Here is a 45,201-nt window from a genome sequence, read left to right on the forward strand (position 1 = left end):
CCGGAAGTCTGTTGCTTATCTCGGCGGATCCGGGTTTCTGCTGGCAAGGCGCCGGTTCGTCCTCGTACCGGGTTGTACTCGGGCGGACCGGCAACGCCGCCAGCAGGAAGCTGGGCCGGCGAGACAAGTGATGAACTTCCGGCGCGGGACACTAGTTCAGCACCGCACGCGCGGCGTGCTCGAACGCGTCCAGCAGGAACTGGTGCTCGCGGTCGTCCAGCACCGCGGGCGGGGTGAGCCGCAGCACCCGGTCCGAGTTGAGCGAGTGGTTCGCGATCACCCCGGCCGACATCAGCTCCAGCAGCAGCTCACCGGCCAGCCCCTCGACGGCACAGTCGACGCCGATCAGCAGGCCGACCCCGCGAACCTCGGCCACCGCGTCGCCGAGCACGTCCGAACACAGCCGGCGCAGCTCGGGGAGCAGCCGCGCGCCGAGCCGGGAGGCGCGCCCCACCAGGTCGTCCTCGCGGATCGCGGCGAGCGCGCCCTGGACCGCGGCCATGCCGAGCGGCGCGCCGGAGAACGTCGAGGTGTGGATGAACGGGTCCCGGTCGAACGGCGCGAACGCCGCCTGGGTCGCCACCGTCGCCGACACCGGCAGCACCCCGCCGCCGAGCGCCTTGCCCACCAGCAGCACGTCCGGCACCACGCCGTCGCGGTCCGCGCCCCACCAGTGGCCGAGCCGGCCGAGCCCGGTCTGGATCTCGTCCAGGACAAGGAACGCGCCGTGCGTCCGGCACAGTGCGGCGACCTCCCGCAGGTAGCCGGCGGGTGGCACGACCACGCCCGCCTCGCCCTGCACCGGCTCGACGATCACGCACGCCTCGTCCGGGTGTCGGGCCAGCACTTCGCCCAGTGCCGCCACGGAGCCGAACGGCACGTGTGTCACGTCCGGCAGCAGCGGCCGGAAGGGCTGCTGGAACACGGGTTTCGCGGTGACCGACAGCGCGCCGAGCGTCTTGCCGTGGTAACCGTCCACCATGGACACCAGGTGCCGGCGACCGTTCGCCCGCGCGAGCTTGATCGCGGCCTCGACGGCTTCGGCACCCCCGCAGGCGAAGTGCACCCGGTCGAGCCCGGCCGGCGTCACCGCGGCGAGCGCCTCGGCGGCCAGCGCGGCCTGCGGCTCCAGCAGCAGCCTGGTGGCGACCGGGTTGCGGTCCAGCTGCTCGCGCACCGCCGCCAGCACCCGCGGGTGCCGCGCACCGGTGATGAACACCCCGTAGCCGCCGCAGTTCAGCAGCTCGCGGCCGGCGCTCGTGCGCACCCACGCGCCCGCGGAGGAGACCTCGACGTCGCCGCCGAACATCTCGCCCAGCACTGCCCGGCCCTTCGACAGGTGCCGGCCGAACATGGGGTCCACAGTGGACAACATCAGGCCACGACCATGGGATGGCCGGCGTAGTAGTCGACGAGCCCGCCGGCCACGCCGGTCCGCGACGGCGGGTGGAAGGCGATCGCGTGCGAGGCCGCGGCCAGGTATGCCACGTCGCCGTTGCCGATGAACGACATCCCGCCCAGCAGCTCCACGGCCTGGGTGACCGTCGCGGCCACCGCGTCCTGCACCGCGTACCGGGTGACCAACGCCGCGGCGAGCGTGTCGTTGTCGGTCTCACCGTCCATCATCCGCCGCGCGAGCCCCTCGGTGAGCGCGGCCGCCGACTCGATCCGCACGGCGAGCGCCGCCCTGTCCGACCCGCTGCCCCGCGTCCCGAACAGCACCTTCTCCACCAGCACGCTCGCGATGCCCGTGTAGGCCGCGCACACGGTGAGCTGGAACCAGATCAGCCCGACCGTGGTCAGCTGGTCCATCGCGGCGGCGAGCGTCTGGTCCGGCGCGATGATCTGCTCCGGCGCCACCAGCACGTCGGTGAGCCGTATCTCGTCGCTCTCCGCGCCGGCGAGCGCGAACGTCGACCAGAACGGGTGGATCGAGATGCCGGGGGTGTCCGCGGGCAGCATCAGCAGCCCCATCGCCACCGAGCCGTCCTCCTGCTCGATGCCCACACTCGCGGTGAGCAGGTCCATCGACCGGGACAGGCTGCACGGCTTCTTCGCGCCGTTGACCAGGTAGCCGCCCTGCACCGGCTCGGCCATCATCGTCGGCGACAGGATCCCTTGCGAGGTGCGACCCTCGGCGAACCCGGACGCCACCAGCAGCCGCTCGTCGACCACCCGGCGCAGCAGCAGGTCGTCCAGGCCGGAACCGGCCCCGACCAGCTCCGCGATGGCGAACAGGGTGCCGAGCGAGAAGTGGTGCATCATCGTGGCCACGGTCATCGACGGTGCCGCGGCGGCCAGCGCGCGCACCACCCGCGCGGCGTCCAGCGGGGACGCGTCCAGCCCACCGTAGGCCGCCGGCACCAGCAGGTTCGTGCCGCCGTGCGAGCGGAAGATCTCGATCGCCGGGCTGTCCGCGGCCTCGAGCTCGGGCAGCGGGATCTCGGCGAGCTGCTGGCGCAGACCCGGTAACAGCTTGTCGCAGACGTGCCGGTCTGCCTCCATGAACTGCATGTCAGCCCCTCCGTGGGTTGAAGAACGCCTCGCGCGGCCGGATCCCGGTCGCCCGGGAGACGCCCTGCAGGTGCGAGCTGCGCAGCATCGGGTAGTTGGCCTCGCCGAAGGCGCCGCCGGTGAGCCCGGTGCCGCCGTGCGTCGGCAGGTAGGGCACGAACCCGATGTGCGAGTCGTTGATCTTGAGCACGCCACCGTTGGCGGTCTCCGCGACGAACCGGTCGATCACCGCCTCGTCCGTGGCCCACAAGGAGTTCCGCAGGCCGTAAGGGTTGCTGTCGACGAACGCGAGCACGTCGTCGAGCAGGTCCGGCGCCGGCCGGGGGACGATCACCGGCAGCAGCGGGAAGAACGTCTCGGAGCGGACCGCGTCGATCTCCCGCGCGCCGGCCAGACCGTCTACACGCAACACCGTGGGCTCGAGGAAGAGGCCGGTGTCGGACGGTTCGCCGTCCACCTCGAGGCGGCGGGCGCCGTGCACGAGGGTGGCGCCGCGGTCGAGCGCGTCGCGCACGTAGGCGAAGAACCGCTCGCTGCGCAGGACGGGGGACAGGAGCACCGTGTCGTCGTCGGGGTAGCCGGGGCGCACCGTTTTCGCTGCCTCGGTGAGCTTTTCGAGCAGCTCGTCGGCGATGTCCGGGTGCGCGACGACCTGGTTGGGCACCATGCAGATCTGGCCGGAGCCGTAGAAGCACTCGCTGAGCGCCTCGGCCGCGCCGTCGAGGTCGGCGTCGCGCCAGACGACCACGCAGTCGTTGCCGGCGAGCTCGAGGATCGGCTTCTTGCCGCGCGCAACGCACTCACGCTCGAGCTCCAGGCCGCGCTCGACGTCGCCGGTGTAGAAGATGTCGGAGACCTGCGGGCTTTCCAGCCAGGTCCTGATCGTCGGGCCCGGCCGTGCGCAGAAGAAGTTGAGCGTCCCGGCCGGCGCGCCGAGCTGTTCGAGCGGGGGCAGGACGAGCTCGCGCAGCGCGAACATGACGCCGAGCGGTGCGCTGCGCGGGGCGCGGACGATCACCGCGTTGCCGGCGAGCAGCGGCGTGATGCCGAACAGGGCGCTCGCGGCGGGCGCGTTCTGCGGCGGGTTGACGCACACCACGCCGTCGGCGACCCTGCGCACGGTCAGCGTGCGGTCGCCGTGCCGGAACTCCCGATGCAGCTGGCCGGCGCAGTAGTCGAGGGTCTCCTCGCTGAACAGCTCCAGCAGCCCGGCCACCTGCCAGCGGGCGAGCGCGGCCGGACTGCCCTCGGCGACGAGCACGTCGACGAGCTCCGCGTGGTGCGCGCGGATGCGGGCGCGGACCATCTCCCCGAGCCGCATCCGGGTGGCGAGCGGTGTTGCGGCCCAGATCGGGGCGGCCGCGGCGGCCGAATCCACCGCCGCCGCAACGGTTTCCGGATCGGCGACGGCGCAGCGGCCCACGACGTCGTCGGTGGGTACGTCCTCGTGGCCCTGCTCGAGGCGGCGCTTGAGGGTGAGGCTCGCGAACACGTCGGTGAGGATCGACCGCGTGCTCACGGTGTAGAGGTAGCGTCCGGAGTCGACGTCCCGACCGGCCACATGGGACAGATATGTGGGAGTCGGATCGCCGTGCACTCGCGCGGAACCACTGGCCAAACTCAGCGTCACGAACTCGAGTCTGACAATGAGTCCTGATGTGCCACTGACAGCGCGGTCGGGGCGTTCTCGCTGCTGACGGGCGGCTGACCGGCCGGTCGCGGGCCGGTTGTCGATGCCGGCCGGCCGACTGATACTCGATGCCGAGAACGTAACAGCCGGCCAGGATCGGTGGATCGAGGATGAGTACGGCAACGCTGGAAACCTGCTCCGTGCATTCCGCGATCGCGGAGTACGCGGACAATCCGAGCGCGTTCCTGGCGCTGAGCTCCGGCAACGCCTTCTTCACCGCACCCGGGCTCGACGGGGTGGTCGCGTACCGGCGGTCGGGCCGGTACCTGGTGGTGTTCGGCGCCCCGTTCGGCCCCGACCCCGCCGCCCTGCTGCGCGCGTTCACCGCGCACGCCCGCTCGCTGCGCTGCCGCGTGGTGGCGATCCAGGCCCAGGAGTCCGATGTGGACACCTACGTCGATGAGGGCTACACGGTGAACCAGGTCGGCGCCTCCTACGCGGTGTCCCTGGACGCGTTCACGCTGCGCGGGTCCCGGTTCGTCCGGCTGCGGAACAAGATCTCCCGCGCCACCCGCGGTGGTCTGGTCGTGGCCGAGGTCGGCCAGCCTTCCTGGCACTCGCGGATGGTCGCTTTGGACGAGGAGTGGTTGCGGGGCAAGGGCAAGCACGCGAAGCCGCTGGAGTTCCTGGTTGGTGAGTACGGCGGTCCGATGCAGGAGTGCCGCCGCTTGTTCGCCGGCACGATCGACGGCGAGCTGGCCGGCTACATTTCCTACTCGCCCGCTTACGGCACCCGCCCGGGCTGGTTGCACGACCTGTCGCGCCGCCGCCCGACGGTCCCACCGGGCGTGATGGAGGCGATCAACGCGGCCGCCATCTCCTGCTTCCGGTCCGAGGGGACGCCGTGGCTGCACTTCGGCTTCACCCCGTTCACCGGCCTGACCGGCGCCCACGAGCACCCGTCGCACAGCCCCTGGTTCCGCTGGCTGGTCGGCCAACTGGGCCGGCGCGGCGCGGCGGTGTACCCGGCCGCGACGCAGCTCGCGTACAAGCGGAAGTGGGCCCCGCACGCGGTGCTGCCGGAGTACGTGGCCTTCTCGAACGGCGCGAGCCTGAACGGCTTCCTGCAGATCTTCCGCGCCGCGAACGCGCTGTAGCAACGCCCCGTGCCCGGTCTTGGCCTCCGGCCCCCGGCATCAACCGCGAGTCCAACGCCCAGAACCCGCGAGTCCGGAATGGTTCGGCTCGCAGAGCTGGACTCGAGGGGTCGGGACCGGGGACTCGCGGGTCGTGGGGCCGCTCGTGAACCGGTCGCGGGGTCAGGTGGCTGTCATTCCGGTGTCAGCCGCGTTGCCGAGCATCGGTCGGGGCGAGTCACGGGAGGAGGCGGGTCGGTATGACGGACAGGCACTTGTCCCCGGTACGGGCGCGCACGGTCATCTTCAAGCTCTTCGGATCCGTCGGCCTGGTCAAGGACGGTCGACTGCTGGCGATCCAAGGGGGGCGGCAGCGCACATTGCTGGCCACATTGTTGATCAATTCAGGCAAGGTCGTCACCAAGGAGCAGTTCTTCGAGGAACTGTGGGAAGGGCGGCCGCTCGCGAAGGCGAACAACGCGCTGCAGGCATTGATCACCAGGTTGCGAAAATTGCTCAGGAACAACTTCGGCGACGAATTCGCGAAGGACCGGTTGGTCACCCTGCCCACCGGCTACGTCCTGCACGCCGACACCAACGAGATCGACGCCAAGCTCTTCGAGCACCTGGTCGGCCTGGCGCGCAACGACCTCGCCACCGATCCGGTCAAGGCGCGTGACCTGCTCAGCGAGGCGCTCGAGCTGTGGGACGGCCCGGTGCTGGAGGGCGTGGCCGGCGGACCCATGTGCCACAGCTCGGTCCTGCACTACGAGGAGAGTCGCCTCGCCGCCATCGAGGACAAGTTCCACGCATGCATCGTGGCCGGCATCCAGGGCGGCGTGATCAGCGAGCTCAAGAAGATGGCCATGCTCTACCCCTGGCGGGAGCGCCTGGCCGAGATGCTCATGATCGCGCTCTACCGGTCCGGCAGGCAGGCCGACGCGCTGCGCGAGTACAACGTCGTGCGCCGCCGGCTGGTCGACGAGCTGGGCATGGAGCCGTCCACGATGCTGCAGGACCGCATGCAGGCCATCCTCAACCATGACCCGTCGCTGGACCTCGTTCCGGAGGCCGGCAGGCCTCAGACCGCTGCGGGATAAGTGATTGATAAGGGAACTACACGACGTAGAGTCACCTCATGCGGCGATTGTGCAGGTTGGCGACCGCGCAGGGTGACTATTGCGTTGACCAGCAAATACTACGCACGAGTAAAAGAAACCAACCAGTCGGCTTCTATTGACAAACCGGGCGGTCGGTTTTGTACTCTTGAGGAGCGGCCGAGCAGATGTCGATCAAACCGGTTGGCGGTCGGTCGCCACACAGGCCCCAGGAGACCGAAGTGGACATTGACGTTTTAGGGCCCTTAGTCGCCCGCGAAGGTGGCACGTCGGTGGTCCCCACCGCCGCCAAGCCCCGTAAGGTGTTGGCGATGCTCACCGTGCACGCCGACCAGGTGGTGCCGATGGCGTCGCTGTTCGAGGAGCTGTGGGGGGAGGACATCCCGCGCAGCGCCAACACCACCGTGCAGACCTACATCCTGCACCTGCGCAACCTCATCGGTGCGGCACTCGACCAGTCGCCGGCCGATGGTCCGACCGACGCCAAGCGCGTGCTCGTCACCTACCCGGGCGGGTATCTGCTGGACACCATGGGTGGCCGGGTCGACGTCCGCGACTTCGACCGGCTCGCCGCACTGGGGCACCGAGCACGGGAGATGGGCGACTACGAAGGCGCGTCGCGCAGCTTCACCGAGGCCCTGGCGATCTGGCGCGGACGTGCGCTGGTCGACGTGCAGACCGGTCCGCTGCTGGAAGTGGAGTCCCACCGCCTCGAGGAGGCTCGGCTGAACGTGCTGGACCGGCGGATCGACGCGGACCTGCGTCTCGGTCGCCACCACGAGCTGCTCGGTGAGCTGGCCGGGCTGGTCGGCCGCTACCGCACGCACGAGGGCCTGCACGCGCATCTCATGCTGGCGCTGTACCGGTCCGGCCGGCGCGGCGAGGCCATCGACGTGTACCGGCGGATGCGTACCGGCCTGGTCAACGAGCTGGGTCTCGAGCCATCGCCCAGCCTGCGCCGACTCCAGCACGCGATCCTGATGTCGGACCGCAGGCTTGCCGAGGTGGGTACCGAGGCGGCCGCGTTGGACCGGGCGGGCTGACGTTGAACCATTGGACAGAGGCAAAAGTAGGGCTGCGGCGACGCGCCCTACTTTGGCATATGAGCCGGGGTGAGATCCCTCGGATGGACAATCCGCTCAACGGTTGAGCGGATCTGGGGCCTCGGGACGTGTCGTGACCAAACAGTCGAGATCTGAGAACACGCGGTTGCATCTGGTGCGGTCCGCAGCGGAGCTGTTCGACCGCAACGGTTTCTCGGGGGCCACGTTGGAGGACGTCAGCCGGGCCGCGGGGGTCACCAAGGGCGCGTTCTACTTCCACTTCTCCTCCAAGGACGAGCTCGCCGGCGCGATCCAGGCCGAGGCGTGCACGTTGCTGCGCAACGCCGTGCACCGGGTGCTCGAGGACAGGCTGCCGGTGCTGCAGTCCCTGGTCGACCTCACCCACGAGCTCGCGCGCTGGCTCGAGCACGAACCGGTGGTGCGGGCGAGCCTGCGCACCGCGCGCGAGTGCGGCCACCGCGGCGCGCCGTTCCTCGACTTCTACGTCGACCTGCTCTCGGCCGTGGAGACCATGCTGATCAGCGCCGAGCAGGCAGGCGACCTCGGCGGCGGGGTGGCGATCGAGCAGGCGAGCACGCTCGTGCTGACCATCTGCGCGGGCGTGGAGATGCTGTGGTGGTCGGGCATCCGGCACGGCGACATCCGGGAGAACGTCCGCGAGATGTGGAAGCTGATCCTCCCGGGTCTCGTCGCCCACGACGACCTCGCCCGGATCGACCCGGGCGGGCCGAGCCGGCCGGACGGCTGACCCCGGCCTCAGCGCCGGGACATCCGGGTCATCAGCCGTGCGGTCAGCGGGGACGGCAGGTGGCGCAGGGCGAAGCCGATCGGGCCCCACGGCCACGGCGGCACGCTGGCCTGCGCGGGCTCCCGCTCGATCGCCTCGACCAGCATGCGGCAACCCGTGTCGGTGTCGACGACGAACGGCGCGTTCGGCCGGCTCGCGTTCATCTCCGTGCGGATGTATCCGGGGTAGATCGTGGTGATCTCTATCGGTAGCGCGGACATCTCCACCCGCAGACCCTCGGCCAGCGCCGAGACGGCGGCCTTGCTCGCCGAGTACACGTTCATGCCGCGGGGAAAGCCGCGCCGGGCCGCGATCGAGGAGATCATCACCAGGTGCCCGTGGCGTCGGGCGCGGAAGATCTCCATCGCCGCCTCCGCCTGCGCGAGCGCGGCCAGCACATTGGTCTCGACGATCGCGCGGTTGGTGTCGAACGCGCCGGTGCCGACCGGGTGTCCTTTGCTGAGCCCGGCGTTCACGACGACCCGGTCCAGCCCGTCGAGCTCGTCGCACAGCTCGCCGAACACCGTGAACACCGCGTCGTGGTCGTTGACGTCGAGCTCGCGGACCGCCACCGAGATGCCCGGGTGGGCCGCGACCAGCTCGTCCCGCAGTGTCTCCAGCCGGTCCAGTCGGCGGGCGCACAACGCCAGGTTCCGTTGCAGGGCGGCGAACCGCCTGGCCATCCCCATGCCGAGCCCGCCGCTGGCGCCGGTGATCAGGACGTTCCTTCGGATCATCGCGCTCCTTGGATGGGCAGCGGTAACATTCCGACCGGTATGGCGCGAGCAAGTCGCACGGTACGAAGCCGCTGTCCCCGAGTCAACAGGCAGGCCGCATGACCGCGAGCGAGCATGTCCGGCTGTTACGCGATCTCCGCTCGGTGCGGCGGTTCACCGCGGAACCGGTAGCTCAGCACGTGATCGACGATCTGTTGGACGTCGTGCGGTGGACCGGCAGCTCGAGCAACCGCCAGCCGTGGGAGCTCGTCCTCGTCCGTAACCGAGAGACGGTGGCCGCGTTGGCCGACATCGGCGGGGGACCGGGCGCCCGGCACCTGGCCGACGCGACGCTCGCGATCGTGCTGGTGATGGCGAACGAGCGCGCCGACTTCGACGCCGGCCGGTGCGCCGAGCGCGTCCTGCTCACCCTCGCCGCGCACGGGATCGGCGCGTGCGTGGCGGGGTTCGCCCGCCCGGAGCAGGGCGACGCGGTCAAGCAGTTGCTCGGTGTGCCCGCCGATCGGACCATCCGGATCGCCATCTCGGCCGGACATCCGGCCGGGGATCGGGCACACCTGGTGAGCGCGGAACGGGATGTGGACGACCGGCTACCGCTGCACACCATGAGGCTCGGCCGCAAGCCGCTCGCCGAGATCGTCCACCTGGAGCGCTACGGGAGCCGTTAGGTCGAGACATGGCCTAGGCCGCGCTGGAGTCCCACTGGATGGTGCCGGCGGGTATGAAGCGGGACAGGCGGCGCGGTGCGGCGAGGCCGGGCAGCGCGATCCGCCACATGTCGGTGATCCGGTCGCGCAGGTCGGCGCGGTTGGTGAGCACGCCCGACATCGTCTGCACGCCCAGGAAGGCGCCGGTCAGCCAGGTGGCGATGGTCATCGGGTCCCATTCCTTGCGGATGTCCCCGGCCTCCTGCGCGGCCACGATGAGCTCGTGCACGATCTCGATCCAGCGCTCGTACACCGCGGGCGCCGGGCTGGAGACGTTGGCCTCGGTGACGAGGCGGTTGCTCGCGCTGACCCGAATGTTGCTGCACAGGTTCTGCCCGAACACGTGGCTCACGTCGATGAGCGCCTGCAGCTTGCTGCTGTAGTCCGCCGCCTGCGGGAACTCGAAGTTCCACTGCTCGGAGACCAGCGCGGACGCGAGCTCCTCCTTGGAGGAGAAGTGGAAGTAGAGAGCGCCTTTGGTGACCCCGGCCTTGGCCAGGATCTCCGACAGGCTCGCGCCGGCGAAGCCCCGCTGGTCGAACACCGCTGCCGCGGCGTCGAGGATGGCGTTACGGGTTCGCTCCGCCCGATCCTGGCGTGGCAAGGTTCCGCACCTCCCGTGAATGACCCTGGGCCACGGTGGCCGCAGACCACGATGCCATGTCTCGCACACCTTGGGGTCGCGCCACCCTGGAGGACACCAGCGATGCTCGACCTCCGGTCCAGGGTAGCTCAAGAATGGCGCAATCGCCTCTCGAAAAAAAACCGGGTGGTAGGTATTCTTCGAGTTGTGGCCCACGCCACTCTCCAGAGTCAAGCGAGCGGCGTACCGATCGACCCGAGCCGGACGGGTCCCTGTCATCGCCGCCCGGGCGTAGGACGTTGACACGGTATTGGCAACGACGCCACAGGACCTTCATGAGAGGTTTGCCATGACCACGATGATCAACCCGCAGCCCGAGTTACCCACGAAGTCACGACGCGCGGAGCGTCTGTTCCAGCAGGCCGTTCCACCCCGGCTGGTGCGCCGCACCGGCGATACGGACGTCTTCGTCACCAACCTGCGCGTCACCGGGTACGACACCTTCGAGGTGAGCGCCCGGCTCCCGGCGGCGCACTCCTTCTACGGTCCGGTCGGGGACCACCACGACTCGCTGCTCCTCCTGGAGTGCGTGCGCCAGGCGGGTCTGCTCGTCGGCCACGTGGCCTACGAGATTCCCCGCGAGTCCAAGTTCGTCACGCACGACAAGCAGTTCCAGGTCGACCCCGCCGGCCTCCGGACCGCCGGTGACCTGCCGGTCGACCTGGTCATGCTGGTCACCCAGCACGACGTCAAGCGGCGCGGCCGCCGGATCGCCTCGATGCGCACAGAGGTCGAGGCGCGCCGCGACGGCGAGAAGATCGGTGCCGCGACCTACCGGTGGAGCTGCGTGTCCGGACCCGCCTACGCGAAGCTGCGCGGCGAGTACAAGGACGCGGAGCCACCGCCGTTCGACGCGACCCCGGTCGCGCCGGAGCGCGTCGGCCGCACCGACGAGATCGACGTCCTCCTCGCCGAACGGCCCGACGGCGACGGCTGGGAGCTGCGTGTCTCCCCCGACCACTCAGTGATCTACGACCACGCGATCGACCACGTGCCCGGCAACGCGGTCGTCGAGGCGGCGCGCCAGGCCGCGCTGCTGGCGGTGGAAAGCCCCGGTGCGCTGCCCGTGGCCGGTGACCTCGCGTTCTCGCACTACCTCGAGTTCGACTCGCCCTGCTACGTCTCGGCGGAGGTGGTCGGCTCGACGGCCGATGGCACTACCGGTGTTCGAGTCGTGATCGAGCAGGCGGGCCGGGACGCCGCGAACGGCGTCATCGAGCTGCTGGTTCGCTGAGCTCCGCCGCTCCGTTCCGGAGCACGGCGCCCTGCCCGCGCACGACCTGCGCCCCGCCGTGCCCTGGTCGATCTCCCTCATCCCGCAGCCACAAGCTGAAGTGTCCATGCCCGTCCGTCGCGGGAGGGATGACCTCCCTCCCGCCGCGGATGGACGAAGACCGCTCGGTGGACCGATTGCCCGCGCCGCGCCGAAGCGTCGACAATGGACGTCCGCGAGGTGTGCCGCGCGGCGGCCGGAACGGAGTTCGACCATGACGATGCGGGACGACGGCTTTCCCGGTAACCGCGAGATCGTCGAGCGGGCGTTGCGCGAGTCCACCACGCAGGTGCTGTACCTCGCGGCGGAAACGGGGCCACGCAACAGATCTCTCCTCGAACGCGCCGCCGGCTCGGTGCGCGGCTTCGAGCGGGTGTCCGAGGCGCCGCCCGGGGTGCGGCCTCCCGACGCCGTCGTCGCGGCGTCGAAGGACGGCATCCCGTCCGACATCGCCGAGGCCTACATGCGTGCCAAGACCGAGGTGAAGGCGATCCTCGCCGAGCACCTCGATGTGGTCGTCCACGACCCGGAAACCCTTTAGGGCGCGCGCCCTAACCGCGCGGCATCCGTTCCCGTGCCGGCGAGCGCAGCGACTCGAGCAGCGCCTCCTGCCGGCTGGCCAGCGTGTCGATCCGCTGCTGCAGCTCGGCGAGCTCCCTGGACAGCTCGGCACTCTCGGTCCGGGCGAAGTCCCGTGCCGGCGGCGGTTCCGGGTCCGTTGTCGGCACGTTCGCCAGGATCGACCGCATCCGGGCCCGCAGCACCGGTCCCGGCTCCACCCCGAGCTCGTGCAGCAGCCGGCGGCGGGCCCTGTCGTACACGCCGAGCGCGTCGGACTGCCGGTCGCTGCGGTGGAGCGCCACCATCAGCTGGTCGTAGAACCGTTCCCGCAGCGGGTAGGCGGCGGAGGTCTCCTCCAGCTCGCCGATCACCTCGCCGTGCTGGTTGGCCCGCAGGCTCGCGTCGTACAGAATCTCCAGGGCGGTCAGCCGGTGCTCCTCCAGGACGACCGCCTCGGTGGCGCACATGTCGCCGACCACGCAGCCCTCCAGGGCCGGCCCCCGCCACAGCGCGAGCGCCGAGCGCAGCAGCGGCAGCGCGCGCGCCGGTTCGGCGCCGGCGAGCTTCTTGGCCCGGCCGAGGTGGCCGAGGAACTCGACCGCGTCGGTCTCGCCCGGTCGCAGGCTCAGGAGGTAGCCGGGCGGTCGGGTGACGATCCGGTCCGGCTCGCCGCACGCCACCTCGATCACCTTGCGCAGCCGGCGGATGTGGGCCTGCAGCGCGTTGGCGGCGTTCGCCGGCGGCCGCTCGCCCCACAGCTCGGCGATCAGCCGGTCCGCGGACACCGTGCGGCCCGCGCACAGCACGAGGGTGGCGAGCAGCGCGCGACGCTTCAGGCCGGTGACCTCGACCAGCGTGCCGTGCCGGTCGTGGATCTCCAGTGGGCCGAGGATCGACAGCTGCATCGGTGTCTCCGAGCTCACCGGTGCTCGTGCGCGGCGAGGCCCGACTCGAAGGCGTAGATCACCGCGTGGATCCGGTTGCGCAGGCCGAGCTTGCCGAGCAGGTTCTGCATGTGGGACTTGACCGTGTGCTCGGACAGGGTGAGCTCCCCGGCGATCTCGGCGTTGGACATGCCGCGCGCGACCAGCGCCAGCACGTCGCACTCGCGCTCGCTTAGCCCGTCGCGAACCGCCACGTGCCGGCTCTCCGGCAGCCGCACGAGCCGGCCGGTCGCGCACTCGCCCGCGCGGCTCAGCGCGAACCCGGCCGCCGCCATCCGGACCGCGGCGACGACCTCCTCCGGCGTCGCCCATGCCGGCAGCGACCCGCACGCGCCCGGGCCGGGCAGCGCCTCGCCGTCGCGCATGCCGATGCCGAGCACCCGCACCGTCCGGCCGGTGCGCCGAACGGCGGCGAGCACCGGCGCGGCGTCCTCGGCACGCAACCCGTGCAGCAGCAGGACGTCCGGGTGCCGGGCGGTGAGCGTCGTGAGGACGGCCGGCCCGTTGCGGTGCTCGCCGACGACGACCATGCCCGGCTCGCCGTCGAGCGCGGCCAGCACGCCCCGCCGGGCGAGCACGTCGTCGCCGACCACGAGCACCCGGATGCCGGCGGGCTCGTCGTCCTCGGCCAGCCGGGGCTCCTCACCGGGACGTTCCCCGGACCGCTCGCCGGGCCTGGGCAGGACGCGGACCGCGTGTCCGGAGACCACGCGCAGGGTGGGTTGGTCGACACGGCCCGGCCATGTCGTCTCGGTCCACTGGTCCATCGGTCTCGCCTCGCCCTCAACCTCTCGGGCCGGAGCGCAGGCCCCGGCACCGTTCACGCTAAGGCTCCGTGACCCGCGGGGGTTCTTTCGTTGAGCGGTCTTCTACTGGTGAACTACGGGCGGTTGAGGCCTCCGACCTGTGGTTTCTCCGCTGACCCGCGCGTCGACGAACGGTAGCCGGCCCCGTCCGCGGTTTGACGACCCCGGCCAGGTCGCTCACGATCACGAACAATTCCCCCGGTTTCTAGAAACGGAGACGAGCTTGCGCGCGCGCTTCATCGGCAAGGACCCTCTCTCACAGGAGGGCCAGTCACCCACGCTGTTCGCCACCGACCGCACCGACCGCCGCACGTACATCGCCCAGGGTTGGATCGTCACCGATCCCCAGGCACTCGTGGATGTCGGGCCGGTGCCGCGCGGCGAGGCGATCATCGAGATACCCGAGGACGTGCTGCGGATGTACTCCCGCGAGCTAGGGCACGTCTGACGGATCCCGGCCGCGCGATTCGCGCCCAGGTGGCCCAGGGCTGCGTTGTCGGAAGAGCCGAATACAACCCGGTATGAGGCTCTCCCTCCGCCTTGCCCTGAACCACCTGGATCACGAATCGCATCGACCGTGATCCACCAGACGCGCCCTGGCCGAGGAGTGTCACCGAGCGTTCTGCGCTGCGCCATAAGGGTTGCAATGTGACGATTTCCGAGAAATTTCTCGGAAATACCCCGTCCTGGCCGTTATCGTGGGTGAACCTACTGGTGCGGTGTCGGCGGGCATCGCGCCCGGCGACGGGACGATGTCGTGCCTCCAGTTCGAACGAGCAGCGTGTCCAGTCTCCACGAGGCGCGCCTCGCGCTCGGCAAGCGGCTCCGCGAGCTGCGCCGACAGGCAGACCTGAGCGGTCGTGGGCTCGCGGAGTCGCTGTCGTGGCCGCCTTCGAAGGTCTCCAAGCTCGAGAACGGCCGCCAGTCGCCCACCGACGACGACATCCGGGCGTGGACCAAGGCCACGGCGAGCGACGGCGAGACCGACGCGCTGCTCGCGTCGCTGCACACCCTCGCGGTGCAGAACATCGAGTGGCAGCGCCAGTTACGCGCCGGTCTCAAGCCGCACCAGACCGAGCTCGCCGCGCTGGATGCCAAGACGCGCCTGTTCCGGGCGCTGGAGTCGACCTTCATCCCGGGACTGCTGCAGACCGCGGAGTATGCGCGGGCGCGGTTCCTGCAGAGCGTCACGGTGCTCAAGGTGCGCGCCGATGTCGACGAGGCGGTACAGGCCCGTATTCAACGGCAGGAAATTCTTTACCAGCCGGAAAAACGCTTCCACTTCGTGCTCACCGAGGCGGCGCTTCGGTATCGGCTGTGTTCGCCGGAGGTCATGCTCGGACAACTCGATCGGTTGATCGCGTTGTCCGCCCTGCCAAATGTCAAGTTCGGCATCATCGATTTCGAGACCGCGTACGCGGTGGCCCCGACGCACGGGTTCTGGCTGCTCGACGACGAGCGGGTGATGGTCGAGACGTTCTCCGCCGAGCTCAACCTGGCTCAACCGCAGGAGATCGAGCTGTATCGGGCGATCTTCGACTCGATGGCCACGGCCGCCGCGTATGGCCGGCAGGCACGCGCGATCATCAAACGGATGATCGACCAACTTGCCCCGGAATCAACCCGGAATGACGACTGAAATATCGGCCTCGCAACGGTTTCCGTTACCTCGAGAAATAATGAGAAATCCTCTGTCCTTCCGGGACTCCGCAGCTTTAATGTTCCGACATGACCCGGGCATTGATCCTGGTTCGACTGAAACCCCGGCAGCCGGACGGGTCAGTGATCGGCGAGAGCCGGCGAACGTGCCATCTGGTGCCGCTCCCGGACGCCGACGCGATGCCGCGGTTCCTGACCGCATACTGTGGACTGCGCATCGCGCCCGGGTCCGGGGAGGTGCTGTCGACCCCGGTCGGCATGCCGTGCGAGACGTGCCTCGCCCGCTCGCCGGTACCCGCCTTCGAGATGCTGCAACAGCTCCGCGGCCTGACCGGCACCGCCGCCGCCGACCCGACCACCGCTCCGGAGCCGCTCGGGACTGCCGGCTCGGCGGGGTCAGCCGGTGACGAGCGCTAGTGCGAAGCCGTCGTAGCCCTTGCTGCCGACCGTCTGCACCATCGTCGCGGTCAGTCTCGGTTCGGCGGCCAGCATCTCGCCCAGCTTGCGGGTGCCGACCACCGACGGGTCGGTGCTCGTGGCGTCGGCCACCCGGCCGTCGCGCACCACGTTGTCCACGATGATCACGCTGCCCGCCCGGGTCAGCTTGAGCGCCCAGGTGAGGTAGCCGGGGTTGTTGGGCTTGTCGGCGTCGACGAAGACCAGGTCGAAGGGCCCGGCGCCCTGGTGGTCGAGCACGGCCAGGCTGTCCAGCGCGGGACCGACGCGCACCTCGACCTTGTCGGCGAGACCGGCACGCTCGAGGTTCTCCCGTGCCACGACCGCGTGCTTCTCCTCGTACTCGAGGGTCACCATCCGCCCGTCCTCGGGCAGCGCCCGGGCGAGCCAGATCGTGCTGTAGCCGCCGAGCGTGCCGATCTCCAGGATCGAGCGGGCGCCGTGCATCCTGGCCAGCAGGTTCAGCATCTTGCCCTGGTTGGGCGCGACCGCGATCCGCGGCAGCCCGGCCGCGTCGCTGGCGGCGAGCGCGGCGCCGAGTACCGGATCGTCGCCGACCAGCAGATCGGTGATGTAGCCGTCGACCGCGTCCCACTGCTGCTGTGTCATGAGCCCATTCCTACCCGTGCGCGGGCGCGCGAGCCACCGAGATCGTCACCGAGATCACCGCCCGGGACTGCGGCGTCCCGAGCACTCCGGGCGTGGCCTGCCGCCGACGCGGAACTGGTGTTCACTGGAGGCATGCCACTTGAGGGAGAATATGAGCCGAGCGCGTCCGATTGGGCCCGCAAGCAGGCCGAGCTGTACGAGAGCTCGGGTGGGGCCAAGGGCACGATGTTGCGCGGCATGCCGGTAGTCGTCCTGACCACGATCGGCGCGAAGACCGGTAAGATCCGCAAGACTCCGCTCATGCGGGTGGAGCGCGAGGGCAGCTACGCGGTCGTCGCTTCGCTCGGCGGCGCGCCCAAGCACCCGGTCTGGTACTACAACGTCGTCGCCAACCCGCACGTCGAGCTGCAGGACGGGCCGGTCAAGCAGGACATGATCGCCCGCGAGGTCAGCGGCGACGAGAAGGCCACGTGGTGGGCGGTCGCGGTCGAGGCCTACCCGGACTACGCCGACTACCAGCGCAAGACCGACCGCCAGATCCCGGTCTTCGTGCTCGAGCCCGAGGATCACTAGCCGTACTCGCCGCACCCGCGTAGGTGAGCGCCAGCGCGACGTGCGGACCCGGCGCCGCGAGTGATGGTCCCAACAGGACGGCCACGGTGCCGCTGCCGACCGTGGCCGCCTCGACCAGCCACCTTCGGCGCGGCAGAACGAGCGGATCGCCGAGCGGCGGCTTCCGTGCGGCGAGCGCGGCCACCGTGACTGCTCATGCCACCCGTCGTGCCGAAGAGCACCGGCACGACGAACGCCCGCCCGCGTGCGGACGGCTCGACCGACACGGTCGCGAGGCTCGCCGCGACGATCGTCGGTCGCCGGTTCCGCTCGTGCCCCGTCCGACGGAGAGCCGTGCCCATGTCTACCCAGCCGCGCTCCGCTGACCGCACCGTCGTCGTCACCGGCGCCTCGTCGGGCATCGGGCGGGCGACCGCTCGCGGCTTCGCCGGCAGGAGTTGGCGGGTGTTCGGCACGAGCCGCCGGGACCGTCCGGACGAGCACGGTGTGACGATGCTGCGGCTCGATGTCCGGTCGCAGGACTCGGTCGCGTCCTGCGTCGATGAGGTGCTGCGCCGCGCGGGTCGCATCGACGTGCTGGTCAACAATGCCGGAGTCATGCACTCGGGGATCGCCGAGGAGACCACCCAGGCCGAGGCGAGGGCGGTGTTCGACGTGAACTTCTTCGGCACCGTCCGGGTCACCGCCGCCGTGCTGCCCGGCATGCGCGCTCGAGGTCGGGGGCACATCATCAACGTCGGCTCGCTCGCGGCGTGGATCGGCGAACCCGGGGAGGCCTACTACCCGGCCTCCAAGGCCGCCCTCGCCCGCTACACCGAGGCCCTGCGGCACGAGGTCCGCCATCGCGGTGTCGCCGTCTGCTCGGTCGAACCCGGCGCGTTCGTCACCGACGTGGTGGACGCGTCGTCGAACACGGCCGCGACCATCGCCGACTACGACGGACTCCGCGAGCGGGCCCGGGAAACCCTGAACCGGAGCCTCCGCGGCGGCGGCGACCCGCGCAAGGTCGCCGACCTGATCGTCAGGATCGCCGGCACGCGGCGACCGCGGGCCCGTTACGGCGTCGGACCGGAAGCGCTGCTGGTCCCGCGACTCACGACCCTGCTGCCCCAACGGCTCGTCGAACACCTGCTCCGCCGCGGCTACCGCCTCGATAAGGGATGACAGTCGACGAAACCCGGATCCACCAGATTTCCTAGCGGATCCGGTCGCGGACCCACTCGCCGGCGGGCTTCAACCGCGCCGGGGTGGTGAACGGACCGTTCGGGCAGGTGCCCTCCTCGAAGACCGCGCCGGTCCGGAAGTCGTCGGAGAAGTTCCAGTTCGTCCAGCTGATCTGCTTGCTCGCCAACAGGTCCAGGTAGCGCTGCGCCATCGCGAAGTCGTTCGGGCCGTCGCCGGTGTACTCCTGGGTGCCGAACTCCGTCACGAACATCGGGATCCGGTCGGCCGCACGGGACAGCGCGTTCAGGTACTCGTCGCGGTGTGAGGCCGCGTAGAAGTGGAACGTGTACATGATGTTCGACGCGTCGACCGGGTCGTCGACCACCTCCGACTCGTCCGCGCCGTCGGACACGCCCAGCGACGACCACGAACTGGTCCTCGAAGACAACCGCCCGTGGCGTGGCGTCGGACGCCTGGCCGTCGGGCACCTGCGCCGCCGTGGCGGTCGCCCAGGGCACGACGGCCGCGGCCACCGCGACGACGGCGAGCATGCTGATGCGTGCGGACATCATTGTCGGCTCTCCGTTCGTTCAGGAGATAAACGTTTGTTGCGCGCGCCAACAAAGCATGCCGGTCTAGACCACACCCCACAACCCGACGATCGGCGGGTTGTGCGGCCTCCTCGACGCCCGAGGTCCAGTCGCACCGACCATCACAGATCGTCGAGCGGAACGATGTCGCAGTCGTCGACCTGTCGGATCAGTCGCTCGGCACGGGTCCATCTGATCGCCGGGTCCTCGAACCCCACGGTTCGAACCTCGGTCGCCTGTAGGCCCGACACGGTTCGGGTGTAGACCGCACCCCATACTCCGACGATCGGGTACTTCCGTGCGCGAATGGCAGCCGCGCCTCGTCTCAGGGCCGGGCAGAGCCGGACCGACAGCCGGACACACGGGCGGCACACCGGCGGCTCGTCGAGCCCCATCCTCGCGGGCCAACCCGGCCAGTCCTCGCGGAGGTCCGGAATCAGCCACAGCACGCCTTCGTCGGTCTGATCGGCCGGGCCGGCGCAGACCTGACACAGGAGCTTGCGCATGGCACGCCGCTGCCGCTGCGGGTGAACGTTGCCGAACTGCGGTCTGCCGTGGCCCGGACGGGAGGTTCGTGTCCTCCACAGCACGTGGTGGCGGTCGCGGTCGAGCACGGTTTCGTCCGCGAAGCCGATGCCGAGCCCTCGTCGCTCGACCACCTGGCGCGGCACATCCTCCTCGCCGCTCCAGGTGGTGATGTACGGCGCGATGACGTGGCCGGTTCCGGCCGGGACTTGCTGAGTCTTCGTTGTCATTCGGGTCGTTCGCTCTCGAAGCGTGGATCAAGGAAGGTGTCCGCGGCTCAGGCTCGGCCAGGTACCCACAGCCTCGGCGCGAGCCCCTTGACCAGGGTTGGCGCGCCTGTCCGTCCGGGCTCGGGAAGCTCCAGCAGCGTGTCGACCACCTCGATCAACCCGCCCTCCCGGGACCACACCTCGCCCCAGGACGGGTCGAGCCGGAACGCGCGCACGTCGTTGGTGTCGCGGACCGCGATGGCTTCGGACCAGCCGTTTGGCCACAGGCGACCGCCGGCCACCAGGTCCACGCCACCGTCCTCGACACACTCGATGCTGAACGTCCACCGGTGGTCCTCCCGCAGCGCCACGAGCCGGCTCAGCGCCGGGTAACGGACCACCGCTCGGAGTTGTGTCTCTGTCAGAGCCATCAGCCGTGCTCATCTCCTGTCACGGCTCGAAGCTATGGGCGATCTACCGATCTGAAGGGGGATGAAAGGGGGAATGCGCAGGTCACGGCCCTGCTCTCATTACCCGAATGGTTGACGTGGCACCCTTGACTCATGGACACCACGACGAGAGTCGGCGCACGCGTGGCAAACCTGCGCAAGCGGCGCGGTCTCACGCAGGCCGCACTCGCTGTCCGTGCCTTCTACTCGTTGGATACCGTCAAAAAGGTCGAACAGGGGAGGATCCCTCCGAGCGCGGCGTTCGTGGGGAGAGTCGCGAGGGCTCTCGATGTGGATCCATCCCACCTGTATGGGGTCGAGGACCGCTCGATGGCGGAGGAGTCGAGCGCGGTCCAGCTCGCCAACCTCCGAGCCGCGGTGGACGCCTGGGACGATCCGCGCCCGGAGGGGCCGCTTCTCAGCCTCGATGCGATCAACCGCCGGCTCGACGCCATCGCCCGCCAGGTCGCGGGCACGAAGTACGCGGACGCGGCTGGCGAGCTTTCACCTTTGCTGCACCACCTTTACGTACTCGCAGACCGCGCAGGCTCCGACGGTGAGGTCGCGCGTGCCGCGCTGCACGACGCCTACAGGTTGACCGCCACCGTCGCCGGACGTTTTCGGCAAGCCGACATCGCGGCTGTCGCATCCGAACGGCACATCCAGCTCGCGCCAAGCACGGGTGATCCGCTCCGGGTTGCCATCAGCGCCTTCCACCGATCGTCCCGATACCTGGGCCTCGGCGACTACAGCGGTGGCCTTCGGGTGCTCGAGCGCGTCCAGGCGCATCTGGCCAAGCCGTCCGCGGTCGCGACCCAAGTGCACCTGCGCAACGCCGTGCTGTCCGCCCGCGCGGGCCGGCTCGATCGTGCGGACGAGTACGTCGTCGAAGCGCGCGCCATGCGACGGGACGGCCAGGCCGACTACCGCGGTATCGACGCCTCCGCCCTGAATGTCGACGTGCATTGGTGTGCGTTGCCGGTGGAGGCGCTCGACGGGACCGAGGCAGTCCGCCGGGGCGCTGAAGTCCAACTCGCCGGTACAGGCAAGCCAGAACGGCTCGGTCACCACCACATCGACCAGGCGCGAGCCTGGTTGCTCCACGGCGACCGCAGACGCTGCCTCGACGAGCTCAACGAGGCCCGCCGCGTCGCACCGTTCAACACCAGGCACCACCCGTCCGTTCACGAGACCATCATCGCGCTGGCATCGGCCGATCGAAGGAAGACGGAATCGCTCGCTGGATTTGCCAAGTGGGCCGGAGTCGCGGTCTGATCGATCACGTGACGTTCTCTCATCATGACGCGTCGACGGCGGCGGAGATTCTTGACACGGTAGTCCGGCCCATCTATGAGGCTAGTGTCGCGTGACCCTGAAACCTTTACGCCGCTGCGGCCAACGCGGCCCCTGGCTGCGTTGGAGAAAAGCCCAAGTACAACCCGGTACGAGCGACTTTCCTCCGCCTTGCCAGGAGCCACGTTGATCCACAGCGGACGCAAAGGAACAGGATCACGCGACACTAGTGACGCCGACGTCATTTCGGATCCGTTCTACTCGGCCGACCGATTTATCGAGCGGGTAGCAGGGTATATTCGAGCGCCGGGATTCGAGCTTGTAGCCGCATATCACGAGTCGGATCCGTTGACAGATAGGGGCTTGCGTTCGGTTATGCTCTGCCGAAGAACGCCCGCTGGTGGCAAGGGCTTACGACGCCGGTGCCTGACGGGTTCGCCGAGGAGTCCGGAAAGCGCACGTTCGCACTCAACGAACTGATGGTCGTGCCTTTGTGGCAAGGTCGAGGTGTGGCGCACTCCTTGCACGACGAGCTTCTTGGTGGCCGCTCCGAGGCACGGGCGACTCTGCTGGTCCGGGAAAACAATTCGTCGGCGCAGAATGCCTACGCGCGGTGGGGTTGGCAGAAGATCGGCGAACTTCGTCCATACCCGGACTCGCCGCATTTCGATGCCATGGTCCTGCCGCTCCCTATCGGTGGGGTCTCCTGAGCGTCAGGTCAGCGCTTCGGGCGGCTGGCACTGATGTCCTCGACGACCGCGCAGGTGCTGTCCACCGGGTCCAGTTCGTTCGCGTGCGCGGCCAGGCGGGTGAGCAGCGACTTCAGCGTCCGCTGCTCGCCGGCGGGGAGGCCGGAGAGGATGTGCGCCTCCGCGTGGGCGAGCTGTTCCTCGAGCCGGCACAGCAGCGCGCGGCCGGGTTCGGTCGCGACGATCTGGCGGGTCCGCCGGTCGGCCGGGTCGGGCTTGCGAGCGACGAGGTCGGCGCGCTCCATGTCGTCGAGGAGGTAGGTGAGCACCGTGCGGTCGATGCCCAGCTGCGCGCCGAGGGCCGACTGCGACGGCGCCTCGTCCCGTGCGGCGGCGGTGAGCACCTGGTAGCCGCGGTGCCCGCCGGGCACGCCGGTCATCACGACGGCGCTCGACTTGACGTACGCGCGGAACACCACGCCGAGCGTCCAGCCGAGGTCGCCGTCCAGTGCCGTCATGCGCCCTATGGTACGCGGCACAGCAGAACATCTGTCTGACAGAATATCTCGTGGCATACTGATCTCATGCCCGACTACGGTCACCCCCTGGAGTTCGGCGTCTTCCTGCCCCCCGCGGCGGAGGCGGCCGGTGACACGCTCACCCTCGCCCGCCTGGCCGACCGGCTCGGCCTCGACCTGGTCAGCGCCCAGGACCATCCCTACCAAGCTGCCTTCCTGGACACCTGGACCCTGCTCTCCGTGATCGCCGCCGGCACGAGCAACGTCCGCGTGTTCCCCAACGTCGCCAACCTCCCGCTACGGCCGCCCGCCATGCTCGCGCGCAGCGTTGCGACCCTCGACATCCTCAGCAACGGCCGCGCCGAGCTGGGCTTGGGCGCCGGCGCGTTCTGGGACGCCATCGAGGCCATGGACGGTCCGCGCCGCACCCCGGCGGAGTCGCTCGCGGCGCTCGATGAGGCCATCGGCGTCCTCCGCGCGCTGTGGACACCCGGCCGCGGCGTCCGGCGGGACGGCACGCACTCCCGGCTGGCCGGCGCGCACCCCGGCCCGTTCCCGGTGCACGACATACGCATCTGGGTCGGCGGCTACAAGAAGCGCATGCTCGGCCTCATCGGCCGCGCTGCCGACGGCTGGCTGCCCAGCTCGCCCTACGCGCCGCCCGAGCAGCTGGCCGGCATGAACGAGATCATCGACGCGGGGGCCGACGCGGCAGGCCGGGCCGCGACGGACATCGTGCGGCTGTACAACATCACCGGCTCGTTCACCGGCTCCGGGGCGGAGTTCCTGCGTGCCCCGGCCAAGGTCTGGGTCGAGCAGCTCGCCGAGCTCACCCTGGCCGACGGCATCAGCAAGTTCATCCTCATGGTCGACCGCGACGGCGCCGACGACCTGCGCCGCTTCGCCGAGGAGGTCGCGCCGGGGGTGCGCGAGCTGGTCGCGCAGGAGCGTGACCTCGGCGGCGCGCCGAGAGCTCCCACCCCGATCGACGCTGCGCCACCGGAGAACCCCAGACTCCGCGTCACCCCCACGCCCGACGACGGCACGCGCCTGTCGACCACCCGGGTGTGGGACGAGACGCGGCGCCCGACCGGTCCCGCGGTCGACCCCGACGCCGTCTACCACGACCGCGGCGGGTTGACCGGCCAGCACCTCGTCGAGATCCACGACCACCTGCGCGGCGAGCTGCAGCGGGTGCGCGGGCTGGTCCGGCAGGTGGCGGAGGGCGCACTCGACGTCGGTGCCGCCCGGTCGGAGATCAACGAGATGACCATGCGGCAGAACAACTGGACCCTCGGCGCGTTCTGCGAGAGCTACTGCAGGTTCGTCACCGTGCACCACACGCTCGAGGACACCTCGTTCTTCCCGCAGATCCGCGGCGCCGACCCGCGCTTGGGCCCCGTTCTGGACCGGCTGAGTGAGGAACACCACATGATCCACGAGGTGCTCGACCGGGTCGACGCGGCGCTCGTCGCGACCGTGAGCGACCCGACCGGGATCGCCGAGCTGGGCGACGCGGTCGACCTGCTCACCGACACGCTGCTCTCCCATCTGTCCTATGAGGAGCGTGAGCTCGTGGAGCCGTTGGCGCGCTTGGAAATCGTCTAGAGCGGGCGAGAGGCGCTCGTCATGCCATCTCCACGGCGAACGCCTCTCCTCGTCCGTATCGTCAGCGCCATTCGGCGGGACGTCCGGTACGCCATTCGGCGGGGCGACCGGTGTTCTTGGTGGAAGACATGACACCTCCTCGAGCGGGTTCGCTCAGGGTCGTCACTCGTTTGGAGTCGCGACACTGTGTGTCCGAGCCATTACCGTGGACCTCCGTTGCGAAGGGACACAGTAGTGCACGGTGCGGATGATCCTGACCCCGTGCAGGGGTGGCGGCGGCTGTCGCCCAGCCGCTGGACTCTATGGTCCCTCCCGAGGTTCGTGCGGGTATACATCCTCTCGGTCGAATTCGCCGCGGTGGCCGTCGTGGTCGCCACCGGCTGGCTCGCTCCGGTCACCAGCCAACACTGGATCTGGTTCGGCGTGCTCGTGCTCGCCTCGACGGTCCACCTGGAGGCTGCCCGCGGCATGGAGCGGCTCCGCGAGATCGCCGCCGAGGGCACGCCGTACAACCATCTGCAGACCGTCTGGTTCTTCGCCGCGATCCTGCTGCTGCCGCCGCCGCTGATGTGTGCGCTGTTCATCGTCAGCTATACCTACAACTGGTTCCGGGTGTACCGCCGCCGCGCGGTGGTGCACCGCAAGATCTTCTCCGGGGCGACCGTGGTGCTGGCGTGTGCGGCGGCCTATGCGGTGCTCGCCGCCGTCTACCCCGCGCACACCGAACCGTTCGCCACCGCGCTCGACAGCCCGAAGGGGCTCGCCGCGGTGGTGGCCGCCGGCGCGCTGTACCGGCTGGTGAACTACGGGCTCGTCGTGTTCGTCATCGTCGCCACCAACCCGGACCGCCCGCCGCGCATGGCGCTCGGCCACGCCAGCGACCAGCTGATGATCGCCGGCGCCATCGGGCTCGGCGGCGGCATCGCGGTCATGGTCGCCGCCCACCCGTGGTGGACACCGCTGCTCGTCGTGACGGTGTTCGCGCTGCACACGGGACTGCTGATGCCGCAGTTCCGCGACGCGAGCCGTACCGACGCCAAGACGGGCCTGTTCGAGTCGGTGTTCTGGTGCAAGCTCGTGTCCGACGAGATGGACCGGGCCCGGCGCCTCGACGGCAAGCTCGGCGTGCTGCTGCTCGACCTCGACCACTTCAAGCGGGTCAACGACCGGTACGGGCATCTGGCCGGCGACGCGGTGCTGCGCGCGGTCGCCGACGCGATCAAGCATTCCGTGCGCGGCCACGACATGGTCGGCCGGTACGGCGGCGAGGAGTTCTCCGTGGTGCTGCCCGGTCTCGGCGCGCAGGACGTGCGCGTCACCGCCGAACGGATCCGCGCCGCGGTCGCGACGCTCAAGGTCTCGACGACCGACCTGGACGGGGTGGAGCGGGTGGTCGGCGGGCTGACCGCCTCGGTCGGCGCCGCGGTGTTCCCCGACCACGGCGAGGACCGGACCACGCTGCTCCTGGCCGCCGACGCGGCGCTGTACGAGGCCAAGGACGCGGGTCGGGACCGCACCCGGGTGTCACGGGGTGCGACCGCGCCGAACGTCGTTCCCCTGCCCAAGCAGAGCAGCGTGCCACAGCAGGGTTCCGTGCGGCATTTCCCCAGTGCCCGGCTGCCGCAGGACTAGTGTCGCGTGACCCTGAAACCTTTACGCCGCTGCGGCCAACAGCGGCCCCTGTCTGTGTTACGGCGTTGGAGAAAAGCCCAAGTACATCCAGTACGAGCGGCTTTCCGCCGCCTTGCCAGGAACCACGTTGATCCACAGCGGACGCAAAGGAACAGGATCACGCGACACTAGGCCATGTCTCGCGGATCTTGGGTCGTGGTATTCGCGCCCAGCTGTCCCCTGGCCGCGTTGTCGGAAGGCCCGAGTACAACCCGGTATGCGCGGCCTTCCGCCGCCTTGCCAGGAGCCAGCTGGATCACGAATCCCATCGACCAAGATCCACGAGACCCGACCTAACCCGCGGTCTCCGTGCTCCCCGCGGCGACCACCCTGACCAGGTCGCGGAGCCAGCGCTGCGCCGGGTCGTCGTCGAGCCGCGGATGCCACACCATCAGGTACGGCATCGTCTCGATCTCCTTGGGTGCGCCCACGATCCGCAGCGCGGGGTTCCTTGCGGCCGCCGTGAGCATGCGCTCGGGCAGCGTCGCGACGAGCGGCGTTCCGGGCACGGCCAGCACGGCCGCGGTGTGGTACGGCACGGTCAGCGCCACCCGGCGGGGTCGCCCGAGGCCGGTCAGCGTGCGGTCGATCGCGGGGTTCTCGCCCTCCTGGACCTCGACCCGCACATGCGGCGCGTCGAGGAACTCGGCCAGGGACAGCGACTTCCGGCCGGCGAGCGGGTGGTCGGCGGACATCAGGCAGACGAAGCGCTCCTCGTAGAGCAGCTCGCTGCGCACCGACGGTCCGGGCGGGAAGCCGTAGAACGTCAGGTCGACCAGGCCACTCCCGACATGCTCGACGGCACCGACGTCCCACGTGCTGAAGTGCAGCGACGCGCCCGGCGCCTGCTCGTACAGCCGCCGGCACAGGCCAGGGGCGAGCACCGAGGTGGCGTAGTCGGTGCCGGCGATCCGGAACCGGTCGGTCGCCGTGGCCGGGTCGAAGCTCTCGCCGCCGAACAGGATCTCCAGCCGGGGCACGATCCGGGCGAGCTCCTGCTGGACGCGCTCGGCGCGCGGGGTGAGCTGGTAGCCGTCCCGGGTGCGCACGAGCAACTCGTCGTCGAGGGTGTCACGCAGCCGCTGCAACGCCCTGCTGGTAGCCGGCTGGCTCAGCCCGATCCGGTCGGCGGCCCTGGACACGTGCCGCTCCTCGAGCAGCACGGCCAGGGCCACCAGCAGGTTGAGGTCGACCCGCTGCAGATGCGTGGTGCGCATGTGCGGCACGGTAGCCGGTGTCATGCGGTCGCCGGGTGCAGCAGGTCGGCCAGGTCGATGCGGCGCAGGAACTCCGTGCGGACCCGGTCGGCCACCGCGTTCACCACCGCGGCGCCGTCGTCGGACGGGTCGACGTGCACCCGGAAGGGGCGCTTGCCCTTCTCCGTGCCGACCACCCGCACGATCGCGCGGGCCACCTCGGCGACGTCCGCGTCCGGCGGCTCCAGCTCGGCGAGCTTGCGGCCGACCTGGTCCATCAGCCCGCCGTAGCGGGTGTCGTACTCGTCCACGACGGACTTGTCGGCCGGGGTGCCGCTGTGCGCGAAGTGGTTGGTGCCACTGGTGAACGCGCCCGGGACGACGATCGTGGTCTCGATGCCGAACCGGGCGAGCTCGAGTGCGTAGCTCGTGGCGAGCGCGTCCATGGCGGCCTTCGCGGCGAAGTACGGCGCGAGGTAGGGCGGGGTGCCGCCGCGAGTGCTGGAGCTGCCGACCCACACGACGAGGCCGTCGCCCTTCTCGCGCAGGTGGGGGAGGAGTGCCCGGTTGAGCCGCTGGGTGCCGAGCACGTTGGTGTCGTACAGGTCGGCGAGCTGCTCGGGGGTGAACGCCTCGGCCGGCCCGGTGACCATGTGCCCCGCGTTGTGGATCAGGACGTCCACGCCGTCCACTTCGGACAGGACGGTGTCGGCGGCCCGGCGCACCGAGTCGTCGTCGGTGACGTCGAGCTCGACCGGGTGCAGGCCGTACGCGGTCGCTTCCCGGGCCGCTCCGGTGTTGTGGCCGGCCAGGCCGCGCATGCCGGCGTAGACGGTGTGGCCGGCGTCGGCGAGGGCGCGGGCGGTGAGTGCGCCGAAACCGCTGGAGGCGCCGCTGATGAGGATGGTGGACATTGTTGTCCCCCTTGGGACTTAGGCCGCGCCGCCGTTGGCGTAGACGACCTGGCCGTTGACCCACCGGCCGGGACCGGCGAGGAACGCGACCACCTCGGCGATGTCGCTGGGCAGGCCGAGCCGCTCGAGCGGGGCCTCCGCGGCGATGCGGTGGATGAGCTCCTCGGACTTGCCGTCGAGGAACAGCGCCGTGGCGGTGGGGCCGGGCGCGACGGCGTTGACCGTGATGTCCCGGCCGCGCAGCTCGCGCGCGAGGATGAGCGTCATCGCCTCCACGGCGCCCTTGCTGGCCGCGTAGGCGGTGTAGCCCTCCCGGGCGATCTTGGTGACGGAGCTGGAGAAGTTGATGACGGCGCCGCCGGCCCGCAGGCGCCGCGCGGCCTGCTGGTTGGTGACGAAGGTGCCGCGGATGTTGGTGCGGTGCATCCGATCCAGGACGTCGAGGTCCTGGTCGGCGAGCGGGGACAGGAGCATGACCCCGGCCGCGTGCACGAGCACGTCGACCCCGCCGAGCTCCGCCTCCGCCCGGTCGAACATCGCCGCGACGGCGGTCTCGTCCGCGACGTCGGCCTGAACCGCGACGGCCGTGCCGCCCGCCTCGGTGATCTCCTTGACCGCGCTGTCCGCCTCGGCCTGGTTCCCGGCGTAGTTGACGACGACCGAGTACCCGTCGCCGGCGAGCCGCAACGCGGTCTCCCGGCCGATTCCGCGTGACCCACCGGTCACGATCGCCACTCTGGGCTGCTGCTGTGCGTTCATGGCACAAGCATGGGCTCGCAGGAACTATGTGTCCAATGCAATGTTCTGATATGGAACATGCACCGCATGCATCATGCCGGCTGGCCCGCCAAGGAGTCCGTACGTCCGCCGGCCGTCCGCCACGACCACACCACAGCGACCGCCGCGAGTACGCCCAGCACGCCCGCCGTCCCGACGACCTGATGCGGCGCGATCCCCTCGGCCGCGAGTCCCGCCAGGGTCACGCCCAACCCCTGCGACACCTTGATCGCCGTGACCGCCAACCCGAACGCCTGGCCCCGCCGCGTGTCCGGCACCGCCAGCACGAACGTCGTCGACGCGATCACCTGGTATGCGCTCCCGACCCCCGACGCCACGAACAACGCCACCACGAACACGAGACCGGGATCGGTGAAGCACAGCACCAGTGGCACGCACGAGGCGACCGCGAGCGGCGGTAACAGCCGCAGCCGCACCGGTTTCGGCAGCCGCGCCAGCACGAGCATTCCCACCGCGGCCCCCGCGGCGTACCCGGCGAACATGAACCCGACCGCCACCGCGCCGTTGCCCAACGCCTCGGCATACGGCGCGGCCAACGCCTCGCCCACGATGTAGAACCCGCCGAGGCATGCGAACAGCACCAGCGCGCGCAGCCGCCGGTCCGTCCACACGAGACGGGACCCGGCGACGAAGTCCGGCCACCACGCGCGGCGCTCCGGGTCCGTGTCGCCCGCCGAAGGGCGGGCCAGGACCAGGCCCCACACCAGCAGCGCGGACGCCGCGAACGTCCCGGCGTCGGCCAGCAGCACCCCACCGGTTCCGATCGTCGCGACCAGCGCGCCACCGCCGGCGAAGCCGATCACCTGCGCGGCCTGGGTGACCGATTGCAGCGCCGCCTGCCCGGCTGGGTAGTCGTCCTCGCCGAGCACCGCCGGCAGCAGCGCCCCGCGCGCGGCATTGGCCGGCGCGCTGATCAGCTGCACCGCCACCAAGATCACGCACAGCAGCCAGATCGGCATGCCGGGCACCGCCATCAGCCCGACCAGTCCGGCCCGCGTCAGGTCCGCGCCGACCATCAGGCCGCGCCGCGGGTGCCGGTCGGCGAGCCCGGACAGCAGCGGGCCGCCGACGAGGTCCGGTAGGAACGTCAGGCCGTAGGTCAGCGCCGTCCACGCGGGCGAGCCGGTACGGTCGAACACGAGCACGGACAGGGCCACCCTGGCGAACTGGTCACCGATGATCGATATCGTCTGTGCGGCGAACAGCGCTCGGAACTCGGTGTTCCGGAAAATGCCGCGGTAGCCGATCGGTCGGCTCGTGACCACCGTTCCTCCCCAGACACCGGTGTTACGGGGCGCCATCGCGTCACTACGAACAGTACTACGCGATTTCTGCGGCTACGAGGGCCGCAAGCGGGGAATCCGCCCGTTGTCTCGTGAGAGCATGAGTTCGTGCGTTATCTGTTGCTGATCGGCGGCGAGGAGTCGGGTGCGCCGCCCCTGTCGTCGAAGGAGATCTGCGCCGCTGACGACGGGCTGGCCTGGGTCGAGGACGTGAAACGGGGCGGCTCGTGGGTGAGCGGCCTGTTGCTCCGGCCGCCGGCCGAGGCGACCACCGTGCGGGTGCGCGACGACGAGGTCCTGCGCACCGACGGGCCGTTCGCCGAGACCAAGGAGCAGATCGGCGGCCTGGCCGTCATCGAGTGCGCCGACCTGGACGCGGCCGTCGAGATCGCCGCGGCGCATCCGGTCGCGCGGTTCGGGCTGGTCGAGGTGCGCCCACTCTGGTGAACGTCGAGGATGCGGTCGCGGCGGCGTTCCGCGCCGAGTGGGGCCAGGTCGTGGCCACCCTGATCCGGGTGACCGGTGACTGGGACCTCGCCGAGGAGTGCGCGCAGGAGGCGTTCGCGTCGGCGCTGGAGCGCTGGGCGCGGGACGGCGTTCCACGCAAGCCCGGCGCGTGGCTCACGACGACCGCCCGCAACCGGGCGGTGGACCGGCTGCGCCGCGACGCCGTTGGCGCGGCGAAGCTCCGCGAGGCCGCCGCGCTCGCGGACGTCGAGGACGGGCCGGAACCGGCCGAGGAGATCCGGGACGACCGGCTGCGGCTGATCTTCACCTGCTGCCACCCCGCGCTGGTGTTCGAGGCGCGGGTCGCGCTGACCCTGCGCACGCTCGCCGGGCTGACCACCGCCGAGATCGCGCGGGCGTTCGTCGTGCCGGAGGCGACGATGGCCCAGCGCCTCGTGCGGGCCAAGAAGAAGGTCCGCAACGCCGGCATCCCGTACCGCGTCCCACCCGCGCACCTGTTGCCGGAGCGGACGAACGCCGTGCTCGGCGTGTTGTACCTGCTGTTCAACGAGGGCTACGCGGCCTCGGCGGGGGCCGACCTCGTGCGCCGCTCGCTCACCGACGAGGCCATCCGGCTCGCCCGGGTGCTGGCCGGCCTGATGCCCGACGAGCCGGAGGTCACCGGGCTGCTCGCGTTGCTGTTGCTGCACGACGCGCGCCGGACGGCCCGGGTCGGCGCCGACGGCGAGCTGGTGACGCTCGAGCACCAGGACCGCGGCGGTTGGGACGCCGCCGAGATCGCCGAGGGCGTCGCGCTGCTGGAGTCGGCGCTGCGCCGCGGGCAGCCGGGGCCCTACCAGGTGCAGGCGGCGATCGCGGCCTGCCATGCGACCGCGCCCACGGCCGAGGACACCGACTGGCGCCAGATCGCGTCGCTGTACGCCGAGCTCGTGAAGTACGTGCCGTCCGCGATCGTCGAGCTGAACAGGGCGGTCGCGGTGGCCATGGCGGACGGCCCGGCGGCCGGGCTCGTGCTGGTCGACCGGCTCGCCGAGGGTGGCGAGCTGGCGGGCTACCACCTGCTGCCGGCGACCCGGGCCGACCTGCTGCGCCGGCTCGACCGCCGCGCCGAGGCGGCCGACGCCTACCGCGCGGCCATCGAGCTCGCCGGCACCGACGCCGAGCGGCGCTACCTCGCCGGCCGGCTCGCCGAAATGTCCGGGCAGCGGCCTGTCGACCAGGGCCCGCGCCGTTCGTCGGTGGGGTGAGGAACCGGATGAGGGAGGACCGACGACCCAGCTGACCGGCATCGACGTCGCGCTGCTGACCCGCGCCTACGAGGCGACCGGCCAGGTGCTGGCCACGATCCCGAACGAGCGGTGGAACGCGCCCGGTGCGGTGACCGCCGACGTTGGTGACCCGGCGAACGTTGGTGGTCACCGCACTGGCCCGTGCGGGAGGTGGCCGACCACCTGGTCGACGCGCTCGACTTCTTCGCGTGCACGGTGTCCGGCTCGGCGCCGGGTTCGCCCACCGACTACCGCGACGCCACCCGCCGGTGCCTGGCCGCGTTCGGCCGGCCCGAGGTGCTCGCGGCAGAGCACCCGTTCCCCGGCGGCGTGCTGCGCGGTTGGGTGGTCGCGGGCATCAGCCTGTCGGAGTCGCTGGTGCACGGCTGGGACCTGGCGACCGGCGCCGGCGTGCCGTACGAGCCGGACGTCGACGTGGTGGCGGCGGTCGCGGCGCTGTCCGACGGCCCGGCGCCCGACGGCGCTTTCGGCGACCCGGTGCCGGTTCCCGCGGACGCCTCGCCGCTGGTGGCGTTGTTGGGCAGGCTGGGCCGGGAGGTGCGGTGATGCTGCTCGACGTGCGCGGGGTGCGGATCGCGGTCTCGACGTTCGGCTCGGCGACCGACCCGGCGGTGCTGCTCATCATGGGCGCGGGTGGGTCGATGGACTGGTGGGAGCCGGAGTTCTGCGCGCGGCTGGCCGCCGCCGGCCGGTACGTGATCCGCTACGACCACCGCGACACCGGCGAGTCGGTGAGCTACCCACCTGGTCGGCCCGGTTACACCGGCGACGACCTGGTGGCCGACGCGGCCGGGGTGCTCGACGCGCTCGGCGTGGCTCGGGCGCACGTGGTCGGTTTGTCGATGGGCGGGGCGTTGGCGCAGCTCCTGGCGCAGCGTGAGCCGGCGCGGCTGATCACGCTGACGCTGATGTCGACCAGCGGCGGGGCGGGCGACCCGGACCTGCCGATGGGGTCGATCGAACCGGTGCCGGAGCCGGACTGGACTTCACGGGACTCGGTCGTCGACTACCAGGTGGCGAGCCAGCGGGGGGTGGCGTCGCGGACCAGACCGTTCGACGACGCGGCGGTCCGCGAGGTCGTGGGTATTGCGTTCGACCGGACGACGTCGCCGGAGTCGGCCGAGAAGAACCACTACGCCACCGAGGACGGCGGGGAGAGCTGGCGGCCCCGGCTGCCCGAGATCGGGGTCGCCACGCTGGTGCTGCACGGCACGGAGGACCCGATGTTTCCGCTCGCCCACGGCGAAGCGCTGGCCCGTGAGATCCCCGGCGCCCGGCTGGTCCCGCTGCCCGAAACCGGCCACGAGCTCCCGCGGGAGAACTGGCCGCTGGTCCTGCGCGAGCTGGTCGCGCACACCTCCTGACAGCGAACGACGCCTCCGCGGACTCTCCGCGAAGGCGTCGTTCGCTGTCGGTGGCCCGGTCGGGCCTGGCCGGTCATGCCGCGTCGTTGGTCGTCCGGTGCTGCACCCGTACCCGGCGCCACCAGGAGGGGTGGCTCTCGCGCGCCGCACGCAGGTGCTCGAGGGTGGTCCCGCGCCGCACGTCGCCCAGCGCGCGCTCGACCCGGTAGTCCATCTCGGTCCGCACGAACTCATGCGTCCAGTTCATTTCCATCTCCTTGTTCGACTTTCTCGGTGACAAGGAGAAGATTCGTCCTGAGGCCGGTACCCGGGCATCGGACGATCACGTACTACTGGTCCGCACGTCCCTTACCCCGGCCACTGAGGGTCCCCGCTGGGGCGGGGTAAGGGGTGCTGAGAGGAACCCTCAGGCGGTGAAGAACTCCTTCAGCCACGGTGCCAGTGCCTTGGCCTTCACCAGGTGGTTCTGCCCGGGCAGGGTCCGGTAGGTGGCGTTGGGCAGGACGTCGGCCATCGCCTCGTTGCCGTTGCGCATCCAGGCCGGGCTCTTGCCCCCGTCGACCACGAGCGTGGGCATGGTGGCCGTGGACCAGCGGGTCTCCGGCAGCGGTCGGCCCTGCTGCAGGCCCTGCATGACGGTGAAGTCGTAACGCAGTGTCGGCGCGACCGTCTTGAGCTTCGACCACACCGGCATCAGCCGCATCATGGTGATCGCGAACCCGGGCACCTCGACCGAGCGCATGAACGCCTTCACCGCGTCGCCGTTGCGGCCCGCCTCGACCATCGTGGTGATCTGCCGCAGGAAGTCCTCGGCGATCGGCACCCGGCTGTCGTCCACGATCAGCGGCGCCTCGTACATCGCGAGCTTCGACACGCCGATGCCGTGGTTGGCGGCCTCGAGCGCGAGCATCGCGCCGGAGGACGGTCCGTACACGAAGGGCGAGCCGCCGGCCTCCTTGGCCAGCGCCTCGACGTCCTCGATCTCGCGCTCGAGGGCGATCTCGGAGCTCTCTCCGCTCTCGCCGCGGCCCCTGCGGTCGTAGATGAAGACGGTGAAGTCGCCCGCGAGCTCGGCCGCCATCGGCCGGGCCGGGCCACTGTCGCGGTAGCACATCGCACCGTCGACGATGATCAACGGCGGCCCGTCGCCGGAGCGCTCGTAGGCGATCTTCGTGCCGTCCGCCGAGATGATGGTGCTGGTCATGGCTTTCTCCCCAATCAGGTGAAGGTCTTGTCGAGCCAGGTCTGCCAGGCGCGCTCGGCAGCGCTCGTGTCGGCCTGGCCGAACAGGTGGTGGCTGGCGACGACGGGGCCGCCGAAGCCCTTGAGGAACCGGTAGAGCGCGTCGCCGGTGCGCACGCCGAGCGTGTGGGCGTTGACGAAGTAGACCTCGCCGTCGACCGGCTCGAGCCCGTCCGGCTCGACGTGCACCCGGTCGCCCGCGCGCGGCGCCTCGGCGAGGCCGAGCGCGCTGGTGAGCGTGGCCCAGGCGAGCTTCCAGTCGGTGGTCACCGGGCCGAACGCGGTGACCGGCACCGCGGTGCGGCCGGCGAAGTGGCGCAGGTAGGTCGCGAGCGTGGCGAAGAACAGCGCGCCGCCCTTGGTCATCGCGTCGTACTCGGCCTCCCAGTCGTCGCCGGGGAGGAAGCCGCTGTTGGCCATGCGGAGCACGGTGCTGCCCTGGCCGCGGCCCTCGATGAGGAACTCGTAGGCGATGAACCGGCCGTCGGGCGCGTCGTCGGAGCGGTAGGCGAAGCGCCGCAACGGTTCCCACGTGGTGACCCGGTGCTCGGGCTCGTAGCCGCCGTAGGCCATCCGCACCGTGCCCTGCTCGGCGGTCTCGTCGAAGCTGACCTCGTTGCGGCCCATGAACCAGGAGTCGATGCCCGGGCCGGTCGCGATGGCCTGCCACACCTGCTCGGGCGTGGCGTCGACCTCGACCTCGTTGGTCTCGCTGAACTCCCGTCCCATCACTCGCTCCTGGCCGTGGGGTGGATGGCGACGATCAGCCGGTGGTCGCGACCGCCGGCGGCGTTCTCGTCGTGGTAGCGGCCGATCAGGGTCGTCACCGTATGCGCGAGCTCCTCGGCGAACGCCGCGCGGTCGGCGGCGGAGGCGAACCGCACCTCCCCGTCGAGTGCGAAGGTCGCGACCCGCTTCTGGGCCTTGGTCGCGCCGGTGATCAACATGCCGACATCGCGCACGAGCCGCGACGCGACCGCGAGCAACCACCGCGCGGACAGCCGGTCGGGCGCCCGCTCGGGGTCGGGCTGCACCGCGCTGAGCGCCATCGGCGAGATGACGTAGGAGGAGGCGGTCGCCTGCAGCACGCGCTCGGTGACGTTGCCCTTCTTCCGCTCCTCGACCAGCTCCACCAGCCCGTGCTTCTCCAGCGCCCGCAGATGGTAGTTGACTTTCTGCCGCGGAAGACCGACCCGGTTGGCGAGGGTGGTCGCCGATCCGGGCTCGGCCAGCTCGGCCAGTAGCTTGGCCCGGATCGGGTCCAGCGAGACCTCGGCCGCGGCCGGGTCCTCGATCACTGCCACATCGAACATGCCCTGAAGTCTGCCGACCGACAATTCAATTTGTCAAGACAATTTTCCCTGTCGGTGTCAGACTGTGCGACGTGCCACCGAAGCGTAGTGCGGGGATCCTGCTGTTCCGCCAGGTAGAGGCGGGTGTCGAGGTGCTGCTCGGCCACATGGGCGGGCCCTTCTGGGCGCGAAAGGATGCCGCGGCATGGACGGCGGTCAAGGGGGAGCTCGATCCCGACGAGGCCCCGGAGGCCGCCGCCCGCCGCGAGTTCACCGAGGAGCTGGGTCTACCCGCCCCCTCCGGCGACTACGTCCCGCTGGGCGAGATCCGCCAGTCCGGCGGCAAGACGGTGACCGTATGGGCGGTCGAGGCCGACCTGAACCCGGCCGACGTGGTCCCGGGCACGTTCGAGATGGAATGGCCCCCACGCTCGGGAAAACGCCAGGAGTTCCCCGAACTGGACCGCGTGGAGTGGTTTCCCGTGGACGTGGCGACAGAAAAGATCATCGCCGGGCAACGCCCGTTCCTGGACCGCCTGACCGAACACCTGAAGACCTCCTGGCGGAGATCTCACCCAGGCCTTGACGACGAACTCGGGTGATAACCGGTGCTGGGCACATTGTTGGACAAGGTCTCCGGGCGGACGGACCAGCGATTCCTCGGTACGTTGCTGTTTCCGAGCTTCATCCTCCTCACCGGTATCGGATCCCTCGTCGTTACGCAGATCGGCTGGGCGCACACCCTCACCTGGTGGTCGGCGCTCGACGGTTCCCGCCGCGTTCTGCTGGTCGCCGCTGCCGTCACCGCGACCTTCTTGATCGTCCTGCTGCTGGCCGTCCGGCTGCGCACGCTGGTCCGGTTCTTCGAAGGGCAGTGGCCCGAGCCACTCGCGACACTCGGTCGAAAGCGCCAGGAGAGGCGCCGGGCGAGGACGACGGATTTCGAGAAGCGGTACTACCTGTTTCCCACCGAGTCCTTGATGCCGACCAGGCTCGGCAACGTGCTTCGGGCGGCCGAGGACTATCCCCACAGCAACGACCGCTACGGAATGGACAGCGCGTTCTTCTGGCCACGTCTATATTCCGTACTCCCCGACAGTTTTCGCGCCTCCTGACAGACGCATGCGCCGATCTGGAGCGGATGCTCGTCGTGTCGATGAACGCGGCTGTCCTTTCCTTGGTGTCATTGAACTTCGCGATCTTCGGTGATGTGCCGGTGACCGTCTGGCTGCCGTCGGCCACAGGTGCGGCACTGCTCTGCGTCATCGCGTACCGGGGCGGTGTCCGGGCGGCCATCGAATACGGCGACCTGGTGCGCACGGCCTTCGACGTCCACCGGCGCGACTTGCTGGCGAAGATGGGCCTCGAGCTGCCGAGAACGCTCGAGGAAGAGCGAAACCTCTGGACGACGTTGGGTCGGCAGCTGTACCGGGGGCAGAACGACCACCCGGAGCTGCTCCGGTTCACGCCGTCCCCCGAGTAGTGCGCCGACCCCGCCGGCTCCATTCTATCGGTGAACACCCACCGTTCCGGTGATGTCGATCTTGTCTGTGGACAACCACCCCTCCTGTGGATAACCAGGCCGTTTCGGGGCTCGCGGATCTGCCTTCGTCGGAAACGTCGGACAGTATCGGCGGCATGAAGAAGTACTGGCTTCCCCGCGTCCTCGGTATCGCCACCGCCGCATACGGCGCGGCCATCACCGCCAAGCCCGCGCTCCTCCTCGGCCCGTCCGGCATGCTGCGCGGCACCGAGCCCGAGCCCGAGCAGGCCACCTTCGTCCGCACGCTCGGCATCCGCGACCTCGCCTCCGGCCTCGCCATGGCGTTCGCGCCGAGCCGTAAGGCCTTACGCACCGCCATCGCCGTGCGGGTCGCCTCCGACGCGGGCGACCTCGTCGTCCTCGGACAGGCCCTGCGCGGCAAGCCGGAACGCACCAAGGTCATGACCATCGCCGGCGGCTGGGGCGCGCTCTGCGCCTTGTCGGCCATCACCACCCGGAGACGACGTTGAGCACCACCATCGCCGTGTTCACCCGCGACCTGCGGATACACGACAACCCCATGCTGGCCGCGGCCACTCGCGACACCGAGCACGTCGTGCCGCTGTTCGTGCGGGACGACCGCATCGGTGCCAGTCCGTTCGCCGCGGGCCGCCTGCGGTTCCTCGACGAGTCGCTCGCAGACCTGGACAGCCGGCTCCGCACGAGAGGCGGCCGGCTCGTCATGCGCGCGGGCGACCCGGTCGAGGAGATCTGCCGCGTCGCCGACGACGCGGACGCCACCCGGGTGCACGTCGCGCGCGACGTGTCCGCGCTCGCCAAGGCCCGCGAGGCCCGGCTCCGGCAGGCGCTCGGCCGGCGCGAGCTCGTCGTGCACGACGACGTACACACGGTCGTGCCACCCGGCGCGGTTCTCCCGCATGGTCGCGACCATTTCGCCGTGTTCGGCCCGTACCACCGGAAATGGAGCGAACAGACCTGGCGCGGCTGCCAACCGGCACCGGATCGGGTCACCCTCCCCGAGATCGCGCTCGGCGACGTACCGAAGGCACGGGGCGACGGCGGCGAGACCGCAGGCCGGCGCCGTGCGGAGAACTGGTTCGCCGCTCATGTCCAGGACTACGCCGACCAGGACGGCGCGCTCGCCGCCGACCGCACGTCCCGGCTCTCGCCATACCTGCACCTCGGCTGCGTGTCGGCACTCGAGCTGGCCCGCCGCGCGGGCGATTCGGCCGGGGCCAAGGCGTTCGTCCGGCAGCTGGCCTGGCGCGACTTCCATCACCAGGTCCTCGCCGCTCGCCCCGACTCCGCGCACCGCGACTACCGCGGCCGAGGCGACCAGTGGCGAGACGACAAGGACGCGTTGCAGGCCTGGCAGGAGGGTCAGACGGGCATCCCCATCGTCGACGCCGGCATGCGCCAGCTGCGTGCCGAGGGCTGGATGCACAACCGCGCCCGGCTCATCACCGCCGGCTTCCTCACCAAGACCCTGTATATCGACTGGCGCGTCGGCGCCAAGCACTTCTTCACCTGGCTCCTGGACGGCGACCTGGCCAACAACTGCCTCAACTGGCAGTGGGTCGCGGGCACGGGCATCGACAGCCGCCCCAACCGGGTGCTCAACCCGCTGTCGCAGGCCGAACGCCATGACCCGGACGGCGAGTACGTGCGCCGGTACGTGTCCGAGCTGTCCCATGTGGGCAACAAGGACGTTCACCAGCCGTGGCGGCTACCGGCCGGCGAACGCCGTGGCTACCCCGAACCGATCGTCGACCTCGGCCAGGCCCGCGCCAGATTCCTTGCCGCACGGGGGAAGTAGCACCGGTCACACCGACGAAGGGAGCCCGAACAACGGATACAGCTCCGAACCGAACACGGTGATCTCGGCGATCCGGCCGTCCACCAGACGCAGCACGCTCAGACCGAACGCCTGGTAGTCGGTGCCGCCCGGCGGGCGGATGTACGTCGCGACCGCGGGCTGGCCGTTGGCGACCGTCGGCAGGCAGCGGAACTCCTGCCGGTGCTCGCCGCGGAACACCGGCTCCCACGCCGCGACGAGCGTGTCCCGGCCCTCGTACCAGACGGGGTCGTCGGTCATGTTGCCGCCGGCCCACGGGGCCTGGCTGCACCGGGCGTCCTCGCGGAGCATCGTGCCGAGGGCAGCGTCGTCGGCGCGTTCCAGCGCGTCCATGTACCGCGCCACCACCGCCCGCACCTCCTCCGAGGGCGCCGACGGTGACCAGTCCAACCGTCGTTCCGGCAGCTGGGCACGCATGGTCACGCGGGCCCGCTGCAGCGCGCTGTTGGCCGACACCACGGTCGTCTCCAGCAGCGCCGCCGACTCCTTGGCCGACCAGCCGAGCACGTCGCGCAGGATCAGCACGGCCCGCTGGCGTGGGGGCAGGTGCTGGACGGCCGCGAGGAACGCCAGCTCGACCGTCTCGCGCGAGACCACGACCTCGTCGGGGTCCAGCAGGCGGTCCGGGCAGGGCTGCAGCCACGGCACGACCACCGCGGGCAGCGGCGCGGCGCTCGGGTCGGCGGGTGGGGTCGAGGCGGTCGGCAGCGCGGTCCGTGGCTTGCGGCCGAGCAGGTCGAGGCACGCGTTGGTGGCGATCTTGTACAGCCAGGCCCGGAACGTCGAGCGGCCGGCGTAGGTCTCGCGCCTGCGCCAGGCCCGCAGGAACGTCTCCTGGACCAGGTCTTCCGAGTCTTCCACCGACCCCAGCATCCGGTAGCAGTGCACCTGCAGCTGACCCCGGTAGCGGCCGGTGAGCTGGGCGAACGCCGACTCGTCGCCCCTGCGCGCGGCGGCCACCACCTCGACCTGCTCGGTCTCCACGGCAATCCCTCCGTCCGCTCGTCATCCTTGCGAATCGTGTGACGGTCGGCGCGGTGAGAACTCATCGGTGCAGAATCGTCAGCGTGCGCAACCTGGCCACCGACGAGGCAGTGATCGCGGCCGCGACATCCGGGGACGAGTACGCGTTCGCGCGGCTCGCCCAGCGTCACCGGCGTGAGCTGCACGTGCACAGCTACCGCATGCTCGGCAACTTCGAGGACGCCGAGGACGTGGTGCAGGAGACGCTGGTACGCGCGTGGCGGGCCCGGGCCGGCTTCGTCGGCACGGGCTTTCGCGCGTGGCTGTACAAGATCGCCACGAACGCCTGCCTGGACACCATCCGGCGCAAGCAGCGGCGGGTGCCGCGGCTGGAGTCGTTCGCCGAGGTGCCGTGGCTGCAGCCGTACCCGGACCACCTGCTTGACCAGGCCGCCCCCGCGGACGCCGAGCCGGACGCGACGGTCGTCGCACGAGAGACGATCGAGCTCGCGTTCCTCGCCGCGATCCAGCTGCTCCCGGCGCAGCAGCGGGCGATCCTGATCCTGCGTGAGGTGCTGGACTGGTCGGCCAAGGAGGTCGCGGAGCTGCTGGAGACCACGGTCGCCGGGGTCAACAGCGCTTTGCAGCGGGCTCGCGCGACGCTCCGCACCCGGCTCCCCGAACGCGACGAGCACCGGCCGGTGAGCGGTCCGACCGACGTCGAGCGGTCGCTGCTCGATCGCTACGTCGACGCCCACCAGCGCGGCGACATGAACGCGTTCGCCGACCTGGTACGCGACGACATTCGCATCACGATGCCGCCGCAGCCGTTGTGCTACGACGGCGTCGCGTCGCTCGCGCCGCTGATGGAGGCGGCGTTCGGTGGTTCGCACGGCGACTGGCTGCTGGTGCCGACGAGCGCGAACCGCCAGCTCGCCGCGGCCAACTACCTGCGCGCGCCGGGCGACGACACGTATCGCGCGTTCAAGATCGACGTGGTCCGCTTCGCAGGTGACCGGATCGCCGAGGTCACGACGTTCGACAAGACCCTGTTCGACGTGTTCGGGCTGCCGCCCACGATGGGAGGTCCGCGGTGAGGTTCCTGATGTTGCTGTGCGCCGACGAGAGCACGCCCCAGTCCGGCTACCTGCCGGGCTGCGACGAGTGGTCGAAGCAGATGGCCGAGCGCGGCGTCCTGCTCGACGGCATGGGCCTGCACCCGCCGAAGTAGGCCGGCACGGTCCGGGTGCGCGCCGGCGAGGTCCTCTACACCGACGGGCCGTTCGCCGAGACGAAGGAGCAGATGGGCGGGCTCAACCTGCTCGAGTGCGCGGACCGCGAGGAGGCCCTGCGCGTCGCGGCCACCCACCCGTGGGCCGCGATCGGGATGATCGAGGTCCGGCAGGTCATCGGCTGAGGCCGCTCAGCCGCGCGCGGCGATGGGGGCGACCGTGGCGCCGGCGAGGCGAACGAGCTCTGCGGGCGCCAGCTCGATCTCCAACCCGCGCCGCCCGCCGCTGCAGAAGATCGTCTCGAAGCCCGTGGCCGAGCTGTCCACCACGACCGGCAACCGTTTTCGATGCCCGAGCGGCGAGATCCCGCCGGCGACGTACCCGGTGGCCCGCTCGGCAGCGGCGACCTCGGCCATCTTCGCCTTCTTCCCGCCCGTGGCCGCGGCGATCGCCTTGAGATCCAGCTGCCCGGCCACCGGCACGACACCGACCGTCAGCGCCCCGTCGACCTCGGCCACGAGCGTCTTGAACACCCTCTCGGCCGGCAACCCGAGCAGCTCGCTGGCTTCGGTCCCGTAGGACGCCGACCGCGGATCGTGCGCGTACTCGTGCACCTCGTGCCGCACCCGCTGCTTGACCAGCAACGCGGTAGCCGGCGTTCCCTTACCCGCCACGCGGCAAATCTAGTCCGGTCACGACCGGGTCCGGTCAGCACTCCAACGGGCGCGCGAAGGCCCACGGGCAGGTGACGTCCGGGTGGCATGCGCTGTCCCGGAACTTCCCTGATCTGGTTTCCTTCGGTAGAAGGGAATCCTGTGCGCGGTCGCCGTCCCGGGTTCCTACACCTTGAATGCCTCACCAGCCCCCGGCGGCTTTGCCACTCGACGGCGGTCAGCCGCCCGGTTGGGACGGGTAGACCGTCGGGTCGCCCTGCTGGATCCAGACCTCCGGGGTGTTGATCGGCAGGAACGAGCGGTCACCGCCCGGCTCGCGCGAGTCGGGGACGGTGTCGCCGCTCGGCAGGTGCATGATGAAGTTCACCGGCTTGGTGTCGTCCACCAGCGGGATCTCGTACACCGCCCAGCCGTTCTCGATCCGGGTCAGCGGCCACGGGCGCTCCCACGCGATCTGCGCCAGCACCGCAGGATCGACCGCGTCGCCCCACATGTGCAGGCCCCACTGGTCGTAGTCACCCGCAGGCCGGAAGTAACGCAAGGTCGCGGTCTCCAGCGGAGGGCCGGCGTAGCGCACGGTCCGCGTCGCGCTCACGACGCCGCCGGGCAGCGTGGCCCGGTACGCGACCGACGTCCCGGGCGCCAACCCGAGCGGCGTCAGGTCGTCGAACACGATGTAGGCCGGGGAGGTGTCGTCGCTGCCGATCGCGGTCCACGGGCCGCCTGCCACGCTGCGTTCGAAGGACACCACGTGCGACGCCTTCTCCGGGTCGGCCACCGCGCGCACCTCGACGGTCCCGCGCACGCCGCCGGCCTCGGCCGGCGCCTCGATCGTCAGCACCGGCGCCGGCACCCGAGAGCGCACCGACGGCGCGGACCGGGTGTGCCCGGCGTTGTCCAGCACGATCGCGCGGTACTCGACCGGCGTGCCCGGCGTCAGCGCCGAGACGTCGTGGAACACCCGGTACGGCGCGTTGTCGTCGGTGCCCACCGGCTGCCAGCGGCCGTTGCCGACCTTCGCCTCGAACGTCACCTCGTACAGCGACGACCCGCGCACGTCGGCGGTGACCTCCATGCGCCCCCGCGACGCCGCGGCCGGCGTCGGCGTGCCGAGCGTGATCTTCGGCGCGTCGTGCGAGCGCGGGATCCGCCCGTCCAGCGCGTAGACCACAGTGGACAGCGCGGGCACGGTGACGGTCAGCTTCCCGTCCCTGCCGGAGGAAAGCCGCGACGGACCGGAGCCGTACACCCGGCTGTAGCCCTTACGCGACGTGTAGGTCGGGATCTCGGCGGTCGTCTCCGCCTCACTGTTGTTCAGCGCCACCACGTACTCCCGCTGCCGCTCGCGGTCGATCCGGGAGAACGCGTAGACCCCGGCGTCCGGAGAGGACAGCCGGCTCTGCTGGGTACCGTCGCGCAGCGCGGGATGCGCCTTGGTCACCGACGCGAGCGCGCTGATCGACTTGTACAGCGGGTGCGTCGGCACGAAGTTGTCCGACGCGTGCGTCGCGGACGTGCCGAGCAGGTCGTCGTCGAGGTACTCCGGCACCCGCGACGCGAACAGCGTCTGCCGCGCGTCCTGGTCGCCACCCGGACCGGTGAAGCCCTGCTCGTCGCCGTAGTAGATCACCGGGTTGCCGCGCGAGAGGTACATGAGCTCGTGCCCGAGCCGGTCGCGCGACACCCGCTCCGCGTCGCCCGCGCCCGGGTTGTCGGCCACGACGAACCCGCCGAACCGGCCCATGTCGTGGTTGCCGAGGAACGTCGGCAGCTCGTACACGTTGGAGTCGGCGTCGGTGTACCAGTCGTCGTCGGCGAAGAACGTCGCCAGCGAGTCGGTCGGCCCACCACCCGAGGCGAACTGCCGCGCCGCCGCCTGGAACGGGAAGTCCAGCACCGACTGCATCTCGTCGGTCGTGGTGAAGTGCGACGTGTAGCTCTTCGTCGTGTCGAACACCTCGCCGAACATGAAGAACTCGCGCTTGCCGTGCGCCTTGGCGAACGTCAGCACCCGCGGCCCGAACGACTGCCAGAACTCGTCGTCGACGTGCTTCATCGTGTCGATCCGGAAGCCGTCCACGCCGAAGTCGGCGATCCAGCGCTCGTAGATGTCGGCCATGCCGTCCACGACCCGCGGGTTCTCGGTGAACAGGTCGTCCAGCCCGAAGAAGTCGCCGTACTGCGAGTCCTCGCCGACGAACGTGGTGTCGCCGCGGTTGTGGTACAGCGTCACGTCGTTGAGCCAGGCGGGCACCTTCAGGTTCTGCTCCGCGGGGTCGAGCACCGGCGTGTACGGGAACGATGTCGCCGGGTCCATCGCGGGGAAGTCGTCACTGCCCGCGAAGTCGCGGTCGTCGAAGACGTCGCCCGACGCGTCGGTGTAGGGCGCGACATCCTTGGACGTGTACGCCTTGCGCGCGCCCTCCTGGTAGCCGATGACGTCCGCGGTGTGGTTGGTGATGATGTCGAAGTAGACCTTCATGCCGCGCCGGTGCGCGTCCTTCACCAGCGCCGCCAGGTCCTCGTTCGTGCCGAGGTGCGGGTCGATCTGGGTGAAGTCGGTGATCCAGTAGCCGTGGTAGCCGGCCGATGGCCCGTCCTCCAGCTGCACGGCCTTGTTCTTGAAGCTCGGCGTCAGCCAGATGGACGTGGTGCCCAGGCCCTGGATGTAGTTCAGCCGGTCGCGCAGCCCCTTGAGGTCGCCGCCGTTGTAGAAGCCCTTCCTCGTCGGGTCGAAGCCGGACACCAGCGGGTCGTTCGGTAGCCCGCCGAGGTCGTTGGCCGTGTCGCCGTTCTCGAACCGGTCGGCCATGACGAAGTAGAAGTCCTCGTCGGTGACCGGACCGCGCACCGAGTGCAGCGCCTCCGGCCGGTCATGATGGCCCCTATCGGCGACCGCCGGGGTCGTCGTCAGCCCCGCGACGACGAGCGGAACCAGAAGTGCCACGGCGGCGCGACGGACTGACATGGCTGCCCTCCATTGGTGCGGCTGCGCGGAGACACTAGTGTCCTGAGTCGGAGATTCGACACCACCTCCGGCGCCCGCGCGGCGCCTGGCGGCGTTGGCGGAAAGCCCGAGTACGACCCGGTACGAGGACTTCCCGCCGCCTTGCCAGCCACCACGCGGATCACCGGATCTGGCGCCGAACTCCCGACTCAGGACACTAGCCGCTGACAGACCCGCCCGGCGACGG

General features: G+C 70.4%; 52 protein-coding genes. 29 read left to right on the plus strand and 23 right to left on the minus strand.

The features are described from left to right. Positions 1 to 151 precede the first annotated feature (151 nt). Genes GEV28_RS17955 through GEV28_RS17965 form a run of 3 tightly spaced genes read right to left on the minus strand, consistent with a single transcriptional unit; the run spans position 152 to position 4,075 of the window. Positions 152 to 1,375: an aminotransferase class III-fold pyridoxal phosphate-dependent enzyme gene (locus GEV28_RS17955; RefSeq protein ID WP_291413232.1), complete on the minus strand. Its 1,224-nt coding sequence runs from the start codon at positions 1,373 to 1,375 to the stop codon at positions 152 to 154. Further along, positions 1,375 to 2,514, minus strand: a complete 1,140-nt coding sequence (locus GEV28_RS17960) for an acyl-CoA dehydrogenase family protein (protein ID WP_291413233.1) — start codon at positions 2,512 to 2,514, stop codon at positions 1,375 to 1,377. Before GEV28_RS17960 ends, GEV28_RS17955 begins: the two co-directional genes overlap by 1 nt. Position 2,515: 1 nt before the next feature. After that, positions 2,516 to 4,075: an aldehyde dehydrogenase gene (locus GEV28_RS17965; RefSeq protein WP_291413234.1), complete on the minus strand. Its 1,560-nt coding sequence runs from the start codon at positions 4,073 to 4,075 to the stop codon at positions 2,516 to 2,518. A gap of 239 nt (positions 4,076 to 4,314) precedes the next feature. Here GEV28_RS17965 and GEV28_RS17970 point away from each other — a divergent pair, with 239 nt between their 5' ends. From GEV28_RS17970 to GEV28_RS17985, 4 genes are all read left to right on the plus strand, one after another. After that, positions 4,315 to 5,301 (plus strand): DUF2156 domain-containing protein, encoded by a 987-nt coding sequence (locus GEV28_RS17970; RefSeq protein WP_291413235.1) that lies wholly within the window; start codon positions 4,315 to 4,317, stop codon positions 5,299 to 5,301. A gap of 239 nt (positions 5,302 to 5,540) precedes the next feature. Then, positions 5,541 to 6,380 (plus strand): AfsR/SARP family transcriptional regulator, encoded by an 840-nt coding sequence (locus GEV28_RS17975; protein ID WP_291413236.1) that lies wholly within the window; start codon positions 5,541 to 5,543, stop codon positions 6,378 to 6,380. Positions 6,381 to 6,565: 185 nt separating this feature from the next. Next, positions 6,566 to 7,441 (plus strand): AfsR/SARP family transcriptional regulator, encoded by an 876-nt coding sequence (locus GEV28_RS17980; protein ID WP_291413237.1) that lies wholly within the window; start codon positions 6,566 to 6,568, stop codon positions 7,439 to 7,441. Positions 7,442 to 7,574: 133 nt separating this feature from the next. After that, the gene (locus GEV28_RS17985; protein ID WP_291413238.1) at positions 7,575 to 8,210 is read left to right on the plus strand and encodes a ScbR family autoregulator-binding transcription factor; all 636 of its coding nucleotides are present in this window, start codon (positions 7,575 to 7,577) and stop codon (positions 8,208 to 8,210) included. An 8-nt stretch (positions 8,211 to 8,218) separates the two neighbouring features. On the opposite strand, the gene GEV28_RS17990 is transcribed toward GEV28_RS17985, so the two are convergent. Continuing rightward, complete coding sequence (locus GEV28_RS17990; protein WP_291413239.1) at positions 8,219 to 8,986, minus strand: SDR family oxidoreductase; 768 nt, start codon at positions 8,984 to 8,986, stop codon at positions 8,219 to 8,221. A gap of 98 nt (positions 8,987 to 9,084) precedes the next feature. Between GEV28_RS17990 and GEV28_RS17995 the strand changes: the two genes are divergently transcribed. Next, positions 9,085 to 9,654 (plus strand): nitroreductase family protein, encoded by a 570-nt coding sequence (locus GEV28_RS17995; protein ID WP_291413240.1) that lies wholly within the window; start codon positions 9,085 to 9,087, stop codon positions 9,652 to 9,654. Between the two features lie 13 nt (positions 9,655 to 9,667). On the opposite strand, the gene GEV28_RS18000 is transcribed toward GEV28_RS17995, so the two are convergent. After that, complete coding sequence (locus GEV28_RS18000) at positions 9,668 to 10,297, minus strand: ScbR family autoregulator-binding transcription factor (protein WP_291413241.1); 630 nt, start codon at positions 10,295 to 10,297, stop codon at positions 9,668 to 9,670. Between the two features lie 328 nt (positions 10,298 to 10,625). On the opposite strand from GEV28_RS18000, the gene GEV28_RS18005 reads away from it, so the two are divergent. Together GEV28_RS18005 and GEV28_RS18010 are read left to right on the plus strand one after the other, a co-directional pair. Next, positions 10,626 to 11,570, plus strand: a complete 945-nt coding sequence (locus GEV28_RS18005; protein WP_291413242.1) for a ScbA/BarX family gamma-butyrolactone biosynthesis protein — start codon at positions 10,626 to 10,628, stop codon at positions 11,568 to 11,570. A gap of 253 nt (positions 11,571 to 11,823) precedes the next feature. Further along, positions 11,824 to 12,150 (plus strand): hypothetical protein, encoded by a 327-nt coding sequence (locus GEV28_RS18010; RefSeq protein ID WP_291413243.1) that lies wholly within the window; start codon positions 11,824 to 11,826, stop codon positions 12,148 to 12,150. Between the two features lie 10 nt (positions 12,151 to 12,160). On the opposite strand, the gene GEV28_RS18015 is transcribed toward GEV28_RS18010, so the two are convergent. Continuing rightward, positions 12,161 to 13,075 (minus strand): AfsR/SARP family transcriptional regulator, encoded by a 915-nt coding sequence (locus tag GEV28_RS18015; RefSeq protein ID WP_291413244.1) that lies wholly within the window; start codon positions 13,073 to 13,075, stop codon positions 12,161 to 12,163. A gap of 14 nt (positions 13,076 to 13,089) precedes the next feature. Then, positions 13,090 to 13,881, minus strand: a complete 792-nt coding sequence (locus GEV28_RS18020; RefSeq protein ID WP_291413245.1) for a response regulator transcription factor — start codon at positions 13,879 to 13,881, stop codon at positions 13,090 to 13,092. 262 nt (positions 13,882 to 14,143) lie between these two features. Here GEV28_RS18020 and GEV28_RS18025 point away from each other — a divergent pair, with 262 nt between their 5' ends. The 3 genes from GEV28_RS18025 (at position 14,144) to GEV28_RS42385 (ending at position 15,996) form a co-directional block, all read left to right on the plus strand. Beyond that, the gene (locus tag GEV28_RS18025) at positions 14,144 to 14,368 is read left to right on the plus strand and encodes a hypothetical protein (protein ID WP_291413246.1); all 225 of its coding nucleotides are present in this window, start codon (positions 14,144 to 14,146) and stop codon (positions 14,366 to 14,368) included. A gap of 333 nt (positions 14,369 to 14,701) precedes the next feature. Beyond that, the gene (locus tag GEV28_RS18030) at positions 14,702 to 15,559 is read left to right on the plus strand and encodes a helix-turn-helix transcriptional regulator (RefSeq protein WP_291413247.1); all 858 of its coding nucleotides are present in this window, start codon (positions 14,702 to 14,704) and stop codon (positions 15,557 to 15,559) included. A 176-nt stretch (positions 15,560 to 15,735) separates the two neighbouring features. Further along, positions 15,736 to 15,996, plus strand: a complete 261-nt coding sequence (locus GEV28_RS42385) for a hypothetical protein (protein WP_367115122.1) — start codon at positions 15,736 to 15,738, stop codon at positions 15,994 to 15,996. Here GEV28_RS42385 and GEV28_RS18040 read toward each other — a convergent pair. Next, a complete protein-coding gene (locus tag GEV28_RS18040; protein ID WP_291413248.1) occupies positions 15,976 to 16,644 on the minus strand; it encodes an O-methyltransferase in 669 nt (222 codons plus the stop codon). The genes GEV28_RS42385 and GEV28_RS18040 overlap by 21 nt on opposite strands. Before the next feature lie 132 nt (positions 16,645 to 16,776). On the opposite strand from GEV28_RS18040, the gene GEV28_RS18045 reads away from it, so the two are divergent. Both GEV28_RS18045 and GEV28_RS18050 read left to right on the plus strand, forming a co-directional pair. Continuing rightward, positions 16,777 to 17,217, plus strand: coding sequence for a nitroreductase family deazaflavin-dependent oxidoreductase (locus tag GEV28_RS18045; protein WP_291413249.1), 441 nt, complete (start codon positions 16,777 to 16,779; stop codon positions 17,215 to 17,217). Positions 17,218 to 17,412: 195 nt separating this feature from the next. Further along, entirely contained in the window at positions 17,413 to 18,381 is a 969-nt protein-coding gene (locus GEV28_RS18050) for an SDR family NAD(P)-dependent oxidoreductase (protein ID WP_291413250.1), read from the plus strand. A gap of 31 nt (positions 18,382 to 18,412) precedes the next feature. Here GEV28_RS18050 and GEV28_RS18055 read toward each other — a convergent pair whose 3' ends face one another. Continuing rightward, a complete protein-coding gene (locus tag GEV28_RS18055) occupies positions 18,413 to 18,793 on the minus strand; it encodes a cellulase family glycosylhydrolase (protein WP_291413251.1) in 381 nt (126 codons plus the stop codon). Positions 18,794 to 18,840: 47 nt separating this feature from the next. On the opposite strand from GEV28_RS18055, the gene GEV28_RS18060 reads away from it, so the two are divergent. After that, on the plus strand, positions 18,841 to 19,020 hold the full coding sequence (locus GEV28_RS18060) for a hypothetical protein (RefSeq protein ID WP_291413252.1): 180 nt from the start codon (positions 18,841 to 18,843) through the stop codon (positions 19,018 to 19,020). Positions 19,021 to 19,093: 73 nt separating this feature from the next. Here the strand turns inward: GEV28_RS18060 and GEV28_RS18065 are convergent, their stop codons facing one another. Beyond that, positions 19,094 to 19,726 (minus strand): hypothetical protein, encoded by a 633-nt coding sequence (locus GEV28_RS18065; RefSeq protein ID WP_291413253.1) that lies wholly within the window; start codon positions 19,724 to 19,726, stop codon positions 19,094 to 19,096. A gap of 47 nt (positions 19,727 to 19,773) precedes the next feature. Beyond that, the gene (locus GEV28_RS18070) at positions 19,774 to 20,136 is read right to left on the minus strand and encodes a hypothetical protein (protein WP_291413254.1); all 363 of its coding nucleotides are present in this window, start codon (positions 20,134 to 20,136) and stop codon (positions 19,774 to 19,776) included. 132 nt (positions 20,137 to 20,268) lie between these two features. Here GEV28_RS18070 and GEV28_RS18075 point away from each other — a divergent pair, with 132 nt between their 5' ends. Both GEV28_RS18075 and GEV28_RS18080 read left to right on the plus strand, forming a co-directional pair. Further along, positions 20,269 to 21,429: a helix-turn-helix transcriptional regulator gene (locus GEV28_RS18075; protein ID WP_291413255.1), complete on the plus strand. Its 1,161-nt coding sequence runs from the start codon at positions 20,269 to 20,271 to the stop codon at positions 21,427 to 21,429. Positions 21,430 to 21,869: 440 nt separating this feature from the next. Beyond that, positions 21,870 to 22,157 (plus strand): GNAT family N-acetyltransferase, encoded by a 288-nt coding sequence (locus GEV28_RS18080; protein WP_291413256.1) that lies wholly within the window; start codon positions 21,870 to 21,872, stop codon positions 22,155 to 22,157. A gap of 8 nt (positions 22,158 to 22,165) precedes the next feature. On the opposite strand, the gene GEV28_RS18085 is transcribed toward GEV28_RS18080, so the two are convergent. Next, positions 22,166 to 22,654: a MarR family winged helix-turn-helix transcriptional regulator gene (locus GEV28_RS18085; protein ID WP_291413257.1), complete on the minus strand. Its 489-nt coding sequence runs from the start codon at positions 22,652 to 22,654 to the stop codon at positions 22,166 to 22,168. A gap of 66 nt (positions 22,655 to 22,720) precedes the next feature. On the opposite strand from GEV28_RS18085, the gene GEV28_RS18090 reads away from it, so the two are divergent. Beyond that, on the plus strand, positions 22,721 to 24,262 hold the full coding sequence (locus GEV28_RS18090; RefSeq protein WP_291413258.1) for an LLM class flavin-dependent oxidoreductase: 1,542 nt from the start codon (positions 22,721 to 22,723) through the stop codon (positions 24,260 to 24,262). Between the two features lie 321 nt (positions 24,263 to 24,583). After that, complete coding sequence (locus tag GEV28_RS18095) at positions 24,584 to 25,894, plus strand: diguanylate cyclase (RefSeq protein ID WP_291413259.1); 1,311 nt, start codon at positions 24,584 to 24,586, stop codon at positions 25,892 to 25,894. Positions 25,895 to 26,226: 332 nt separating this feature from the next. Here GEV28_RS18095 and GEV28_RS18100 read toward each other — a convergent pair whose 3' ends face one another. The 4 genes from GEV28_RS18100 to GEV28_RS18115 all read right to left on the minus strand — a co-directional run bounded on the left by GEV28_RS18100 (position 26,227) and on the right by GEV28_RS18115 (position 30,106). Next, a complete protein-coding gene (locus tag GEV28_RS18100; protein ID WP_291413260.1) occupies positions 26,227 to 27,150 on the minus strand; it encodes a LysR family transcriptional regulator in 924 nt (307 codons plus the stop codon). A 20-nt stretch (positions 27,151 to 27,170) separates the two neighbouring features. Next, the gene (locus tag GEV28_RS18105; RefSeq protein WP_291413261.1) at positions 27,171 to 28,043 is read right to left on the minus strand and encodes an SDR family oxidoreductase; all 873 of its coding nucleotides are present in this window, start codon (positions 28,041 to 28,043) and stop codon (positions 27,171 to 27,173) included. Between the two features lie 18 nt (positions 28,044 to 28,061). Then, complete coding sequence (locus GEV28_RS18110) at positions 28,062 to 28,802, minus strand: SDR family oxidoreductase (protein WP_291413262.1); 741 nt, start codon at positions 28,800 to 28,802, stop codon at positions 28,062 to 28,064. Positions 28,803 to 28,873: 71 nt separating this feature from the next. Then, complete coding sequence (locus GEV28_RS18115) at positions 28,874 to 30,106, minus strand: MFS transporter (protein ID WP_291413263.1); 1,233 nt, start codon at positions 30,104 to 30,106, stop codon at positions 28,874 to 28,876. Positions 30,107 to 30,232: 126 nt separating this feature from the next. Here GEV28_RS18115 and GEV28_RS18120 point away from each other — a divergent pair, with 126 nt between their 5' ends. The 4 genes from GEV28_RS18120 to GEV28_RS18135 all read left to right on the plus strand — a co-directional run bounded on the left by GEV28_RS18120 (position 30,233) and on the right by GEV28_RS18135 (position 33,245). Then, positions 30,233 to 30,571: a YciI family protein gene (locus GEV28_RS18120; RefSeq protein ID WP_291413264.1), complete on the plus strand. Its 339-nt coding sequence runs from the start codon at positions 30,233 to 30,235 to the stop codon at positions 30,569 to 30,571. Beyond that, positions 30,565 to 31,839: an RNA polymerase sigma factor gene (locus GEV28_RS18125; RefSeq protein WP_291413282.1), complete on the plus strand. Its 1,275-nt coding sequence runs from the start codon at positions 30,565 to 30,567 to the stop codon at positions 31,837 to 31,839. The genes GEV28_RS18120 and GEV28_RS18125 overlap by 7 nt, the downstream gene beginning before the upstream one ends. A 183-nt stretch (positions 31,840 to 32,022) precedes the next feature. Continuing rightward, positions 32,023 to 32,427 carry a hypothetical protein gene (locus GEV28_RS18130; protein WP_291413265.1) on the plus strand — a complete coding sequence of 135 codons (405 nt, stop codon included), beginning with the start codon at positions 32,023 to 32,025 and terminating at the stop codon, positions 32,425 to 32,427. Further along, the gene (locus tag GEV28_RS18135) at positions 32,427 to 33,245 is read left to right on the plus strand and encodes an alpha/beta hydrolase (RefSeq protein ID WP_291413266.1); all 819 of its coding nucleotides are present in this window, start codon (positions 32,427 to 32,429) and stop codon (positions 33,243 to 33,245) included. The genes GEV28_RS18130 and GEV28_RS18135 overlap by 1 nt, the downstream gene beginning before the upstream one ends. Before the next feature lie 73 nt (positions 33,246 to 33,318). Here GEV28_RS18135 and GEV28_RS18140 read toward each other — a convergent pair whose 3' ends face one another. From GEV28_RS18140 to GEV28_RS18155, 4 genes are all read right to left on the minus strand, one after another. Further along, the gene (locus GEV28_RS18140) at positions 33,319 to 33,492 is read right to left on the minus strand and encodes a hypothetical protein (RefSeq protein ID WP_291413267.1); all 174 of its coding nucleotides are present in this window, start codon (positions 33,490 to 33,492) and stop codon (positions 33,319 to 33,321) included. 159 nt (positions 33,493 to 33,651) lie between these two features. Beyond that, positions 33,652 to 34,449: an alpha/beta hydrolase gene (locus GEV28_RS18145; protein ID WP_291413268.1), complete on the minus strand. Its 798-nt coding sequence runs from the start codon at positions 34,447 to 34,449 to the stop codon at positions 33,652 to 33,654. 14 nt (positions 34,450 to 34,463) lie between these two features. After that, positions 34,464 to 35,216 (minus strand): SRPBCC domain-containing protein, encoded by a 753-nt coding sequence (locus GEV28_RS18150; RefSeq protein WP_291413269.1) that lies wholly within the window; start codon positions 35,214 to 35,216, stop codon positions 34,464 to 34,466. After that, the gene (locus GEV28_RS18155) at positions 35,216 to 35,800 is read right to left on the minus strand and encodes a helix-turn-helix domain-containing protein (protein WP_291413270.1); all 585 of its coding nucleotides are present in this window, start codon (positions 35,798 to 35,800) and stop codon (positions 35,216 to 35,218) included. Before GEV28_RS18155 ends, GEV28_RS18150 begins: the two co-directional genes overlap by 1 nt. A gap of 71 nt (positions 35,801 to 35,871) precedes the next feature. Between GEV28_RS18155 and GEV28_RS18160 the strand changes: the two genes are divergently transcribed. The 5 genes from GEV28_RS18160 (at position 35,872) to GEV28_RS18180 (ending at position 39,099) form a co-directional block, all read left to right on the plus strand. Beyond that, positions 35,872 to 36,381 (plus strand): NUDIX domain-containing protein, encoded by a 510-nt coding sequence (locus tag GEV28_RS18160; protein WP_291413271.1) that lies wholly within the window; start codon positions 35,872 to 35,874, stop codon positions 36,379 to 36,381. Positions 36,382 to 36,402: 21 nt separating this feature from the next. After that, a complete protein-coding gene (locus tag GEV28_RS18165; RefSeq protein WP_291413272.1) occupies positions 36,403 to 36,894 on the plus strand; it encodes a hypothetical protein in 492 nt (163 codons plus the stop codon). Positions 36,895 to 36,959: 65 nt separating this feature from the next. Continuing rightward, complete coding sequence (locus tag GEV28_RS18170) at positions 36,960 to 37,262, plus strand: hypothetical protein (protein WP_291413273.1); 303 nt, start codon at positions 36,960 to 36,962, stop codon at positions 37,260 to 37,262. A 155-nt stretch (positions 37,263 to 37,417) separates the two neighbouring features. Further along, the gene (locus tag GEV28_RS18175) at positions 37,418 to 37,792 is read left to right on the plus strand and encodes a hypothetical protein (RefSeq protein WP_291413274.1); all 375 of its coding nucleotides are present in this window, start codon (positions 37,418 to 37,420) and stop codon (positions 37,790 to 37,792) included. Beyond that, on the plus strand, positions 37,789 to 39,099 hold the full coding sequence (locus tag GEV28_RS18180) for a deoxyribodipyrimidine photo-lyase (protein ID WP_291413275.1): 1,311 nt from the start codon (positions 37,789 to 37,791) through the stop codon (positions 39,097 to 39,099). Before GEV28_RS18175 ends, GEV28_RS18180 begins: the two co-directional genes overlap by 4 nt. A gap of 6 nt (positions 39,100 to 39,105) precedes the next feature. On the opposite strand, the gene GEV28_RS18185 is transcribed toward GEV28_RS18180, so the two are convergent. Beyond that, on the minus strand, positions 39,106 to 40,122 hold the full coding sequence (locus GEV28_RS18185) for an RNA polymerase subunit sigma-70 (RefSeq protein ID WP_291413276.1): 1,017 nt from the start codon (positions 40,120 to 40,122) through the stop codon (positions 39,106 to 39,108). A gap of 83 nt (positions 40,123 to 40,205) precedes the next feature. On the opposite strand from GEV28_RS18185, the gene GEV28_RS18190 reads away from it, so the two are divergent. The 3 genes from GEV28_RS18190 to GEV28_RS18200 are packed head-to-tail and all read left to right on the plus strand — an operon-like array spanning position 40,206 to position 41,518. Beyond that, a complete protein-coding gene (locus GEV28_RS18190) occupies positions 40,206 to 41,198 on the plus strand; it encodes an RNA polymerase subunit sigma-70 (protein WP_291413277.1) in 993 nt (330 codons plus the stop codon). Then, positions 41,195 to 41,332 carry a hypothetical protein gene (locus GEV28_RS18195; RefSeq protein ID WP_291413278.1) on the plus strand — a complete coding sequence of 46 codons (138 nt, stop codon included), beginning with the start codon at positions 41,195 to 41,197 and terminating at the stop codon, positions 41,330 to 41,332. The genes GEV28_RS18190 and GEV28_RS18195 overlap by 4 nt, the downstream gene beginning before the upstream one ends. A 15-nt stretch (positions 41,333 to 41,347) precedes the next feature. Continuing rightward, positions 41,348 to 41,518: a YciI family protein gene (locus tag GEV28_RS18200; protein ID WP_291413279.1), complete on the plus strand. Its 171-nt coding sequence runs from the start codon at positions 41,348 to 41,350 to the stop codon at positions 41,516 to 41,518. Between the two features lie 6 nt (positions 41,519 to 41,524). Here the strand turns inward: GEV28_RS18200 and ybaK are convergent, their stop codons facing one another. Together ybaK and GEV28_RS18210 are read right to left on the minus strand one after the other, a co-directional pair. After that, positions 41,525 to 42,007 carry a Cys-tRNA(Pro) deacylase gene (gene ybaK / locus GEV28_RS18205; protein ID WP_291413280.1) on the minus strand — a complete coding sequence of 161 codons (483 nt, stop codon included), beginning with the start codon at positions 42,005 to 42,007 and terminating at the stop codon, positions 41,525 to 41,527. Between the two features lie 217 nt (positions 42,008 to 42,224). After that, positions 42,225 to 44,975, minus strand: a complete 2,751-nt coding sequence (locus GEV28_RS18210) for an alpha-amylase family glycosyl hydrolase (protein WP_291413281.1) — start codon at positions 44,973 to 44,975, stop codon at positions 42,225 to 42,227. Positions 44,976 to 45,201 lie beyond the last annotated feature (226 nt).

It is taken from the genome of Actinophytocola sp. (assembly GCF_009379765.1).
Classification (GTDB): domain Bacteria; phylum Actinomycetota; class Actinomycetes; order Mycobacteriales; family Pseudonocardiaceae; genus Actinophytocola.

What these genes read in the sequence shown, in the direction of transcription:
- GEV28_RS18210 (WP_291413281.1), bottom strand. Translation starts at nt 44,975, where the DNA reads ATGTCAGTCCGTCGCGCCGCCGTGGCACTTCTGGTTCCGCTCGTCGTC.
- GEV28_RS17980 (WP_291413237.1), top strand. Translation starts at nt 6,566, where the DNA reads ATGTCGATCAAACCGGTTGGCGGTCGGTCGCCACACAGGCCCCAGGAG.
- GEV28_RS17960 (WP_291413233.1), bottom strand. Translation starts at nt 2,514, where the DNA reads ATGCAGTTCATGGAGGCAGACCGGCACGTCTGCGACAAGCTGTTACCG.
- GEV28_RS18075 (WP_291413255.1), top strand. Translation starts at nt 20,269, where the DNA reads ATGGACACCACGACGAGAGTCGGCGCACGCGTGGCAAACCTGCGCAAG.
- GEV28_RS17970 (WP_291413235.1), top strand. Translation starts at nt 4,315, where the DNA reads ATGAGTACGGCAACGCTGGAAACCTGCTCCGTGCATTCCGCGATCGCG.
- GEV28_RS17975 (WP_291413236.1), top strand. Translation starts at nt 5,541, where the DNA reads ATGACGGACAGGCACTTGTCCCCGGTACGGGCGCGCACGGTCATCTTC.
- GEV28_RS18140 (WP_291413267.1), bottom strand. Translation starts at nt 33,492, where the DNA reads ATGAACTGGACGCATGAGTTCGTGCGGACCGAGATGGACTACCGGGTC.
- GEV28_RS18110 (WP_291413262.1), bottom strand. Translation starts at nt 28,802, where the DNA reads ATGAACGCACAGCAGCAGCCCAGAGTGGCGATCGTGACCGGTGGGTCA.
- GEV28_RS18150 (WP_291413269.1), bottom strand. Translation starts at nt 35,216, where the DNA reads ATGGGACGGGAGTTCAGCGAGACCAACGAGGTCGAGGTCGACGCCACG.
- GEV28_RS18145 (WP_291413268.1), bottom strand. Translation starts at nt 34,449, where the DNA reads ATGACCAGCACCATCATCTCGGCGGACGGCACGAAGATCGCCTACGAG.
- GEV28_RS18050 (WP_291413250.1), top strand. Translation starts at nt 17,413, where the DNA reads ATGCCACCCGTCGTGCCGAAGAGCACCGGCACGACGAACGCCCGCCCG.
- GEV28_RS18015 (WP_291413244.1), bottom strand. Translation starts at nt 13,075, where the DNA reads ATGCAGCTGTCGATCCTCGGCCCACTGGAGATCCACGACCGGCACGGC.
- GEV28_RS17955 (WP_291413232.1), bottom strand. Translation starts at nt 1,375, where the DNA reads ATGTTGTCCACTGTGGACCCCATGTTCGGCCGGCACCTGTCGAAGGGC.
- GEV28_RS18070 (WP_291413254.1), bottom strand. Translation starts at nt 20,136, where the DNA reads ATGGCTCTGACAGAGACACAACTCCGAGCGGTGGTCCGTTACCCGGCG.
- GEV28_RS17995 (WP_291413240.1), top strand. Translation starts at nt 9,085, where the DNA reads ATGACCGCGAGCGAGCATGTCCGGCTGTTACGCGATCTCCGCTCGGTG.
- GEV28_RS18065 (WP_291413253.1), bottom strand. Translation starts at nt 19,726, where the DNA reads ATGACAACGAAGACTCAGCAAGTCCCGGCCGGAACCGGCCACGTCATC.
- GEV28_RS18090 (WP_291413258.1), top strand. Translation starts at nt 22,721, where the DNA reads ATGCCCGACTACGGTCACCCCCTGGAGTTCGGCGTCTTCCTGCCCCCC.
- GEV28_RS18005 (WP_291413242.1), top strand. Translation starts at nt 10,626, where the DNA reads ATGACCACGATGATCAACCCGCAGCCCGAGTTACCCACGAAGTCACGA.
- GEV28_RS18010 (WP_291413243.1), top strand. Translation starts at nt 11,824, where the DNA reads ATGACGATGCGGGACGACGGCTTTCCCGGTAACCGCGAGATCGTCGAG.
- GEV28_RS18105 (WP_291413261.1), bottom strand. Translation starts at nt 28,043, where the DNA reads ATGTCCACCATCCTCATCAGCGGCGCCTCCAGCGGTTTCGGCGCACTC.
- GEV28_RS18155 (WP_291413270.1), bottom strand. Translation starts at nt 35,800, where the DNA reads ATGTTCGATGTGGCAGTGATCGAGGACCCGGCCGCGGCCGAGGTCTCG.
- GEV28_RS18040 (WP_291413248.1), bottom strand. Translation starts at nt 16,644, where the DNA reads ATGACACAGCAGCAGTGGGACGCGGTCGACGGCTACATCACCGATCTG.
- GEV28_RS18100 (WP_291413260.1), bottom strand. Translation starts at nt 27,150, where the DNA reads ATGCGCACCACGCATCTGCAGCGGGTCGACCTCAACCTGCTGGTGGCC.
- GEV28_RS18135 (WP_291413266.1), top strand. Translation starts at nt 32,427, where the DNA reads ATGCTGCTCGACGTGCGCGGGGTGCGGATCGCGGTCTCGACGTTCGGC.
- GEV28_RS17990 (WP_291413239.1), bottom strand. Translation starts at nt 8,986, where the DNA reads ATGATCCGAAGGAACGTCCTGATCACCGGCGCCAGCGGCGGGCTCGGC.
- GEV28_RS18085 (WP_291413257.1), bottom strand. Translation starts at nt 22,654, where the DNA reads ATGACGGCACTGGACGGCGACCTCGGCTGGACGCTCGGCGTGGTGTTC.
- GEV28_RS18175 (WP_291413274.1), top strand. Translation starts at nt 37,418, where the DNA reads ATGAAGAAGTACTGGCTTCCCCGCGTCCTCGGTATCGCCACCGCCGCA.
- GEV28_RS18020 (WP_291413245.1), bottom strand. Translation starts at nt 13,881, where the DNA reads ATGGACCAGTGGACCGAGACGACATGGCCGGGCCGTGTCGACCAACCC.
- GEV28_RS18045 (WP_291413249.1), top strand. Translation starts at nt 16,777, where the DNA reads ATGCCACTTGAGGGAGAATATGAGCCGAGCGCGTCCGATTGGGCCCGC.